We start from the raw sequence: 54895 nt of genomic DNA on the forward strand, positions 1-54895 counted from the left end.
GAGCTTCTTTCCCCCGTTTCCACAGGACCTACTACGGCTGTTTTAGTAGTTCTTTTAAGAGAATAAAAACAGCCCTAAAGCCGGGGAACAAAAAAAAACGTGAAACCATTGCGCTTCTCCCGAGCCTGTGAAATCGTGTGGAGAGATTTGTTTCCGCCGTTGGCTCGGACCTCATGAAATTGGTCTGTTCTCAGGCAGAACTCAACACGGCTCTGCAGTTGGTCAGTCGCGCTGTCGCTTCGCGACCAACCCATCCGGTGTTGGCCAATGTTTTGCTCACCGCTGATGCCGGCACGGATCGGCTCAGCCTCACAGGATTCGATCTGAATCTGGGAATTCAGACGTCACTCCCTGCTTCTGTCGACAGCAGTGGAGCAGTAACTTTGCCCGCCCGCTTGCTTGGCGAAATCGTCTCCAAGTTGTCCAGTGATTCGCCGGTGTCGTTGTCCAGTGATGCGGGCGCTGACCAGGTCGAGCTCACCAGCTCCAGCGGCAGCTATCAAATGCGCGGAATGCCTGCTGATGATTTTCCTGAGCTCCCTCTCGTGGAGAACGGAACAGCCTTGCGCGTGGATCCCGCATCCCTGCTGAAAGCCCTGCGTGCAACGTTGTTTGCCAGTAGTGGTGATGAAGCGAAACAGCTCCTTACAGGAGTCCATCTGCGCTTCAATCAGAAATGTTTGGAGGCCGCATCCACCGATGGGCATCGCTTGGCGATGTTGACGGTTGAGGACGCTTTGCAGACTGAAATCAGTGCTGATGACGCTGAGACTGAGGAATTAGCTGTCACGCTTCCGGCACGCTCCCTGCGTGAGGTGGAGCGATTAATGGCGAGCTGGAAAGGAAATGATCCAGTCAGCCTGTTTTGTGAGCGCGGTCAAGTTGTGGTGCTCGCGGCCGATCAAATGGTGACGAGCCGCACCCTGGAAGGCACCTATCCCAATTACCGCCAGCTGATTCCCGATGGTTTTAGTCGCACGATTGATTTCGATCGGAGGGCTTTTATTTCCGCCTTGGAACGCATCGCTGTCTTGGCTGACCAACACAACAATGTGGTCCGCATCGCGACTGAGCCAGCCACGGGATTGGTTCAGATCAGTGCTGATGCCCAAGACGTGGGGAGTGGCTCTGAGTCTTTACCGGCCGACATCAACGGCGAGGCCATGCAAATTGCCTTCAATGTGCGCTACGTCTTGGATGGCCTCAAAGCCATGGATTGTGATCGCGTCAGGTTGTCTTGCAATGCCCCAACAACGCCGGCGATCCTCACCCCTTCCAATGATGATCCTGGCCTCACCTACCTGGTGATGCCGGTTCAGATCCGTTCCTGAAACCTTTCACGACGCCTTGACTGTTCCGGACCAGCTCCTCTTGAGCGATCTGTTGCACCACCGGGTGCGCTGTGATCAGGGCCTTGATCATGGGCCAGGGGTCATGGCTTGGATGCACCCGCCTGTGCATCGCCTGCTCGGTTGGGTGAGTCGCCCGTCTGCGTTGCGTACGAGCCGAGATGTTTGGCGTCTTGATCAATGTCGTGGATTCGACGATCAACAGGTTTTTGTGAAGGGGGCTCCGGCAGAAGCCGATCAGATCACTTTGGATCGGTTGCCAACTCTTTTGGATGCCGACCTTCTCAATGCCGATGGAGAGAGGGTCGGCATCATCGCCGATTTAGCTTTCCTGCCAGCGAGCGGGCAGATCAGTCATTACCTCGTGGCACGGAGTGATCCTCGGCTGCCTGGAAGCAGTCGCTGGCGCTTATTGCCGGATCGCATCGTTGACCAACAGCCGGGCTTGGTGTCGACGGCGATCCATGAACTCGATGATTTGCCTTTAGCGAGGGCCAGTGTTCGGCAGGATTTTCTTCAGCGCTCAAAGCAGTGGAGGGAACAGCTGCAGCAGTTTGGTGATCGCGCTGGGGAGCGCCTGGAAGGGTGGTTAGAGGAACCGCCTTGGGACGAGCATCCTGCGGCTTCTGACGCTGCATCGTCCTATCCGTCAGCAGCATCTTCTGCGGTGGACCCACTAGATGACTGGGATGATGGCGATTGGCCCGATGAACCCCAGGTAGAGCGTGGCCGCTCCGTTCGAAAGGATCCGATCGATCGAAATGATTGGCCTGATCACGAGGAAGATCCTTGGGTCTGATCGTCGGCAACACTGGGTACAGATAAGTCAGCGGTTGTGACCCAGTCCTCTCATGCGGTTGCGGCATTTGATCTTGGGGCAGCTCTGCGCCAGGAAGGGCTCACCGAAACGGATTACAGCGAAATTCAGCGTCGTCTCGGACGGGATCCCAACCGCGCTGAGTTGGGCATGTTTGGTGTGATGTGGTCGGAGCATTGCTGCTACCGCAATTCCAGACCCTTGTTAAGTGGTTTTCCAACGGAAGGCCCACGCATTCTCGTGGGTCCTGGAGAGAACGCTGGCGTGGTGGACCTGGGTGAAGGTCACCGCTTGGCGTTCAAAATTGAAAGTCATAACCACCCTTCAGCTGTTGAGCCTTTTCAGGGCGCTGCCACTGGGGTGGGTGGAATTTTGCGCGACATTTTCACGATGGGCGCCAGGCCGATTGCGTTGCTGAATGCCCTGCGTTTTGGACCGTTGGAAGAACCAGCAACCCGTGGTTTGGTGGAAGGGGTTGTGGCTGGTATCGCCCATTACGGCAATTGCGTTGGTGTGCCCACCGTGGGTGGAGAGGTGGCATTCGATCCGTCGTATCAGGGCAATCCCCTGGTGAACGCCATGGCCTTGGGCCTGATGGAAACGGATGACATCGTCCGTTCTGGAGCCGCTGGTGTGGGCAATCCGGTGGTGTACGTGGGAAGCACCACGGGCCGGGATGGTATGGGAGGCGCCAGTTTTGCGAGCGCTGAGCTCAGTGCGGATTCACTGGATGACCGGCCTGCCGTGCAGGTTGGAGATCCGTTTCTCGAGAAGGGCTTGATTGAGGCTTGCTTGGAAGCCTTTCAGAGCGGTGATGTCGTTGCCGCTCAGGATATGGGTGCAGCGGGTCTCACCTGTAGTTGTTCGGAGATGGCAGCGAAGGGAGATGTGGGCGTTGAGTTGGACCTCGATCGGGTGCCCGCAAGGGAACACGGCATGACCGCCTACGAATTCCTGCTTTCGGAATCCCAAGAGCGCATGTTGTTTGTTGTGCGTTCTGGTCGGGAGGAGCAGTTGATGCAGCGTTTCCGGCGTTGGGGACTTCAAGCGGCCGTTGTCGGTCGCGTTTTGGAGGAGCCAGTGGTGAGGGTGTTGCAACACGGTGCGGTGGCAGCAGAAGTACCGGCCCGTGCCTTGGCAGAAGACACCCCGATCAACCAGCACGAGCTTCTCTCTGAGCCACCAGAGGATATCCAGACGCATTGGACCTGGCGTGAATCAGATCTTCCTCGTCCAGCCTCCGATCGCGATTGGAATGCGGATCTGTTGCGTTTGCTTGATGACCCCACGATTGCCAGCAAGCGCTGGATCTATCGCCAATACGACCAGCAGGTGTTGGCCAATACGGTGATTCGAGCCGGTGGCGCCGATGCTGCAGTGATTCGTCTTCGTCCGCAACAGGGTGATGCGTCGCTGCAACCAACTCAGCGTGGCGTTGCGGCCACCGTGGATTGTCCCAATCGCTGGGTGGCGCTTGACCCAGAGCGGGGAGCGATCGCAGCGGTGGCAGAGGCAGCCCGCAATCTCAGCTGTGTTGGAGCCCAGCCGATCGCTGTGACCGACAACCTGAACTTCCCGTCTCCAGAAACCCCCAAGGGGTATTGGCAATTGGCGATGGCATGCCGCGGCCTATCCCATGCCTGTCGCGTCTTGGGCACCCCTGTGACCGGTGGCAACGTCTCTTTGTACAACGAAACCAGGGCAGATGATGGAAGCCTTCAGCCCATTCATCCCACGCCTGTCGTGGGCATGGTGGGACTGGTGGAAGATCTTGATCGCTGCGGAGGTTTGGCTTGGCGACAACCTGGTGATCTTGTGGTGTTGCTTGGGGTCTCCACCGACGAGGAGGGGAATGAAGGCCTTGGCTTGGCAGGCAGCAGCTATCAGGGAGTTGTTCATGGGTTGCTGACTGGCCGGCCTCCGAATGTGGATCTGGAGTTGGAGGGTCAAGTTCAAGCCTTGGTCCGTCAGGCGTTTTCGCAGGGTGTGTTGGCTTCAGCTCATGACAGCAGTGATGGTGGTTTGGCCATAGCGCTTGCGGAAAGTGCCCTGGCCTCTGGCCTTGGTGTTGATCTCAACCTGCCGCATGGGTCTGCTCGCCTGGATCGTGTTTTGTTTGCTGAGGGTGGTGCACGCATCGTTGTTTCGGTTCGTTCAGAACAGCGCAGTGCTTGGCAAGCCTTAGTGGCCTCGCAAGAGCATCAACGTGTTCCTGTGACAGAGCTTGGAACTGTTGCCGACCATGGTTGTTTCCGTTTAGCAGTGGGAAAATTGCCAGTGATTGATCTTTCTGTTGAGACGCTGCGAGAGCAATACGAACAAGCAGTTCCCCGTCGCCTCGGAGCGGTTTGATGCAGAATCTTGAGACCCATCCGAAGTCGAGGCGACCGGTGCATCAGCTCGAGCTAGAGCGTCCCGATCGCATGGAAGAAGCCTGCGGTGTGTTTGCTGTTCAGGCCCTAGAGCAGCCGGTGGCCAACCTCGTTTATTTCGGTCTATACGCCCTGCAGCATCGCGGCCAGGAATCTGCTGGCATTGCTGTTTTCAACAACGGAAAGGTCAGGCTCCACAAGGACATGGGCTTGGTCAGCCAGGTGTTTGATCAGGATGTGCTCGAGCGCATGCCTGGTGCTCTAGCCGTTGGCCATAACCGTTATTCCACCACCGGGAGTAGCAAGGTTTGCAATGCCCAGCCCGTGGTCCTGATGACCCGTCTCGGTCCCTTCGCGCTGGCGCATAACGGCAATCTTGTGAATGCAGCAGAGCTGCGAGCTCAGGTGGATGACGGTGAGGTGGAGTTCACCTCCACCACGGATTCGGAGTTGATCGCTTACGCGGTTCAGCAAGCTGTGGATGGGGGCTTGGATTGGACAGAGGGGATTAAGGCGGCCGAATCCCAGTGCCAAGGAGCTTTCAGCTTGGTGATTGGAACGTCAGATGCCCTGTACGGCTTGCGTGATGGCTATGGGATTCGGCCGCTGGTGTATGGCTACCTCGGTGATCAAGACCGTGGGCATTGGGTTCTCAGTAGCGAAACCTGTGGGCTCGACATCATTGGTTCGCCGTTCGTCGCGGATGTGGAACCTGGCGAATTAGTGGTGTTTCGTTGCGGGGACCCCACACCAGAACGTCATCGCTGGATTGAACCCACCACACGGATGTGCGTGTTTGAAATGATCTATTTCGCTCGCCCCGACAGTCGTTTCTTTGGTGAATCGCTCTACAGCTATCGACAGCGCATCGGCCAGATCTTGGCCCGTGAATCGGCAGTTGAGGCGGATCTCGTGATCGGTGTCCCTGATTCCGGAATTCCAGCTGCGATCGGTTATTCCCAAAGCAGTGGCATTCCCTATGCCGATGGACTGATTAAAAATCGCTATGTCGGCCGAACCTTCATCCAGCCGACCCAAGCGATGCGTGAAGCCGGGATTCGCGTGAAGCTCAACCCACTTCCAGATGTTTTAAATGGCAAACGGGTTGTGGTAATTGATGATTCGATTGTTCGTGGAACGACCAGTAAAAAATTGGTTCAGGCCCTCCGTGATGCAGGCGCCATTGAAGTGCACATGCGCATTAGTTCCCCACCGGTGACCCATCCCTGTTTTTACGGCATCGACACCGATACGCAGGATCAGCTGATCGCTGCTCGACTCACGCTTAAAGAGATCGAGGAGCACCTCAAGGTGGATTCCTTGGCCTATCTCAGCAAAGAAGGAATGGTGGAAGCGGCGCACGCGCAGTCGGAACATTTCTGTACCGCTTGCTTCGATGGGAACTATCCGGTTCCGATGGATGCTTCGATCAAAGCGAGCAAATTAATGCTTGAACCAGCAGGGGTGGCAGCAACGAATCTCTGATCAGCTGATTAAGGGCACCAATCGCAGGATTGATTCGTTGTCTTTGAGCGTGAGCTGATTCTCCTCGTTTACTTTCAGTCGTCCGTGGCGACCGTTTGATGTCACCACACCAATCAGGGAATCAGCGAGGCAAGCCGCCGCAATCCGTTCCGTTCCACTGCTGGATTCTGAATTCAGTTCCCAGCCGATTTCACCGAGATCGCCCCGTTTGCAATGCCGGATCGTCGTGAGTTCCAACCAGTGCAGACGACCTGTTTGGCTCGCGAGCAAGATGCTTGTAGGACGTTCAGCGTGCCCTGCGATTGCGGTGACCAGTTGTTCGCCAGGGAGTAGACGCATGGTGATCGGTCCTTGGGCCAGCTTGCCCATCAACGGCAGATTGGTTTCTCCTGCTTGCAGACGAAGAACCCTGCCGATATCGCTGATGAGGACCACATCAGCGCCGTCTTGACAGATCAAGGCCGCTTTTAGGCTCACGCCTTCCTTCAGTTTTAAAACGGTGGCAGCTCGCCCCGACAATTCCTGAATGTCCTTGAGAGGGAGCCGTTTGAAGCGGCCATCACTGGTCAGCAGGCCCAGGGATTTCGTTTCATTGGCGTTGACATCCTCCGGATTGGGCAAAGGCAAGAGGGACACCACCTCATCGCCTTCAAGGGCTGTGGGTAGGAATCTCTCCAGGGTTCCTTGTTGCTGCCCTGCAAATTCCCAGCGCACAAGTGCGACACGACCGCTCATGGTTACGGCCAACAGCCGCGGCGGCGGCTGGATTGGCAGGCTAATCAGGGCTGGAGATGGTTCATCTCCCATCGGAACTGGATCGTTGAGATGCAGGCGTCCCAGCAGCTGAGGACTCACGATTTTCACTTGACCATCGTCTTGAATCAGCAGTCTTGAATCGCTAGGGAGGGCATCTAGGGCCTGGCGCCTCTGTAATTCGGCATTGGGCCTTTGGCTGGCGGCCCGCTCGGCAAGCAGGTGGTCACCACCTTCCACCAGTCGGGTGCGTCTCGGCGTTGCAAAGCGTTTTTTCAGTTGGCGCAGTTCTTCGATCAGGGCATCAAGCAATTGGTCGCGGTTTTCCAGCAGCAGGGTGAGTCGCTGTCTTTCCTTGCGAAGATCATCTGCCTCCTTACGCAGGCTTTCCTGTTCCAAGCCTGTGAGCCTGCGCAATGGCATGGCCAATACGGCATCAGCTTGCCGTTCGCTCAGATCGAAATGCACCATCAAGCTCGCCCGTGCCTTGGCGGCATCTCTGGCTTCTTGGATCATGGCGATCACCTGTTGTAGTGATGCCAGGGCGGTGGTCAGGCCCTCTACCACTTCAAGACGATCTTCTGTTTTGCGCAGCGCATGGTTGGTACGCCGAATGATCGTGAGCTCTCTGTAATCCAGGAAGGTTTGGAGGAGCTGCCGCAGCGTTAGTTGCTGGGGTCTGCCATCGACCAGGGCCAGCAGGATTGCGCCGAAGTTGCTTTGCAGTGACGTGCGCCGTTGCAAGTCGGTCAGCACCGTTTCTGGATCGGCATCACGCCGGAGCTCCACCACCACGCGCATCCCCTCACGGTCACTTTCATCACGGATATCGGCAATGCCACCAATTTTTCCGTCGTTGACGTACTCAGCCAGTTTTTCAATCCAGCCGGCCTTACTCAGCTGGTAGGGGAGCTCGGTCACGATCACAGCGTTTCGCCGATGCTTTCCTTTGCCGGGATGCACCTCCTCAACATGGGCCACGCCACGCATGGGAATGCTGCCTCGGCCTCGTAAATACGTTTCGCGGACGCCGCTTCCCAGAAGCACTTCTCCGCCGGTGGGGAAATCGGGTCCAGGGATCAGTTTTAAGACGTCCTCTTCGCTTAGATCGGGGTTTTGAACCAGTGCAATCAGACCATCCACCACCTCGCCGAGGTTGTGGGGAGGGATGCTCGTGGCCATGCCAACAGCGATGCCCGAGCAGCCATTGAGCAGTAAAAACGGAAGCTGGGCGGGAAGAACCGTGGGTTCCTGTTGGGACCCATCAAAGTTGGAGGCAAAATCGACGGTGTCGTCGCCGATTTCATCGAGTAAGCCCTCGTGGGAGATCCGCGCTAGTCGCGTCTCGGTGTAACGCATGGCCGCCGGCGGATCGTCATCCACCGAGCCAAAGTTGCCGTGACCATCGAGTAAAGGGTGACGGCTGGAAAAGGTTTGAACCAAACGCACTAGGGCGTCATAAACCGCTTGATCACCATGAGGGTGGTACTTACCAAGCACGTCCCCTACAACGCGGGCACATTTCCGATAGGGGCGGTCTGGGGTCAGCCCCAGTTCATGCATCGCAAAAAGAATTCGGCGTTGGACGGGTTTCAGTCCATCACGCACATCAGGGAGCGCTCGGCCCACGATCACGCTCATCGCGTATTCGAGATATGAGCGCTGCATCTCGTGATGCAGGGCGATCGATTGAACGCGCTCCTCGGCCATCCTGCAGGGAAATAAGAGGGCAGTCGGGTGTCAGCCTACAGATCTTCTACTGCTTGACCAGAGTTTTGGTTAATTAGCGCTTTTTGGATCTGCATTCGCTTCAGCACGTTCGACGGCGTTTTGAAGGCTCGGATTCTTGAAAAGCTCAGCTGTCGCTCGGCGTAATTTCAAGCCCCAAAGTTGTTTTTTTTGGTGGCCAGGCAGCACGTAATTTGGAGATTCAGCAAGAGCTTTTTGAGCGAGCTTCAACGATTCCTGATCACCAGGATTCACTTTGTTCAATGCGGAAGCAAGGGCCAGCATCGGCTCTGGGTTGGCATTGATCGCTAAGACGGAACGCCAGCGGCGAATGGCTTCCTTGGTGTTTCCCATTTCAAACAACACCAGGCTTTGGTTGTTTAAGGCTTCCCAAAAACTGGGCTTAATCGCTGTTGCGCGTTCAAAAGCTTTGAGGGCCCGCTTTTGATCGGATTGCATCACCCTGGCGTTGCCAAGATCGAAGTAGGCCGTTGCGTTTTTTGGATCCAGACTGAGTCCGCGATCCAACAGGGGGATGGCGTCGTCCGGTCGGTTGTCACGCAACGCTAAAGATGCTTCTGCGAACCAAAGCCCTGCATTATTTGGGTTGAGTGATTTCGCTCTGGCCAGGGATCCGGCTGCGTCATCGATTTGTTCGCTACGGAGTTGGGCCTCAGCCAACACAGACCAGAGCCGTTCATCGTTGGGTTGTAAGCGCACGGCTAGAGCGGCTAAGCGGGCGGCTTCTTTGGGTTGTCCAAGCCTTAGCAATTGCGCTGCAGTGCGACCGATGCCGATCCCAGCCCCCTCTAACTCTTGGCTGCTGGGCGTGAAGACATAGGGGATGAGGGCTTTGGCTGGTTCAGCGCTGCACAGACCGATCGCGCTCATCAGAGCGGCTAACGCCCAAGCTTTATTGAAAAATTGGCTTGAACGCCGATGGGATCCCATCACCGAATCTCAGATGAAAACAGGGTAGGTGGATCTACTGACTTTGCTGAAGCGGCATTGCGTCGCCACATCCAAGGTTTGATGCGTCTGAGTGCGGATCCGCGCAACTTCTGATCCCAGGTTGCCGGATCCCATTGTTCAACCTGCGCAGCGCTTAGATCTAAGACCCAGGGACGGGGCTGGACCTCTGGATCTTGACTCGATGGAAGCTCCTTTTGATTGAACGGACAGACGTCCTGGCAAATATCACAGCCAGCGACCCATGGACCCATCCCAGTCTTAATCAGTTCTGGAAGCTGCTCCTCTCGGTTTTCAATCGTGTGATACGCGATGCATCGCCGTGAATCAACGACGAACGGTTCCCGTATGGCGTCGGTGGGGCATGCGTCCATGCACGCTCTGCAGCGGCCGCAGCGAGCTTGCGCTGGCTGATCCGCCACTAAATCTTCTGTGCTGAGCAGGTGGCCGATCACCATCCACGACCCTCGCTGCCGATGAATCACGTTGCTGTGTTTGCCAATCCATCCCAGACCTGCCTCTTCCGCCCATGCCTTATCCAGTAGGGGTTCGGCATCCACGCAAACCCGCCAGCGCGATTCGGGCCTTTGTGTTTCAAGCCAGCGGCCAACGCGGCGCAGCCTTTGGTTGACGACGCGGTGATAGTCACGCCCCCACGCATAGCGAGCAATCGCAAGGCTGTTGGGTTGGCGCGAGTCGGAGACGTAGTAATTCAGCCCAACGGCAAGCAGGCTGCGCGCTCCATCGAGAAGTGTTCTTGCGTCAAGTCTTCGTGGAGCAGCCATCCAGCCCATCTCCGCTTGAAAACCAGCGTCAAGCCAGCGCTGTAAAGCTGCTGTTCGCATCTGCAACCTTGAACTTCCCGGCAGACAGGCGATTCCTACAGGATCGAATCCTTCCTGGCGGGCACGTTCCTTGAGATCTGCACTGAGTTCTGGTTGTCCAGCGGAGGACGTCACGGAAACGGGTCGTAAAATTAAATACCTTTAAACATCCTTACGTGTCCGCATCCCCATCGGGTTCTCAATCCTTACGACTGTCGTTTGTTCTGAGGTGGTTGGGCATCACCCTGGTTGCGCTGCTGGCCTTGCAGATGGCTGTGCTGCTGAGTGCAGCCGATTGGGCGGATGGTGTTTTTAAGCAACTGTTGATCGAGCGCTTGGTCAATCAAGCCCCCATGGGGCTGATCGGGCTTTTGCTCATGCTTCTTGGCTCGCGTCTTGACCAACCGGAGACCGCAAGACCTCCAATTCGTTGGCTGGTTTGCGTGATTTCTGCGTTGTTGGCGATTTTGATGATCGTGGTTGTTCCTGTCTCGATCTCAGGCAATCAGAACCTCTCAGGTGAATCCGATCAAACGCTTGAGCAGCAAAAGGGTCAGTTGGAGATGGCTCGCCAGCAATCGGCGAATCCCGAGAACGTAAAAATGCTTGGTAACCAGCTCACCCAGGCAGGGCAGTTGCCTGCTGATGCCAGTGAGGACGACAAGGTCAAAGCTGCTCAGGCTTTCATTGATAAGCAGCTGGCGCAGATGGAACAGCAGATCAAGCAGGGTGAACGTCAGCGCAACCTTGCTGTGAATCAGCGTCGTTTCGGCGGAACCTTGAGTGCGGTGATTCTTGCCGTTGCTTTCGTGCTCTTGGCTCTGGCGGCCGTGATCTAACGATCTGCTGGTTAGGTTGGTGAGATCACGTCAGCCTTAGGCCACAGGCGCTCCTTGGTGCAGTCCAATCCAAGACCTGACCTGCCGCTTAGCGCCAGGCTTCAGCAAGATCTGAAAAACGATTTAATCGCTGGGTTGTTGGTGGTCATTCCGCTGGCAACCACTTTTTGGTTGGCAACGACGGTCAGTCGTTTTGTGCTGGCTTTTCTGACGTCAATTCCCAAGCAGTTCAATCCGTTCATCACCCTTAATCCTCTCCTCCAGGATTTGATCAACCTTGCGCTGGGATTAACGGTTCCGCTGTTTGCGATTTTGCTGATCGGCTTGATGGCGAGGAACATCGTCGGGCGCTGGTTGCTGGAGTTCGGCGAAGAAACCCTCCAACGCATTCCTCTTGCTGGTTCGGTTTACAAAACCCTGAAACAGCTTCTCGCCACCTTTTTGAGAGACAATTCTCAGCGTTTTAGGCGGGTAGTTTTAGTGGAATATCCCCGTGAGGGTCTTTACAGCGTGGGCTTTGTGACCGGTGTGGTGGGTCCTTCCCTCCAAGCTGAGCTCACTGAGCCCCTTCTCAGTGTGTTTATTCCCACAGCACCAAACCCAACAACGGGCTGGTACACCTTGGTGCCTGAAACATCTGTCAAAGATCTGGACATTTCAGTAGAGGATGCATTCCGAACGATCATTTCCGCTGGCATTGTGAATCCTGATGAGCGTGAAGCTCCTGTGAATCGAAGTTTTTCCAGCCTGATCTCTCAGCTGAGGGGTTCTGGGTCACCCTCGTCGTCCACCACTGGAGCCTGAACTCGACTCGGCCCTATGTCCATGCAGTCCCGATCCCTGTCCCGTGAACTAGCGCTGCTGGTGCTCGGTCAATGCCCTGAACGGGTGGATGATCCCCCTGATCTTTCCCTGGATACCTTGCTTCAAAAAGCACTCGATAGCTTGATGCAGCACTGGACAGAAGTCCTGGACTGTTGTGCTGGAGATCTGGAAAAAGCTCAGCAACATTTGCTTGAGAGTGAACTGAAGGATGGTCCTTCCTCAGATCAAGCTTCGGTTCGTGAGTCGTTGCAGTCGTCTCTCACTGGGGCCGAACAAGTTCTGAATGGTCTGTCAGCCAGTCTTGAGTTGCCTCGCCTACTGGCCTTATCCAATCAAGATCAGGTGCGTCGCGAGGCCATGCAGCGCGTGACGTTTGTTTTGAAGAAGCGCAAAGCGATTGATCAGTTGCTCGACGGTGTGATGGAAGGCTGGCGCCTCACCCGACTACCACGCATCGATCGCGATATTTTGCGTTTGGCTGTGATTGATCTGTCCGAACTTCATACTCCTGCTGCAGTGGCTTGCAACGAAGCGGTTGAGTTAGCGCATCGTTTCAGTGACGAGCAGGGACGAAAGATGATTAATGGTGTGCTGCGTCGTCTGCAGAACGCCCCCTCACTGGTGTTGTCCTGAACTCATGGTCTACGACTGGTTTAATCGCGGATCCGTTCCTCCTGAAACCCCAGCTGACCCTCCAGTGGACTCAGAGGTGCAACCCGATCAGTCTTCTGCGCCTCAACCTTCTGCAACGCAACCAGCAGACGTGCAAGCGTCTGAACCCAAAGCGTCTGAGCCGGAAGATGATTCTCTTGAGTGGGCACGTCAGGCCTATGCACGTTTAAAAGCCCAAAAAGCAGAGGCCGCTAAGACAGTTCAGGCTGATTCGACGCCCGAACAAAATGCTGTTTTGCCTCCAGTCATGGAGGCGGCAGCAGCCACTGTTTCTGAAGTTGTTACCCCTTCTGTTGTTGCCCCACCAGACGCAGCTCCTGCCCTTGAAGCTCCCTCGGTTGAGCCAGCCGTTGTTCCCGCTCCTGCACCAACAGCACCTGTTTCGCCTCCTGCGCCTTCCGTCCCGGCCCTGTCTTTTCTTGAACAGGCTGCTGCCCAGCGGGATCAGCGTCAGCAGGAGCTAGAGCAACCTGCTGAGCCAGACCCTGTTCCGGTTGTTCCAGTCGCAGCCCAAGCGGCGCCGACGATTGATCAGGATGAACCCAGCCTTGGAGACTTTGACGATGCATTCACCTGGTCGGCTGAAGTCTTAGCGGCCCAAGGGCGTAGCGCCGAGCAGGTCACTCTTGAGGAGATCGATTGGTTAGGGCGCCTGCGCCAAGGCCTGGAGAAAACGCGCCAAGGCTTTGTTACTGGTCTGCTGGAGAACCTGGGCGACGACCCATTGACTCCAGAGGTGCTGGACGACCTCGAATCGCTTTTATTGCGGGCGGATGCGGGCGTTCAAGCCACGGATCAGGTGCTCGATGCCTTGCGGCAGCGGATGAACGAACAGGTTGTTGATCCGAGTGAAGGCATTCGCTTTCTGAAGGAACAGCTTCGCGATCTTCTCGATGAGCCGATCAAGGCCAGTGCTGTTGACGTCCTCGCTCCTCAAAGGGATCGCCTGAATGTTTGGCTTTTGGTTGGAGTGAACGGCGTCGGTAAAACCACCACCCTTGGCAAGCTCGCCAATCTTGCTGTTCGCAGTGGGTATTCCGCCTTAATCGCTGCGGCGGATACCTTCCGTGCTGCAGCTGTTCAGCAAGTTCAAGTGTGGGGGGATCGCAGTGATGTGCCAGTTGTGGCCAATCCCTCAGCGAATGCGGATCCCGCAGCGGTGGTGTTTGATGCGATCGGCGCCGCTCGTTCCAAGGGCACTGATTTGGTTCTGGTGGACACGGCCGGTCGTCTGCAGACCAAGCACAACTTGATGGAGGAGCTTGAAAAGATCCGTCGTGTGGTGGATCGTCTCGCTCCCGAAGCGCACGTGGAATCGCTGTTGGTGCTGGATGCCAGCCAGGGCCAGAACGGTTTGAAGCAGGCGATGGCTTTTGCCCGTGCTGCTGGGCTCACAGGTGTGGTGATCACCAAGCTCGATGGCACTGCGAGAGGAGGCGTGGCTCTGGCTGTTGCCTCAGAAGCAAAGTTGCCGATTCGTTTTATTGGAGCTGGTGAGGGAATTCGCGATCTTCGTCCTTTCAATAGTTTTGAGTTTGTAGAGGCCCTCTTGGCATCGCGTTGATGCGTTTCGCATTACGGCCTGATCAAGCTGAACTTGCTACGTTGCGCCTTCTGCTGGGTGCTAGGCCGTGAGCAGCACACCTTCATGGCGACATCCGGCAACTCCGCAACGTGGAATCAACCAATCGTTGACGGCTACAGCCTCGCTACGGCAGCTATTGGAGAGCATGTCGCGGGAGCAGCGTTCCAATCAGGAGCTGCTTGTGTCGCTTGGGTTTGCGTTGCGCAGCTTCAGCAATCTCAACCGCTTTTTGGAGTTGGTGCCGGTGGTGGCTGCCCGGCTTGTGGGGGTGCAAGGTTCACTACTCGTTCCGTTTCAGGCCGACGGACGCCTGTGGCGTGACCAGCTGCAGATGCTTCCTGGTCCCCGCACGGAGGGCTTGTTGCGGGCGCTTGCCGCGCATGAGCCTGGGAACATCATCGGGTTTGGATCCGACGAAAGCCTTGTGCGAGCCATGGATCGCCTGGTTCAGCGGCAGCTGGGGAGTGCTGGTCTTTTTGCAACGTCGTTGATCGCTCGTGGTCGGCCGAGGGGACGCCTTTACGTGTTCAATCCGTCGAGCCCTCTCGCTTGGAGTGATGTTTATCGCCGACATGTGCAGTTGGTGGCTGACCTCACCGGGGTTGCGATCGAAAATGATTTGATGCTTCAGGAGGCCCGTCGCCACGAACGGGTTGATCGTCAGCTCAGCATTGGAGCCGACATTCAGGCTCAGCTGTTGCCTGATCACTGCCCTGTGATCGAAGGCGTGGATCTTGCGGCGCGTTGCCGGCCTGCCTTTCAAGTTGGCGGTGATTACTACGACTTCATTCCTACCCGTCCAGAACTGATCGGGCGCCGTCGGGAGCGCGGCCGTTGGGCCTTCGTCATGGGGGATGTGATGGGTAAGGGGGTGCCAGCGGGATTATTGATGACCATGCTCCGCGGCATGCTGCGAGCCGAGGTTTTGAGTGGTCTACCGCCCGATCGCATTCTTTATGACCTCAACCAATTAGCGCTGGAGGACCTGTCTCAGTCCCATCGGTTCGTCACGCTGTTTTATTCCGATTTCGATCCACGCACGAGGCGCCTGCGTTATGCCAATGCCGCCCATAACCCACCGTTGATTTGGCGTGCCCAATCACGGAAATTGATGCGCTTGGATGCCCCCGGGCTGCTGATTGGTCTTCAGCCTGAGGCGGAATATGGCTGTGAATCGCTTGTGCTTGAGCCAGGTGACGTTCTTCTTTATTACACGGATGGAGTCACTGAAGCCCCTGGGATCACCGGTGATCGTTTTGATGAGGCGCGCTTGATGCGCTCACTCGAACAAGCCTGTCGGTCTGGAACTGGTTCCCAAGGGATTCTTGATCAGTTGTTCAGTCGTCTCGATCGTTTTGTGGGACCCACCCGTCAGTTAGATGACGATGCCTCGATGGTGGTGCTCAAGGTCAAAGAGGAGATCATGTTGCCGTCTGTCCCCCGGTCTTTGGCCTGACAAGCTGAGGACAAGCGCAGAGGAGAGTGACATGGCAGGCGGGGTGACGGGAGGAGGCTCCGCAACCTGGAGTGACCGGTTTGAGCAGGGATTGCATCCGGCGATTGAGCGTTTTAATGCGTCGATTGGCTTTGATATCACGCTTCTTCAAGAGGATCTGGATGGGTCGATCGCCCATGCCCGCATGCTCGCTGAGTGCGGTGTGATCCAGGAGGAGGAGGCAGATCAACTTGTCAGTGGTCTTGAACAAGTCCGCCAGGAAGCTGCATCTGGACAATTTCAGCCAGGGCTAGCTGATGAAGATGTGCATTTCGCTGTTGAGCGACGTCTGATTGCTTTGCTTGGTCCAGTTGGCAAAAAATTGCACACCGGCCGGAGTCGTAACGACCAGGTGGGGACTGATTTGCGGCTTTGGCTTAGGCGGCGTTTGGACGAGCTTGAACAGTCTTTGCTCGGTTTTCAGCGCGCCTTGCTTGACCAAGCGAACCTTCACAGCAACACCTTGATTCCCGGTTACACGCATCTGCAGCGTGCCCAGCCTCTCTGCCTCGCTCACCATCTTCTTGCCTATGTCGAGATGGTGGAGCGGGATCGGCAGCGGATGGCGGACTTGCGCAAACGCCTGAATCTCTCTCCTCTGGGTGCTGCAGCTTTGGCCGGCACCCCGGTACCGATTGATCGCAGGAGCACCGCGTTGGCCCTCGGCTTCGATGGCATCTATGCCAACAGCCTGGACGCGGTCAGTGATCGTGATTTCACAGTGGAATTTTCGGCCGCGGCCTCACTGGTGATGGTGCATCTCAGTCGTCTTGCTGAGGAGGTGATTTTTTGGGCATCAGAGGAATGTGGCTTTGTACGACTCACCGATCGCTGTGCGACGGGCAGCAGCCTGATGCCGCAGAAAAAGAATCCCGATGTTCCTGAATTGGTGCGTGGCAAATGCGGAAGGGTGTTCGGCCATTTGCAAGGCCTGCTGACGATGATTAAGGGCCTACCACTGGCCTACAACAAAGATTTCCAGGAGGACAAGGAGGCGTTGTTTGATGTGGTGGCCACCACATCGCAATGCCTTGAGGCGATGACGATTTTGCTGCAGGAAGGCTTGAGTTTCAGGACCGAACGGCTGGAGGCGGCTGTTGCTGCGGACTATTCCAATGCCACTGATGTGGCCGACTATCTCGTCGCTAAGCAGGTCCCTTTCCGGGAGGCCTACCAGTTGGTGGGTGCCGTGGTGAAACATTGCCTTCAGGAAGGCGTGCTTCTTCGCGAACTCACTCTGGAGCGTTGGCAGCAGTTCCATCCTGCGATCGAGGCTGATTTGTTTGAGGCCTTAACACCCCGCAATGTGGTGGCAGCTCGAACCAGCGAAGGGGGAACAGGTTTCGTTCGTGTCCATGAACAGCTGGCCATTTGGAACAAACGATTGGGGCTTGCGGATCAGGTTGTTTAGAGGGTGATCATTCGGCTGAGATCGGACTACGCTGAGGGAGCCAGAGATTCAATGATCTTCAATAGGTCCATGAATTGTTGGCCCTTTGATTCCATTGACCCCTCTTAACTTCGGTCCATCAGATAAGTGAGCATTTTTGTCGGCAATCTTCCGTTCCGCGCTGAGCAGGAAGACATCATTGAATTGTTCTCCACCTATGGAGAGGTCACGAATTGTGCCCTCCCTCTAGAGCGAGATACCGGACGTAAGCGCGGCTTTGCCTTTGTCGAAATGAGCGACGAAGCAGCTGAAGCATCTGCCATTGAGGCGCTTCAAGGTGCTGAGCTGATGGGTCGTCCCCTGCGCATCAACAAAGCTGAGCCCCGTGGCAGTGCCCCTCGTCGCGATTTCGGCGGCGGTGGTGGCGGTGGCAACTACGGCGGTGGTGGCGGTGGCGATCGCCCTTCTGGTGCCAGTGGCTGGGAGGATCGCAGCTATGGCAGTGGTGCTCCTCCAGCTGGCGGGAGTGCCTACGACGATGGACGCACCCGTCGTCGCCGTGGTGGAGCCGACGACAACAGCGGATATGGCGGAGCCGAGGGCTGATCGCCTTATCGGAGCTGTTTAGAGCCCTGCATCAAGCAGTTGCTGGGCTGCTTCCTCAATCATTTCAACCCCAGCACCAGCTTTTTGAGCTTTGATGCTCAGATTGTTGCGCCAATAACGTGCCCCGGGCACGGCTTCCACAACGTGGACGAGATGCCGGCATAGATCCCAAAGTCTTCCTCCTCGCTGAAGATGGCGTTCGGCATGGGGGATTAGTCCAAGCACGACATCTGAAGCCAGTACTTGGCGTGGCGTTGCGCCGTAGATCAGGTTGTCGATGTCGCGCCAGCGCATTGGGTGGGCATAGGCGGCGCGTCCGACCATGGCCCCATCGCAATGTTTTAGGGCGTTGAGGCAATCCTCAGGGGTATCAAGACCACCATTCAATTCAATCGTGAGATCCGGCCTGGATTCTTTTAAGGCAATCACTCGATCGTGCTGAAGAGCAGGAATCGTGCGGTTTTGTTTGGGATCTAATCCTTCAAGCCATGCCTTACGGGCATGCACGGAAAAACGCAAGGCACCGGCTTCTGCCACTTGATCAACAAACTGTCTGAGAAGGTCATCACTGTCGAGATCATCAATACCCACGCGATGTTTCACGGTGACGGGAAGCGATGATGCCGCCACCATGGCCTCCACACAACGCGCCACGGTTTGCGGCTCTGCCATCAAACAAGCCCCAAAATTCCCGGCTTGCACCCTTGGACTCGGGCAGCCCACATTGAGGTTGATCTCGTCGTACCCCCAATCGGCTGCCATCCGCGTGGCATCGGCCAGTAACGCAGGATCGTCGCCCCCCACCTGCAGAGCTAGGGGATGTTCCTCGACGTCAAAGTCCAGTAGCCGTTCACGCCGCTTGCTGTGGTGGAGAGCTTGCGCCACCACCATTTCGCTGTAGAGCAGGCTTTGTTTGCTGATTTGGCGCATCAGCATGCGGAAATGCCGATCCGTGCAATCCAGCATGGGCGCCACACTGAAGCGCCAGGCGGGTTCCCGATCGGGGTTGAGTGGGGAATCCATTCCTCCATGCTGCCTCGTTTCCCGCCTTTGTCGCTTTAGAACTGGGAACGTTTAAGGACACTGCAGATGACGACTTCGATGCAGCCTTGGTTGTTGAGCAGGCGTTCGATGCTTCTGGCTTCGATCGCCGGGATGGTCGGTGTATTCAGAGCGCCGGCTCAGGTGCTGGCTGCTTCCAAGGCTGGCGAAGCGGTTTGGGATCTCAGCGATGGCGAATGGAAAAAGCGTCTCTCGCCTGAGGCCTACCAAGTGTTGCGTCAGGAAGGCACAGAACGACCTTTCACCAGCCCGTTCAACAACGAAAAACGAGAGGGCACCTACCACTGCGCCGGTTGCGACCTGCCGTTGTTTGCTTCCACCGCCAAGTTTGATAGCGGTACCGGTTGGCCCAGTTTTTGGGAGCCGCTTCCGGGCGGTGTGGATACAAAAGTAGATTTCAAACTAATTCTTCCTCGCACTGAATATCACTGCAGCCGCTGCGGTGGGCATCAGGGCCATGTTTTTAATGACGGTCCCCGACCGACGGGTAAGCGCTACTGCAACAACGGAGTCGCCCTGCGTTTCCAACCCACGGCATGACCTAATCGTGATCGGTGGTGGGCCTGCCGGCTTTATGGCCGCGATCACCGCCGCCGAACGAGGAGTTCGTGATGTTCTGATCTTGGAGGCCACCCCTGAAGTGCTCACAAAAGTGCGCATCAGCGGTGGCGGTCGTTGCAATGTCACCCATGCTTGCTGGGATCCCAAGGAGCTTGTGGGTCACTACCCCCGGGGTAGCAGGCCATTGCGGGGTCCCTTTAGCCAGTTTGCGTGCGGAGATTCGATTGCTTGGTTCGATGAGCACGGACTCACGCTTGTGGAAGAGTCCGATGGGCGGATGTTTCCCCAGCAGAATCGCTCCGAGGCGGTGGTGGAGTGTCTGAGGCGAGCTGCCTTAGCTGCAGGGGTGAAGATTCAGTGCGGCTCCGCTGTGCGTCAACTCAGCTGCTCGGAGGGTGAGGGATTTCAAATCTCCGATCAACGGTCTGTCTTTCATCAGGCCAAGCGGGTGTTACTGGCCAGTGGTGGCCATCCCAGTGGCCGGCGTCTTGCCAAGGATTTGGGTCACACGATTGTGCCGCCGGTGCCGTCGTTGTTCAGCTTGAAATTGCAAGCGCCTGCTTTGACGGCATGCAGCGGTATTGCCCTGGATGACGTGGGCTTGGATTTAAGCGTTGCTGATCAGCGTTTTCGTCAGACGGGCCGGGTGCTGATCACCCATCGGGGTGTGAGCGGGCCTGCCGTCTTGAGGCTCACCGCGTTTGCAGCAAGGGCCCTCCATGCCAGTCGTTACCAGGGTGAGTTGCGGGTGGATTGGAGTGGAGGTTTGGGTCGCGAGCGTGTTCAGAACAAGCTGCAGCAGGCGCGCCTTGAGCAGGCGCGTCGCACGGTGGTGGCTGCCAAGCCGTTTGAGCATCTGCCGCGGCGGCTTTGGCTTGCCTTTTTGACGCAGGCGGGAGTGGATGCAGAGCGGCGATGGGCGGATCTTCCAGCGAAGGCGGAACGCAATTTGGTGGAGACCGTCTGCGCTCAGCGCTTATCGATCCAGGGCCGCGGCCCGTTCGGGGAAGAATTTGTCACGGCTGGTGGCGTTGATCTGGGCGAGGTGAACTTAGCGACGATGGAAAGTCGCTGCTGTGCTGGGTTGTACTTAGCGGGTGAATTACTGGATGTGGATGGGGTCACTGGAGGCTTTAATTTCCAGGCCTGTTGGAGCGGCGGCTGGCTTGCAGGTGAGGCGATAGCTACGTCTTGTTTTACTGAATCTGATCAAACACCGTAAACATCGGCAGGTACATCGCCAGCAGGATCGAACCCACAATTCCTCCCACAACCACAATCATTGCGGGCTCCAACATCGAGGTGAGTGCCTTCACGGATGCTGAAACCTCGTCCTCATAAAAGTCGGCCACTTTGCTGAGCATTCGATCCATTTCACCGGTTTCCTCACCAATCGAGAGCATGCTCAGTGCCATGTCAGGTAAGACTTTTTGGCGCGTTAATGCTGTGCTCAGCAACACGCCTTCTTGCACCATGGTGCGTGAGTCGAGGATGGCGTCAGAGATGATGGAGTTGCCAGCAGTTTCACTTGAGATCTCCATCGACATCAGGATTGGAACGCCAGCACGCGTGAGTGAGCTGAAAATTCTGCAAAACTGAGCGGTGGCTGTTTTCATGATGAGATCACCAAACAACGGTAGCTTGAGGATCAACTTGTCGATCACTCTGCGGCCTGTGTGAGTGTTGTAATAACGGCCAATCATCCAGGCGCCAACCATGAGAATGCCGGCGAAAACAAGGGAAGCGGAAGAGCGCAGTAAGGCGCTTAAATCCACCATTAATTGGGTAAATAATGGCAATTCGGCTCCTAGATCTTCAAAGATCCCCGCAAAAGTAGGAATCAAGAAGATCGTCATTCCTAAAAACACCAAAATGGCGATCACCAGCACGGCCACCGGGTAACCCAAGGCACCTTTGATTTGGTTTTGGAGCCTGGCGTTGTCTTCCAACAGTTTGGCGAGGCGTTTGAGGGATTCATCGAGAACACCGCCGGCTTCGCCTGCCTCCACCATGGCGATGGTGAGCTGGTCAAAGACCTTGGGCCATTGGCGCATCGCTGCTGCCATCGCCGTGCCCTGATTCACCTCGAGTCCCACGCTGGTGAGAGCTTTTTTAAACATCGGCAGCTTTTGCTGCGTGGCCATGAGATCGAGGCTGCGCACGATCGGCACCCCTGCATCCACGAGCGCAGCCAGCTTGCTGGCCCAAATCGCTTTCTCTTTCACCCCGGGTGGCTTTTGGAACGCCTCTCCCAGATCCATCGATAGGAATCCAGCTGACGCGCTGCCCCCTGCGTTTTTGGATTCGGCCTTGGCTTTGTTGTTTCCTTTTCCTTTGTCTTGGCGCAGCTCTTCCGCTTTGATGCCTCGCCTGCGCAGCAGACGACGGGCCGCAACAGCATCGTTTGCTTTGACCGTGACCGTGCGCGGTTGGCCTGTGGCTGAGGTGTAAGTAGCGGTGAAAGAAACCATGCGCTGATCGACCGATTTAGTGGTTCATCAGGCGATCCAGTTCAGCGGGTTTGCTGGCTTTGCTGAGTCCTTCATCAAGACTGATTTCGCCTTGATCAATCAGATCTGCAAGAGCTCTTTCGAGGGTTTGCATGCCGCGCTCGCCGCCGGTTTGAATTTGGGAATACAGCTGAGCTGTTTTGCCTTCTCGGATCAAATTGGCGATGGCTGGGGTGTTGATCATGATTTCTTGAGCCATCACACGGCCGAACTGCCCGGGGGCAGGGTTTTGGCGTTTGCAGAGCGTTTGAGAGAACACCGCCGTCAGGCTTCCTGAGAGTTGCACGCGGATTTGAGTTTGCTGGCCCGGTGGAAACACATCCACCATCCGATCAACGGTCTGAGCTGCAGAACTGGTGTGCAAAGTTTCAAACACCAAATGCCCAGTTTCCGCAGCGCTGATTGCCAGTTGAATCGTTTCGAGATCACGCATTTCACCCACCAAAATCACGTCTGGGTCCTCTCGCAAAGCAGCGCGCAGCGCATTGGCAAAACTGCGCGTGTCCTCGTTGAGTTGGCGTTGATGCACCAAGCTCTTATCACTGGTGTAAACGAATTCGATCGGGTCTTCGATGGTGAGGATGTGCTCAGCCCGTGTGTGGTTGATGTGATCGAGAAGTGCTGCGAGCGTGGTGGTTTTGCCTGAACCCGTCGGGCCCGTGACCAGAACAAGACCACGGGGGCGTTTGCTGGTTTCCACGACGACCGGAGGCAGATTCAGCAGCTCAACGCTGGGGATTTTGCTCCCAAGAGCACGCAAGCAGGCGGCATAGCTGCCCTTCTGGCGGTATACATTCACGCGAAAACGGGCGACCCCTTTCAAGCCATAGGCACAATCCAGCTCCCACGTTTGTTCGAGTGTTTTGCGTTGGCTGTTGTTGAGCATTGAAAAGATCAGGCGGTTGCAGCCTTCTTCACTGAGCGGTTCCTCTTGCATCGGCCGCAGTTCACCACTGAATCGTCCATAAGGCGGCTGTCCGCTCGCGATGTGGAGGTCGCTTCCGCCTCCATTCACCAGCTGTTCCATCAGGTCTTCGATCATTCGTTCCATGCTCGGAGCTCTCACTGACGAGGTGTCAGGCAATACGGGCATTCCAGCCAACCTTCATGCAGTCCGCCACCACATCCACGGCAAGTGACTGTGTTGAGAGCCCTAGCACGTTGTTCCGATTCCAGGCCCGCATCTGTTAAGACCATCCGGTCTACCTCTTCCAGGGTGGTGTGACCCTCTCTCACGAGATCAAGGCTGTAGCCAAGCAAGGTTTTCATTCCTGCTTCCAGTGCCAACTGGCGGACAAGATCAGTGGTGGCGCCTTTGGCGACAGATGCGGCCAGGGCTTCATTCATGCGCAGCACTTCATACACACCGATACGGCCCTTGTAACCGGTGCCCTGACAGTTGGGGCATGGCGTTGTTGGTCCTTCATGCTGTTTGGCTTTGAAAAAGGTCACATCGCCTTCATGGCTCGTCATCAGCCCAAAGCGACCTAATTCTTGGGAATCTGGGTGGTAAGGGATGCGGCAATCGCTGCACACGCGCCTGAGCAAGCGTTGAGAAACGATGCCGAGCAAGGATGCGCTCACCATGAACGGTTCCACGCCCATTTCGTCGAGTCGGGCGATGGCGCTCGGTGCATCGTTGCAGTGCAGGGTGGTCAAGACCAGGTGCCCTGTCAGTGCTGCTTCGATAGCAGTTTTCGCTGTTTCCTGATCACGGGTCTCACCCACTAACAGAACATCTGGGTCCTGGCGCATGAAGGCGCGAAGGGCCGTGCTGAAGTCAAATCCTTTCTCTCGATTCACCTGACATTGAGTAATACCAGGCAACGTGTATTCAATTGGATCTTCTACGGTAGAGATATTGATTCCGGGTTCGTTGCGCTCCGCTAACAGTGAATAAAGTGTTGTCGATTTACCAGATCCTGTTGGACCGGTCACAAGAATCATGCCGAATGGTTTTGAGCCAAGGGTTCGTACAAGCTCGAGTGTGTTGGGATTAGAGATGAGCTTATCCAGTCCTAATTGAGTGGATTGACTGTCGAGTAATCGCAGGCAAATCTTTTCGCCATAGCGGCTGGGAAGACTGTTGACGCGAAAGTCAACAGTTCGTCCTTTGTATTGTCTACGGATACGCCCATCCTGTGCTTGCCTGCGTTCAGCGATGTCAAGATCAGCCATAATCTTGAAGCGAGAGGTAATGGCTGGTATTAATTTAGTGGGGAGTGGTTGCGTTAAATTTGTGAGCACACCATCCTTTCTAAGTCTAATTTGTAATCCTGCTTGTTGTGGCTCTACATGAATATCACTGGCATTCATGTCTAATGCTTTAACTAAGATTCGATCTACCAATGTGACAATCGGTGATCCACCAGCAATGGATGGATTGATGTCTAGCGAGGAGGCTGAATTGCTCTGAATTTCAGCTTCGTCTGGATCAGCATTAAAGATTCCTTCAGTATCAAATCCATCGAGAAGCGATTTTGCTGTTTCGATAATTGATGTTTGGCTAATCGTTGAATCTGAGTTGAATTCTTGTGGATCAAGAATTCGTTTTAGATGCGCTGCATTGGCCAGCACAAGCTTGGAGGCGTAGCCATGGCTTCTTAGAACCTGCTTGAGTTGTTCTCGACTGTCTTTGTCGCTGCTGCTTGCGATGGCCACGATGAGGCCGTCGTCGGTGAGATGGATGGGGAGCGCTTGAAGTTGCTTCCAGGTCTCAAGGTCCAAAACCTGCCCGGATTGAAGGATTGCTTCTCCAGCGGCGAGCTCTGCCTCTGAAATCAGCTTTTCCGGCAGTGCAGGCGGTAGCGGCATTCGGGTGGAGTCGGCGCTCATGCTGATTCGGCTTTCCGCGCTTGTGGTGGGTCCATGTGACCCTTCAACATGTCTAGACGTGATTTTGCATCTGGTCAGCATGAGCGGCGACGCTTCCATCCCGGCTAACAATTCGGCATCGGATGTTCCCGAAGCCCAGCAGGACTCCACACCCTCTGTGGAGGAAACACCTGAAGCCGCTTCTCCCGACCCTGCTTCAGAGGGGGTTTCCTCTGCACAGAACAATGAAGCGCGGCTTGAGCAATTAGAGCGCGAGCACAGCACCCTCCGCCAAGAACACGAAACCTTGAGTGGTCAGTACGTGCGCATCGCGGCCGACTTTGACAATTTCCGCAAACGTCAGAGCCGGGATCAGGACGACCTGAAGCTGCAGATCACCTGCAGCACCCTGACTGAAATCCTCCCTGTTGTTGATAACTTCGATCGCGCTCGTCAACAGCTTGATCCTCAGGGAGAAGAAGCCCAAGCGCTTCACCGCAGTTACCAGGGTCTTTACAAGCAACTTGTCGATGTGTTGAAGCAACTCGGTGTGGCCCCGATGCGGGTTGTTGGACAAGAGTTCGACCCCAACCTCCATGAAGCTGTGTTGCGCGAACCCAGTGATGAGCATCCAGAAGATGTGGTGGTTGAAGAGTTGCAGCGTGGCTATCACCTCAGCGGCAAGGTCTTGCGTCACGCCTTAGTCAAGGTGTCGATGGGACCTGGACCGCAACAGTCAGATGCCGCGGCTGATGCGATTGAGGGTGGTGAAAGTGCAGCAAGCGAAGGTGATGATGGCTCCCCGACGCCTGAGGCGAGCGAATGATTCAAAACTTTTGCCTAGTGTGCGCAGCGGAATGACGAGCTGATGGCCGATTACTACGACCTCCTTGGCGTCAGCAGGGATGCAGATGCCGACACCCTGAAGCGCGCTTACAGGCGGATGGCTCGCCAATATCACCCTGATATCAATAAAGACGCTGGCGCTGAAGACCGCTTTAAGGAGATTGGCCGCGCCTACGAAGTGCTGAGCGATCCCCAAACCCGCGGGCGGTACGACCAGTTCGGTGAGGCCGGGCTCGGCGGCGGCGGCGGCATGCCCGATATGGGCGATATGGGTGGTTTTGCAGATATTTTCGAAACCTTTTTCAGCGGATTCGGTGGTGCCGCTGGAGGCGCTGGTCGTCAGCGCAGGCGAGGACCTCAACAGGGAGATGACCTCCGCTACGACCTCACGATTGATTTTGACCAGGCTGTGTTCGGCCAAGAGCGGGAGATCCGCATCCCCCACCTCGAGACCTGCACCACCTGTAGTGGCAGCGGTGCCAAAACAGGCAGTGGTCCCACCACCTGTACCACCTGTGGCGGAGTTGGGCAGGTGCGTCGCGCCACGCGCACTCCGTTTGGGAATTTTGAGCAAGTGGCTGAATGCCCCAGTTGCAATGGCACCGGTCAAGTGATTGCTGACCCTTGCAGCTCCTGTGGTGGTCAAGGGGTCACGCAAGTCCGTAAGAAATTGCGAATCAACATTCCCGCCGGTGTCGACACGGGGACCCGCTTGCGGGTTTCCGGAGAAGGCAATGCTGGGCTGCGTGGCGGTCCATCAGGAGATTTGTATGTTTTCCTCACGGTTAAATCGCACCCGAGCCTGAGGCGTGATGGGCTCACCGTTCTTTCGGAGGTGAAGGTGAGTTATCTGCAGGCAATCCTCGGAGACACTATTGAGGTGGAAACCGTGGATGGCCCTGAATCCCTTGAGATTCCGGCAGGTACTCAGCCCAATTCCGTTTTAACGCTTGAAAACAAGGGCATCCCAAAGCTGGGCAATCCAGTAGCCCGTGGTCATCAGCGCATCTCAGTCACGGTGACCTTGCCCACCCGTCTCAACGATGAGGAACGTGGTCTCCTCGAAGATTTGGCTGGACACCATTCAGCCCGTGGTGAGCAGCACCATCACCACAAGAGTGGTCTTTTTGCCCGATTGTTTGGGCAACGCTGACGGATGCGTGATGCCCAACCCGAACATTATTTGGATCTAAGGGGCACCCCCTGTCCAACCAATTTCATTCGCTGTCGTTTGGCCTTGGAGGCCATGCGTCCAGGGCAGCAGTTTCAGGTTGATCTCGATCGGGGTGAGCCAGAGGAGATGGTGATCCCAGGTCTGACTCGGGATGGTCATCGTGTGGAGGTGATGGACCAAGCCAAGGATTGGGTGCGCCTTCAGGTGGTCTGTGGTGGCGGTTGATCAGTCGGCTCAGTCCGGCATGGTTGTTGCGCTCCAGGCCAATTACTTGGAGGTGGAGCTTGATCAGGTTTCTGAGAGGATTCCCTCACGACTGCTTTGCACGCGGCGCACGCGTTTGAGTCATCGCGGTGAGGCTGTGTACGTCGGTGATCGCGTCAGGGTGGAAGCCATTGATGCGAGCCATGCCCGAGCGGTGGTCTCTCATGTCGAACCTCGCGTCAGTTTTCTGACACGCCCGCCCGTCGCCAACGCCACCACGGTGGTCGTGGCATTGGCCGTGGCTCAACCAGCTTTTGATCCCGATCAGGCCAGCCGTTTTCTGTTGACGGCAGAGCGAACGTCCCTGCATGTGCAGCTGGTCCTAACGAAAACCGATCTCCTAGAGCCGGAGGCATTGGAGCAGCTGCGCGCTCGTCTTCATGCCTGGGGGTATCCCCCGTTGTTGGTGTCGACGGGCAGTGGCCTTGGGCTCTCCAAGCTGAAACAAAGCCTTGCCGGATCGTCTCTTTCCGTGCTGTGTGGACCTTCAGGAGTTGGGAAGAGCTCATTGCTTAATGCCTTGATCCCTGAGCTTGATTTGCGGATCGGTGCCGTATCAGGACGGCTGCAGCGAGGACGTCACACCACGCGGCATGTGGAGTTGCATCGCTTGGAGGGTGAGGCACGGGTTGCTGATACGCCCGGTTTCAACCGCCCAGAGCTGCCAGATGACCCCAGGAATCTTGAGGTGTTGTTTCCTGAATTACGCGCTCAGCTCGAGCCCCATCCCTGTCGTTTTCGGGATTGCTTGCACCGTGATGAACCTGGATGCGGGGTCACGCGCGAGTGGGAGAGATACCCGATCTACAGGCGAGCTGTGGAGGATCTTCTGGGCCTTAACCGCCCATCCCGGGGAGGTTGAGATTGAGTCCACCGGTGAGTTCTTCCATGCGTTCTTTCATGGTGCCGGTGGAGCGTTCATAGGCTGATTGCAAGGCGGCGAGTGTGGCGGCTTCTGTGGCCTCCTGTCCTTCACTCAGCAGGGATGGATCCAGCTTTACTTTCAGCGGTTGTTGATTGCCAGACAACCAGATGCTGGCTCGACCGTCCTCACTGTTGCCCTCGATCTCCATGGCATCGAGTTCTTCTTGCAGTTTTTGCGCGTCTTGCTGGATTTGTTGAGCCTTTCGGAATGCCTCAGTGAGCTGTCCGAAATTGGGAAGTCCAAACCCTGCCATGACACCAATGAAGTGATGCCAAGGCTAATCGGTCGTTTGAAAGCCCAAGCGCTTCACTTCAGGATGCAACGTGATTCCGTGCACCCGCTTCACTTCGTTTTGAACGAAGTCGATCAAGGCGCGGATGTCATCGGCTTTGGCTTCGCCCACGTTGACGATGAAATTGGCATGCACCGGTGAGACTTCCGCTCCTCCGATCCGTTTCCCCTTGAGCCCTAAGCCTTCGATGAGCTGACCAGCTTTTTCGGGCTCTGGGTTGCGGAACACGCTTCCGCAGCTTGGCCATTGGTAGGGCTGGGTGGTGGTGCGATGACTGAGGTTGCCACTGGTCTTCCGCATCAACTCCTTGGCGTCATGGCCAGGTTCCAATTGAAAATGCGCTGCCATCACCAAGTGGTCACTGCCTTGTAGAAGGCTGTGTCGGTAGTCGTAGGCGAGATCAGCGTTGCTGAGCACCGTTGTGGCCGTCACCGTGTTCGTCTGCGATCGATCGATGACCTCCACAGATGTCAGGCAGTCGGCTGTGGAGCCGCCTTGAGCTCCGGCGTTCATGGCCGCAGCCCCACCCACGGTTCCAGGGATGCCAACGGCCCACTCCAGCCCATGCAATCCAAGTTTGGCTGCGCGCCTGGCAAGCGTTGGAAGGGGTTCACCCGCCAAGGCCTTCACCTGCCCTGATTCGGCATCCAGCTGGCTGCCCTGGAGGCGACGCAAACAAAGAGTGAGGCCTTGGAGTCCCGCATCAGCAATCAGCAGGTTCGAACCAGCTCCAATCACGCGGGTCGTCAAACCCTCCGCTTGGGCCCATTGGAGCAGCGAGAGACATTGCTCAGCATCGTTGGGTTCGGCCAACCATTGCGCCGGGCCTCCCACCCGCCACGTGGTGTAGTTCGCGAGGGACACCTGCTGTTGGAGGACCCCAGCCTCAACAAGAGCATTCAGGCTGCGATCGCTGGTGAACATGACGCCGCTCCTCCGATTCCTTCTTTTGACAGACGTTCCCAAAGACTGTTCACATCACCAGCACCCATTGCCAAGATCAAGTCATCAGGCTGGCTGTGTTGTTTCACCAGACCGGTGAGCTCGTCCATGGTGCTGGCCACAAAGACGGGTTGGTTGGGATCAATCAGCCGAATGGAGCGCGCCAGAAGCTCACTGTTGATGCCCTCGATCGGTGGTTCACCGGCTCCATAGATCGGAGCAAGGATGAGGGCGTCAGCGGACACAAGTGCCTGGGCAAAGGCGTTGAGAAATTCTTGTGTGCGGGTGTAGCGGTGGGGCTGAAAAATAGCGAGAAGGCGTTGAGGTGTGCGGGGTAAAGGGCTGCGGCCGCTTTGCACCATCAGCTGGGCCATGGTCAAGGTTGCTTGAACTTCGCTGGGGTGATGGGCATAGTCATCAACCACTTGTCGGTCTTGCCATTCCCCCCGGAAATCAAAGCGTCGACCAGGTGAACGCAGTTCCTTGACGGCTGAGAGAAGGGGATCCAAACGAACACCTTCCATGCGGCATGCCGCTATGGCGGCCACGACGTTGCTCAGGTTGTGCAGGCCAGGCAGGGGGAGGGTGATACGCCCTACCTGTTGCCCTTGCTCGTAATAATCGGCGATGGTGCGATCTCCATCGAGTTGCACAGGCAAAGCGGCGTAATCCGCTGTCTCGACGTGTTGAACAGACCAACAGGCATCGGCTTGGAAGTGTTCGCTGAGAATCGGATCGTCTTGATTGATGAGCAGGCGTTTGCAGCCGCTGCCGAAGGTTTTCATCGTCTCGATCAAATCGTCGAGATTGCGGTAATGGTCCGTATGGTCCAGTTCAAGATTGGTGATGATCCCCAGGCTGGCCTTGAACTTCACCAGCGATCCATCCGATTCGTCTGCCTCAGCGACAAGCAGACGACCGTTGCCGGTGTGCCCGTTGCTGCCGTAGCAGGGGACAACACCACCAATCACAGCGGTTGGATCTTCACCAACCGTGGCCAGGAGTGTGGTCACCAAAGTGCTTGTGGTGGTTTTTCCATGGCTACCCGCAACAGCGATGGCGGGTTGTTGTTCGATCAGCCAGGCCAAAAGGTCAGAGCGATGCCAGATCGTTAAATCCAAGCGCCGCGCTTCGATCAGCTCTGGATTGGTGTCAGGAATGGCCGTGCTGACCACCACCAAGGGCTCCTCAATATTGAGCGCTCCGAGCTGGGAAAAATTGTTGGAGACCTGGCTTTCGAATAGGACGATTGCTTTGGTCTCAAGCGCCTGCATCGCCGGTGTGAGTTTGCGATCGGACCCGCTAACGGAATGGCCTCGTTCCGCGAGAATCAGAGCCAGGGCCGACATGCCGATTCCGCCCATCCCAATGAAGTGAATGTGCTTCTGGGGCTGGATCGAATCGGCCAAGGGGAGTCAACGTGAGGGCTAACGATAATCCAGCTTTTCCTTGTGGCCAACTGCTTGAAGCTCATTTCATCTGATTTTTAGGCAGATCAATTACAGGAAAATCCCAATAAATTCTGTATGATCTTGCCCCAAAACCCCTTACGCGGTAAGACCGCATATTTCTGCCATGACCCTGCGCGTTGCCATCAATGGATTCGGCCGAATTGGTCGCAATGTGCTGCGGGGTTGGATCAGCCGAGGTGCGAATACTGATCTTGAAATCGTGGGAATGAATTCCACGTCTGACCCCAAGACCAGCGCGCACTTGCTCACCTACGACTCGATTTTGGGCCGTTTGGATCCGTCAGTGGACATCCAAACCACGGATGACACGATGATCATCAATGGCAAGGAAATCAAATTCTTCGCCGATCGCAACCCTCTCAACTGCCCTTGGAAGGATTGGGGTGTGGACCTGGTGATCGAATCCACAGGTGTGTTCAACACCGATGAGAAGGCCAGCATGCACATCCAGGCTGGTGCCAAGAAAGTGATTCTCACTGCTCCTGGTAAGGGCGCTGGCGTCGGCACCTTTGTGGTTGGTGTGAACGCAGACCAGTACCGCCACGAAGATTGGGACATCCTCAGCAACGCAAGCTGCACCACGAACTGTCTGGCGCCAATTGTCAAAGTTCTGGATCAGAACTTCGGCATGGAATGGGGTTTGATGACCACCATTCACAGCTACACCGGTGACCAGAGAATCCTGGACAACAGCCACCGTGACCTGCGTCGTGCGCGTGCAGCCGCACTGAACATGGTGCCGACAACCACCGGTGCAGCTAAGGCTGTGGCCTTGGTCTATCCCGAAGTGAAGGGCAAGCTCACCGGCTTCGCCATGCGCGTTCCCACTCCCAACGTGTCGGCTGTTGACCTCACCTTCGGAACCTCCAAGGGGCCGAGTGTGGAAGACGTTAAAGCGGTGATGAAGCAGGCCTCTGAGAACGGCATGAAGGGAATCATCAAGTACAGCGACCTGCCTCTTGTCTCCACCGATTTCGCCGGTACAAACGAATCGACGATCTTCGACGCTGATCTCACCTATGCCATGGGCGACAAGGCTGTGAAGATCTTGGCTTGGTACGACAACGAGTGGGGCTACAGCCAGCGTGTTGTCGACTTGGCTGAGGTTGTTGCCAAGGGTTGGAAGTAACCCTCAGGTTCGAGAAGATCTGATCTTCAGCCCTCCCTTAGGGGAGGGCTTTTTTGTGCGCTCTTTTAGCGGTAATGGGAGAACCCTGATGGCTGCAGCAACGCACCATCGTCGTTCCAGATGATCCTGCCTGTGTCGGCAGTGATGCTGCCGAAGCAGCAACTCTCAGGCTGATGCTGTCTCCAGGATTCAGCCCACTCAGGAGGCAGGCTCAGCACCAGTTCGAAATCTTCGCCACCACTGAGACACCAGCGATCCCATGCGCTTTCGCAGGGCCAGGCATCAGCGCGTGGGAGGGCATCCCTGCGTAGAACAGCGCCGCAACCACTGCTTTGACAAAGACCATTCACGGCAGCAAGCAGGCCATCGCTGCTGTCGGTCCCACCGGCTCGCCAGGGAAGCTGCTCGGGTTTGCAGGCCACCAAGGTCTGCAAGGCATCAAGCCTTGGCCATGGCCGCTGGTGACATCGAATCGCCTGCTCTTTCAGCCTGGCTGGAACTGGGAGTGCGCTGGGTAGCGGTGTGTCTTGCAGAAGTGCCAGTCCAAGGCGGCTCAGTCCATGGGGGCCACTGCTCATCAGCAGATCACCAGGTTGGGCCTGTGCCCGATGCAGTCGTAACGGTCCGAGTCGTCCAAACGCACTGATCGAGAGCAGTCGTTGGTTACCGGTGCTGCAGTCACCTCCCAGCAGAGTTCCACCAAAATGCTCGAGGGCTTCTGAGATGCCTTGGTACACCTGTTCAATCCACCACCAAGACGTGGTACCTGGGGCCACAAGGCCCACCGTGATCCCCTCCACCTGCTCAGAGCCGCTGGCAGCTAGATCAGACAGGTTGGCCACCACAGCTCGCCAACCCACGTCGGCAGGGGCTGTGGTTGCATCGCTGAAATGAACACCCTCCACCATCACGTCGGTGTTCACGAGCAGAGCCCTGGAATCTGGTGGCAGCAAGGCTGTGTCGTCATTGAGCTGGCCAGGAGGAGCAAAGCGGGCCAGACGGCTGAGCAGCTCTGCTTCTCCGAGTTCGGCCAGGGTGATGCTCACGGCAGCATCAGGCGTGATCTTGCAGTCGATCGGCGCCTTCGATCACCTGGATGCGTTTGATTCCGTCGTCAACGCCCAGTTCTTCGAGCACATCGAAGCCATCCACGACATAGCCGAAGGCGGCATTCCGCCCGTCCACGAGGTTGAGGCCAGCAGGCGTGAGCTCCGCTTCATAGAGGAACAGGAAGAATTGCGACGAGCCATCATCAAGGGCTTGGTCGGAATGCGCCCAACCCAGGGTCCCAAGGGTGGAAAAAGGAAGGACTGCTGCTGCTTTGAACAGTCCAACGTCCTCGAAGGTTTCGTTGTAGAGGGTTTCGGTTTCGCCTGGAACGCGAATTTCTAAGGGAACGTGCCGCTCTTCTTTGGTGTTTGGGTCCACGTAACCGATGTCAGGACCTTCCGGGTCTCCGGTTTGAAGGATGTAAAAATCTTCTGCGCGATTGAAGGGGAGACCGTCATAGAAGCCCTTCAAGCTGAGATCAATAAAGGCGCCAGCTGTTAGAGGAGCGTTGTAGCCGTCCACAACCGCAGTGAGGTTTCCTTGCGTGGTTTCGATGACCACGGTTGCCCGTCCAGCAAGCCGTGGCAAGGCATCGAATTCGGAGGGGATGTCAGGAAGGCGATCGTCGATCAGCAGGGCTTCCAGATCACCCACCCGACTCAGAGTGTCGCGACGGATCTGGATGAATCCATCTCTGTCATTGGCATCCGCCTCCTCATGAAGCTGGTCAAGGTCAGCGCGTACCTCGTTGAGGAGCAGTTCAGCCGTACGGCGTTGATCTTCAGGAACGGCTTCAACAATGCTGTTGCCGCGGGTGGCCACCAGTTTCTGCGTGCGGCTCACCGTGCGTCCCAAAGCACTCCAACGCTTGGCACGTAAATCGTTACTGGTGGATTCCAGACGATGCTGCAGCTCGCGAAGATCTTCTTGATTCATCGGCAGTGAATCGCGCAGGATCGCCGCTGGATCCTGTACGGCGTTGCCTTGAGGCAGGTCTGCCCATACCGGTTTGGCAAGCCAGAGGCCAAAGGCGGCTAGCCAGGCAAGAAGCAGAGCGGTCAGACGGCGGTGAGCCAAGGAGAACCCCAGGTGCTGTCAGGACTTTGGCACAGCCGTATGATCCATTGAACCGTTCCGCCGGAATGATCTCCAGCAACGACTTTCGCACCGGCACCACGATCGAGCTAGACGGTGCTGTCTGGCGCGTGGTCGAGTTTCTGCATGTCAAGCCTGGCAAGGGATCTGCGTTTGTCCGCACCAAGCTCAAGTCCGTTCAAAGCGGCAGCGTGGTGGAGAAAACGTTCCGAGCCGGAGAAAGTCTTACTCAGGCTGTGCTCGAGAAGTCGAAACTTCAACACACCTATATGGAGGGTGAAGATTTCGTCTTTATGGACATGTCGTCCTATGAAGAGACGCGCCTTACCGCCAAACAGATCGGAGATAGTCGCAAATATCTCAAGGAGGGCATGGAGGTGAATGTTGTTACCTGGAATGAGAAGCCCATCGAAGTTGAACTGCCGAATTCGGTTGTGTTGGAGATCGCTCAGACCGATCCCGGTGTGAAGGGAGACACAGCAACCGGTGGTACGAAACCTGCCATCTTGGAAACCGGTGCTCAGGTGATGGTTCCCCTGTTTTTATCGATCGGCGAAAAAATTAAGGTTGATACTCGCAACGACACCTATTTGGGACGGGAGAACGGTTAATCATGCAGCTCGACCACGATCAGCTTCACTCCCTTCTTGCCGCTCTCGTCGAGAGTGATATTCAGGAATTCCGCCTAGAGGGAGACGACTTTCGTTTGGAAGTGCGTCGCAACCTTCCTGTCACGACGGTGGCTGCGCCATTAATGCCCGTGGCCTCTGCACCGGCTGCTCCCCAGCAAGATCATTCTGCTGTTGAGCTCCCTGCAGGAACCCCTCCGCCTGCGGCTGGATCCCGTTCCGATTTGTTGGAAGTGACGGCTCCCATGGTCGGGACCTTCTATCGGGCTCCTGCACCAGGAGAACCTTCGTTCGTAGAGATTGGCACCCTCATTGGTGTAGGCCAAACGATCTGCATTCTTGAAGCCATGAAGCTGATGAATGAGCTCGAATCTGAGCTGGCAGGTGAGGTGGTTGAAATCCTGGTGGATAACGGCACCCCTGTTGAATTTGGTCAGGTGTTGATGCGGGTTAAGCCCGGCTGAGCTCCCAGGCGGCCCGAATCGCTGCCACCATGCTTGTCGATCTAGCCACCCCTTGTCCTGCGATATCGAAGCCGGTTCCATGATCTGGTGAAGTGCGCAAGAACGACAGCCCGAGTGTGGTGTTCACGGCCTCGTCAAAGGCCATCAGCTTCACGGGGATCAAGCCTTGGTCGTGATACAGCGCCAGGATCCCATCGGGTGATTCCGGTTGACGTCCCAGCTGCCAGGCCTTGGCAGCGCTGAGCCAACAGGTGTCAGGAGGCAGTGGTCCGCTCAGATGGACGTGGGGATGGTTGTCTTGCCACTGCTGGAGTGCAGGGATGAGCCAGTTCGTTTCTTCGCTGCCAAGGCGGCCCTGTTCTCCCGCGTGAGGATTGAGGCCTGCAACGAGCAAGCGTGGCTTGGGATTGAACCTCAGGCAGAATGCGCCGAGCACGTCCAGCTTGCGGAGTACGAGGTCGGGGCTGAGTGCAGTGGGGACCTGTTGCAGCGGAATATGCGTGGTGGCGAGCAGGGTGTTCAGCCTCCAGCCGTGGTTGGGTGCAACAGCTGTGAACAGCATGGAGGCTTGATCCGCACCGTCGAGTTCTGCCAAGCGTTCTGTTTGGCCTGGATAGTTGTGTCCTGCGGCATGCCAGGCATGTTTCGCAATCGGTGCTGTGACTAAAGCCAGGGTGCGCTCCTCTTTCATGCGCGAGACGGCATGGCTCAGCCAGCGAAAACTGGATGCACCACTTTCCGGGCTAGGAGCTCCAGGGGTGATGGCGTCATGGACCGGTAGATCGTCAATGTCTAGATCGCTGGGATCGATCAGCAGGGGGCATTGTTGGGCTTTCAGCCTGGAGTACGTGTGCTCCAACGTTTTTCGGCAGCCAACAACGAGTGGGTTCAGTCCATCGGGCAGTCGAGGGTCGGCGAGGGCTTTCAGCGTGACTTCCATGCCGATCCCAGCAGGATCACCAAGAGCAATCACCAGGCGGTCGGTAGCGTCAGAGGAGGGATGAGAGAAAGACATGCTGCGCTGGTTGCTCCTGGGGTTATTGCTTTACGGGTTGGGGACGGCGTTGCGGAAGGGCTGGATTGAAGTGCAGTGGCAGCGGTTGCTCGATGATGCAGGACTCACTGAAACCGGTTCAGGCAAGCCGCTTCCGTTGCATGAATTGCCGATGCTTAAGGCTCCTCCTCCGGTTCAGGATTCATCCCGTTGAAGCCTTCTGCAGCGAAGCAATCCTTGAGGCCGCTTGAAAAATCGGGATGCAGAAAGCTGTACCCCAGCTCGGCTCGCAGGAGTGCGTTGCTCACTTTGCGGTTGTCTGCCCAAAAAGAGAGAGCCATCGGGCTCATGCTGGCTTGGGCTTCATGGAAAGGGATCGCTGCTGGGAGCGTGCATCCCAACAGTTCGGCGCCAAAACGTTGAAGCTCGAGGCGGGAAGCGGGCTTGTTATCGCTGATATTTACCACCAATGGCCGCTGTCCTGCTGCGGCTCGATGCATGAGATGCCAGCAGGCTCCAGCTAGGTCATCTACATGGATGCGGCAGAACATCTGCCCCGGTTGATCCACAGGGGTGAGTTCGCCTGAGCGGATGGCAGCCAGGGGGGAACGTCCTGGCCCATAGATCCCCGGCAGGCGCAGGATCTGCACCGGCAGGCCGCTGTTGCGCCACAGCTGCTCACACGCCAATCGCTTCTGGCTGCGGAGTTGAGTGGGTTGGGGCTGGTGGGTTTCATCCACCCAATTGCCATTGCTATTTCCGTAAACGCCTGTGGTGGAGAAGTAGCCCACCCATTGCAGTGGCAGCTTCTGCAGCTGCTCTCCAAGACACGACAGCACTGGATCCGTTCCTTCTTTGCTGGGCGGGATTGTGCTGATCAGATGGGTGACGGAGGCGAGTGCTTCATGGCCTGGAACGATCCCGTTGGCACTGTCAAAGGGCAGATCATCGCTGCCGGATTCCGGTCGGCGGCGCGTGCAGATCACCCTTGTCCCAAGTGCTTTGGACAACTTGGCGAGATGGCCTCCGCTGAAGCCAGCGCCAAGAATGCACAACGTCGCATCTGGGGGGAGGGGAGCGCAGCGGTTGACAAGATCGTTCAGCATCAGTACAAACGTATCAATTGCGGTTTCGTTGTGGCTGATTCTTCCTTTTCACTGGTGCCCTCTCGGGATTCCATGCTGCCCCAGAGTCGGGTGCCGCGTCGTGATCGCGCAAAGGCTCAAGACACAGCACGGGTTCGCACGGGTTCAGCGCTTTTGGCTGCGGCTTTGGTAACAGGTGCCTTGTTCATGGCTCCAGACAGACCGGAGCAAAGCGCCTCAATTTGTCAGCACTATCACTCTGAGGCCGCCTGTCGGGTGTGGTGATCAGGCTGTACGAAGTCCCCAGTCCTGCTCGTCATCCCTCTTGGCCCGCGAGCCGTTTGGTCGGTCGGGACGGGATGATTGGTTGTGTTCAGGCTGGGCCCACTGCAGCAATCTCAAGGCGAGGCGCAGATCACCATCGATCCAGGCGCGAATAGCCATAGCGCGGCGCGGGTCATAAAAGCGTTGACGCCGGTACCAATCAAAAACATCGGCGTCCGATTTCTGTCCGTTGCACGACAGGCAAGCGGGAACACAATTTTCAGTCACGCTCATCCCCCCCCGGCTCAGGGGGAACACATGGTCGATGGATTCAGAAGGTTTGCCGCAATAAATGCAGCGGTTGCTGGTGTGGAGATGAATCGATTGACGCCAGCGTCGATTGCGCAGCTTGGGACAAAGATCTTCAAGGAAAACCGCATCCCTGCTGTGCATCCCAATACCTCAGCTAGCGCGATTCTGACCTGAGAGCAGGGTTCGTCAACGTGTCGAAAGCTGCATTTTCACGGTCGTGCCGTTTTTGTTGAGCAATGCGTGGATCAGTCATCCGCATTTGCTGTGTTGGCCAGCGCCCTTCAGGGGTGTTGAGAGGACTAGCGTCTGGGTCCTTGAACCGGAATTACGGCTTCATCACCAACAGCTTGCACGCTGGGATTGACTCCGTCTGGATTGGTGCAGGCCCGTTACCCCTTTGATGCGGTGACCCATGCGGAGATGCGCAGAATTCGTCCACGGGGCGTCTGGCGTGGTTCTCGGCTGGGTTGGGAATTTCCGCTTGCCTCGGCTGAAGCTCTGTTGCAGCGTTTTGAACGGCGTTTCCGGGTGGATGAGGAGCTGATGCGTTGGTTGCATTGGCATCGCCATCCGCTACCGCCACTGCCGCCCCACCGAGATCTGATCGCGCAGGCTGATCTGGATCAACGCTTACGCGATGGTCGCTTACCGATGCCTCACCAGCGTTCTGGTGCTCGCTGGTTGCTAGCGCGGCGCGGCGCGGTGCTGGCCGATGAGATGGGTCTTGGCAAAACCCTCACTGTGTTGCTGGCGGCGAGAGCCTTGCTGCGTGCCTTGCCGTTGCGCTTATTGGTTGTGGCCCCTGTGGGGTTGCATTCGCATTGGCGCCGCGAGGCCGCGGCCCTTGAGCTCATGCCGGAGCTTTGCAGCTGGGCGCGACTTCCCTCTGAGCTCCCGGAGGCCGGTACTTTGCTGCTGGTGGACGAGGCCCATTACGCCCAAACCTTGCGGGCACAACGCACGCAGGGTTTTCTGCGCCTTGCCCGGCATCCCCGCCTTAGAGCCATTTGGATGCTCACTGGCACACCAATGAAGAACGGCCGGCCTGATCAGCTGTATCCCTTGCTGGCTGCGATGGACCATCCCATTGCTCGGGACCAGCACTCCTATGAGGAATTGTTTTGTCAGGGGCATTTCCGCGAGCAAGGCGGAAGACAGCGATGGCAAACCGCAGGAGCCAGCCGATTGGACGAGCTGCGACGGTTGACCCGACCGCTTGTTTTGCATCGCCGCAAGCAGCAGGTTTTGGACCTTCCCCCCAAACAAAGGATGTTTGAAGGGATCGATCTCGATGCTGAGGAGCTGAAGGGCTTTGATTACCGCCTTCGCCTGGTCATCGATGACTACCGCCAGCGGGTGGCGCAGGGATTGGTGCGTTCTGATGCTGAATCTTTGGCGGTTCTTACAGCGTTGCGGCAAATTGCAGCCGAATTCAAGTTGCCGGCTGCGCAACAGTTAATTCAGCGTTTGCGGGAGCAGCACAAGCCGATCGTTTTGTTCAGCAGTTTTGTGGATCCGTTGCTGCTGCTCCACGAACGCCTGGGAGGCGTTTTGCTGACAGGCCGGCAGAAACCCGAGCAGCGGCAGTTTGCAGTTGACCGCTTTCAAGCTGGGGAGACCGATTTACTGTTGTCCACCTTTGCTGCTGGTGGGCTTGGCTTTACGCTCCATCGCGCTCAGCATGTCGTTCTCCTGGAGCGGCCCTGGACGCCTGGGGACATCGACCAGGCAGAAGATCGTTGCCATCGCATTGGAATGGAAGGAGGCTTGATCAGCCATTGGCTTCAGCTCGGTCTGGCTGATCAGCTCGTTGACGGTTTGGTGGCTAGCAAGGCGGAACGGATCGAATTGCTGCTTGGACCGCGTCGGGTCGCCCTCGATCGTCAGCCATTGCCCAAATTGGTGTCTCGTTGCTTACAGGATTTATGACGCACCTTGAGTTCATGCACCACCATCGGATCCTCAGTTCTGCTGCCTTTGCGCAGTAGCGCTAGGGCTTGGGTCACGTCGGCGCAGGCTTGGTCGGTCTTGCCCATCAACGTGAGCAAAAGTGAGCGATCAGCAAGCGCGGCTGGTTTATCGCCATGGGCGTCCACGACCTGATTGCAGCGTTGAAGTGCTTTGTCGAGCTTGTTCAGATCAAGATCTGACATGCAATCGGCAATCGATATTTCAGGTGAGATGGTCGCGGGCTTTGGTTCGGATCGACTGCGGCATCCCAAACCTGTGAGAAGCAAACCGCCAATCATCAAGATGGGAATGAATCGGATGGAAGAGGACGTCAATAGCTGTAGCGATCGTCATCGCTCGAATTAGACGAATTGAATGAATTGCTATTGCTTGAATTGGTTGAGTTGAGAACGCTGTCGAGGGATTTTGCAGAGCCTTTGCTGCCTCCGAAAAGATCGCCGAGGTACTGACCGCAGTCGGGGTAGCTGCCCGGATCTTCCACAACGGCCTCAGTAATCATGACCGCAGCATGTTCCGGAGAGGTTTTGAACATTCCGCTTTTTTGGCGTTTGATCAGGGCGTAAGCCGCTTCCCAGCTGACCTGGTGATCGTTATCGCTGTTCCTCATGAAACAATAAATTTTTGCGCCCTTCACAGCTTCAGGGGTCCCGGCGATCGCCTGAGCTGGAGCCAGGCCAGCCCCCGCTAAGCCGGCCAGAGAGAGGAGGAGCGCAAGGCGCTGGCGCAGTCGGGCCATGGCAGGACGAGTGAAGCGATTAGAAACCAAAATATCGATTGAAATCGCTCTGTCTAGGCCTGAGTCAGGAATCACCCAGCCCAAGTGGCGTGAGCAGTTTCACCACAACAGGGATGACCAGCAAGACAGTGATCAAGCGGACGGCATGCAGTGCAGCAACGGCTGCTCCAACGCCGTAGTCAGCCCCGACCAGGCTCATGCCGCTGATTCCACCAGGCGCTGCCCCCAGCAGGGTGACAAGAGGATCAACGCCGAGCAGCCTGCTGCTCCAGAGCCCCACCACAATTCCGGTGAGGACGAGGGTGAGCGTGATCAAGACCGCAGGCTTCCACAACTGCTGTAGTTGATCCAGTGAGGCTTTGGTTAGGCCTGTACCGATCACGGTGCCAATGGCGATTTCCAGGCAGGTCTTTGTGCCTGCTGGCCATTGAGCCACCTCGAGCCGTCCACTCATGCTCACCATCGCGGCTCCGATCAGTGCGCCTGCCAGTGGTGCAGCAGGGATTCCAGTGCGCGTGGCAAGCAATCCCATGCTCGTGCCGGCGAGGAGATAGAGGAGCACCGTTGTGAGTGGGGGCATGAACACCACGCTGCAGATTGATCCTTAGTCTGGATCGAGCGGTTCTGATGTGCTGTTATCGGGGCATATCTGTTTCTTGGGGCGATGACCCAGTCCGTTTCCTTCCGCATTACGCGAACCGCTGAGGATGTAGCAGAGACCCTGAATGCTTTATCTCAACGGCTGATCAAGCTTGAGAATCGCCTTGAGAGTTTGGAGCTTCAGCTGGAACGCCAGTCGTCGGAGGTCAACACCATGCCCGCAGAGGAGATGGAACGTCTTGATGGGGTGGATCGCTTGCTCACCGATTGCAAAGACCTCTTGCTGCGTTCTGAGCCGCAATGGGTTGATCCACCCAGTTCCGTTATGTCATCGGAGCAAGACTTGGCTGCCTAACCCATGACATGAGTGGCACAATTCGAATAAAGCCACCTATGGCTCATCCATTTACCAATTCCGCAGCGACGTGCGAAGTCATCTCGCGTAACCGCCAAAACTTCTTTGAAGGTGGTCACCAGCTTGAAAAGCTGGAATTTGCTTTAGCTGTTGCAATCACCCGAGGAGATGCCAGCCGATGCGAAATGCTTCGCGGTCAGATTGCTGAACTTGGAGGCAACATCGAAGAGCCAGGGACTTGAGTTGAGATTGGCACTTCATTCATTCGTTAGACTATTGATATTCAAGTCCATTTAGTGTTGAATTCGGTTCTCGATAGAAGTTCAACGATGGTGCAATCTGCTCCCAATCAAAAACAGGAGCATCTTGCCAAAGCTGATGTGTTGTTTCAGCAAGCGCAATCTGCAGCCGAATCAGGCGATGTCTCGTCTTCAGGCTCTTTCATTTTGAAAGCACTTGAACAAGAGCGACGCGCTGGCACCGTCGGTCCTCAAGTGATGCAATTGATTAAACCCAGATCTTGATCAAGCGGGTGACCGGATTCGAACCGGCGACGTCCAGCTTGGGAAGCTGACATTCTACCGCTGAATTACACCCGCATAGGCGCGATTCTATCTCACGCCCGATGCTCTAGTTGATGATTAATCGCCCTAATTCTTGCTTAAGACGGCTGATGCAGCGCTAAGTCCAGCACCCATCTGGCCCTCGTGGAAGCCGAGTGAATGCAACACGGATTCAATGGCAGCTACGGCTGTCAATACATCTCGATCGCAGACAAAGCCGAGATGGCCAATGCGGAACACCTTGCCTTTGAGATGGTCTTGACCGCCAGCTAACAGAATGTCGAAGCGATCTTTGATGGTTTTACGCAGCAGTTCTGCATCCATTCCTGCAGGAGCTACTGCCGTGATCGCCGGACTTCCATGGCCTTGGGCTGCAAACAGCGTCAATCCGATCGCTTTCATCGCCGCTTGTGCTGCATCGCGGTGACGCGCATGGCGGGCAAAAATCGCTTCAAGACCTTCCGCCTGCATCATCTCCAGTGCGGCGTCGAGAGCGAAGTACAAATTCACGGCAGGCGTGAACGGATTGCTGTTCTTGGCTGCAGTTTTCCGGTAGGGGCCCAGATCCAAATAAAACTTCGGTAGATCCGAGCGTTCGTAGGCCGTCCAAGCGCGCTCACTCATCGCAACAAAGCTGAGTCCTGGCGGCATCATGTAGCCCTTTTGGGACCCAGATGCGACCACATCCAGCTTCCAGTCATCCATGGGAACGTTGGTGGCGCCCAGGCTGGTGACGCAGTCGGCGATGGTCAGTGCTGTGCCGTGGGCTTGGACGTGGCGGCTGATCGTTTCCAGATCGTTGATCACCCCTGTGGACGTTTCTGAATGGGTCAGGATCACCGCGCGGATCGTTTTGTCCTTGTCGGCTTCCAAAGCGGTCCGGAACTTGTCTGGGTCGAGGGGTTGTCCCCAGTCCGCCTTGATGACGTCAACCTCAAGGCCGTAGGCACGCGCCACCTTGACCCAGCGCTCGCCAAACTTGCCGTTGTCGCCACAGATCACCCGATCACCACGGCTGAGTGTGTTGATGATTCCAGCTTCCATAGCAGCTGTGCCGCTACCGGTGATCACCAGCACGTCGTTGTTGGTTTGATGCAGCCAGCGCAGTTGAGCTGTTGTACGTTCCACCACCGCTTGAAACTCACCGCTGCGGTGCCCGATGGGATGGCGTCCCATCGCTTTCAGAACCGTTTCTGGCACCGGGGTGGGTCCGGGGATCATCAGGGTGAGCTTGTCCTGCACGTCCGGAAGAGCGCCAATCGTCCATTCTAAAAAACGATCCGCTTCCAATTCGGTATCACGCAATCCCTTACAGATTCCCCCCAGGGGCTGACTCTCCCCGTCTGGGTTGCCGCCGCAGCGCGTGCGGCCACACAAGTGCTGTGTGGTCAGACCACTGAAAATCCACAATCGCTGCAGATTCCAGGTCGAGATCAGCCGCTGAATGTGCCGATTCAGTCTTCAGCGCCCTTGCAAGGGGGTGAGCAAGCTTTGGCGATCAGTCGCTGTGATCCTGGCCCAGGTCTCGATCTCACGCGAGATTTAGAAATTTGGGTTCAGGCGCGTTGGAGTTTGCCCGTTACAAGTTGGTTGGAGATCGTGCCTGGGGAGGGAATCGGCAGACAGGGGCGTGAAGGAGATCTTTGTGCGTCTGACTTCGCCCGCCGTTTGTTGGAGGCCAATCTGCGCGACCTGGTTCCTCCTGGTCGATGTTTGCAATTGGAAGTTGTGTTTCCGCTTGGCCGCGAGCTGGCCCAGCGCACCAGTAACGCAGCCTTTGGTGTGGTGGATGGCCTGGCCTTGATTGGCACGCAAGCTGAAGTGCAGTCGAGTGCATCACCCGATCAGCTGCGCGCCAGTCTTGATGCCTTGCAGGCGATTGCCAGCGCAGCCGATTTCTGCGGATCTCTCACCTTGGTGATTGGGGAGAACGGGTTGGATCTCGCCCATCAGCTGGGTCTTGCAGATCAACAGCCTTTGCTGAAGGCAGGGAACTGGATTGGGCCTTTGCTTGTGGCCAGTGCGGAAGCGGGTGTGAGCAATCTGCTCTTGCTCGGATATCACGGAAAGCTGGTCAAATTGGCTGGGGGGATCTTCCATACCCACCATCATTTGGCTGATGGTCGTTTGGAGGTTCTTGCGGCGATTGCCCTGCAGCAGGGACTCGGTGTTGATCTGATCAAAGAGCTGCTGGGTTGTGCGTCGATGGAATCAGCGCTCCAAGAGCTTCAGAAGCGTGATTCCACTGAGGCAGATCGGGTCTGGCAAGCGATCGCACAGGCGGTTGAATGGCGAAGCGAGGCTTACCTAAAGCGTTATGGCACCTGGCCTATGCGGGTCGGTGCGGCGTTATTTGATCGCCAACGCCAGCTGCGCTGGACTGGATTGACAGGACACTCCCTTCTCGCTCGCTGCGGACTTGGCATTCATTCGGAAGGGGAAGAGGCCGGCTTGGATCCTTCTCTACGCTGAAGGCACTGAAGGTTTGGAAGGCCGTTCTTTTGACGGTCCTAGTGCGGTATGTCATCAGTCCAGAGCGAAGGTCAGCGCAAACCGGCCATCGTCATCCTTGATTTCGGTTCCCAGTACTCGGAACTGATTGCACGCCGAGTGCGTGAGACGGAGGTGTTCTCGCTGGTGTTGGGCTACAGCACCAGCGCTGAAGAATTACGGGCGTTGGCTCCCCGTGGAATCATCCTCAGCGGAGGCCCAAGTTCGGTCTATGCCGATGAGGCTCCCCTTTGCGATCCAGCGATTTGGGATCTGGGCATCCCTGTGCTGGGGGTCTGCTACGGCATGCAGTTGATGGTTCAGCAGCTTGGCGGTCGGGTGGTGGCGGCCACGGGTAAGGCCGAATACGGCAAGGCTCCGCTCGTGGTCGATGACCCCACTGCACTGCTCACGAATGTGGAGAGTGGTTCCACGATGTGGATGAGTCACGGTGATTCCGTGGAAGCCTTGCCCGATGGCTTCGTGCGCTTAGCTCATACAGCGAATACGCCTGAGGCGGCGATTGCAAATCAGAGCCGACATTTATACGGCACTCAATTTCATCCTGAGGTGGTTCATTCCACCGGTGGAATGGTGATGATTCGCAATTTTGTTTATCACATCTGTGGTTGCGACCCCGATTGGACTACGGAAGCTTTTATCGATGAAGCTGTCGCCAATGTGCGTGAGCAGGTCGGTCAAAAGCGTGTGCTGCTTGCTCTGTCCGGTGGCGTTGATTCTTCAACTCTTGCTTTTTTATTGAAGAAAGCAATTGGAGATCAGCTCACTTGCATGTTTATTGATCAAGGTTTCATGCGCAAAGGCGAGCCTGAATTCCTGATGGAATTTTTTGATCGCAAATTCAATATTCATGTGGAGTACATCCATGCCCGAGAACGGTTTATCAAGAAGCTCGATGGCATTACCGATCCAGAGGAGAAACGCAAAATCATCGGCACGGAATTTATTCGCGTGTTCGAAGAGGAAAGCCGCCGGCTTGGGCCGTTTGATTACTTAGCCCAGGGAACGCTCTATCCGGATGTGATTGAAAGCGCTGGCACCAACGTGGATCCCAAAACCGGGGAGCGTGTGGCTGTGAAGATCAAGAGCCATCACAACGTGGGAGGACTTCCTAAGGATTTGCGCTTCAAGTTGGTGGAGCCCCTACGCAAACTGTTTAAGGATGAAGTTCGCAAGGTGGGCCGAACGCTCGGGTTGCCCGAGGAGATCGTGAGTCGCCATCCATTCCCAGGGCCTGGACTGGCGATTCGCATCTTGGGCGAAGTGACGGAGGAAAAGCTTGATTGTTTGCGTGACGCCGATCTGATCGTGCGCGAGGAGGTGAATGCGGCGGGTCTCTATCACGACATTTGGCAGGCGTTTGCGGTGCTTCTTCCCGTGCGCTCCGTGGGGGTGATGGGCGATAAGCGCACCTACGCCTGGCCGATCGTGCTGCGCTGTGTCTCGAGTGAGGACGGCATGACCGCTGATTGGTCGAGGCTTCCCTATGACCTGATGGAAACGATTTCCAATCGGATCGTGAATGAGGTGAAAGGAGTGAATCGCGTGGTGATGGACATCACCAGCAAGCCGCCAGGAACGATTGAGTGGGAATGAGCCTGTTTAAGGGGCTGGTGAACAGGCCTCAGCGTCGATAACCTTGGCGCCCGGCATCAATCCCTTGACCGCTGCTCAAGAGCAGGACCTCCAGCTTCAGCGCCGTCTTCAGCAAGACAGCATTTTGTTGGCAGGGAAAACGATCTACATCAACCCTTTTTTGTATTGGCGTCGTTTCGACAGCAATACGGATCGTTGGTTGCGCGAACCGGGCCAGCTCTCGGAAGAGCAGATTGCCTCGAATCGCAGTCGCTTTTATCCAGAGCTCGACTGGACCTTGCTCAAAGATTCTGATCGAGAGATTAAGGATGGAGCTGTGGAGATGTTCCTCAAAAGCATGGAGCTGATTGGGACGTTTCATCCTGAGCTCAGCTCCGGGCATCTGCTCGAGGTGGAGCGCAAGATGGCGATCACCAAGAAGCGATCGTTTGAGCGTTGGGTGGAGAAGTCGTACCGGCGACGCGCCAAGCAGGAAACCTGGGAACGACGTCGCTTCGACCGTGATCGTTTTTGGCGCTCCTGGGGGGAATGGCTTTCTTTAGAAGCGACCCATCACGCCTTGGCTCCAGCGGTGGCGTTGTTGGTGCTCACAGGTGTGGGTGGATGGTGGCTTGGGTCATCGAATTCAAGTTGTCCGACACTTTTGCCTCCTCCGCAGCAGACTGGAATGCGCTGAGTCGGGTCTGCTCATGGCTGACAATCAACCGTTTGACACCCTGCGACTGGCATTGATGCAGGACGTGTTGCCTGTGGGGCTCGCTTTGGTGGAGCGGGCCCGTGCTGGAGGCCCCGCCAAGGTTGTGGAATCGTTTACCTCAGGGGCATCAGATCCGTTGCGTGAGTTGCGCGATGAAGGTGAACCGGCCGCAAAGGGTGTGCGTGAACGACTCGATCAAGTGAGTCCTGGGCTCGGCAATCCAGTTATGCCCGTGCAGGTGGCTGTGGAGGAGCCCACCGCCGAGGTGGTTGACGTCATCGAAGAAGGCCGTTCACCAGAACAGGAAGAACAGCAGTTGGGCGAGGTTCTGGCGAGGATTACCCAGCGGCTTCAGGCCTTGGAAGCTCAGCTTGACCAAGAGAGCTGAAGGGCATGACCCGCTCCGCCTCTCCCCAAAGGGACGCTCAACGTCAAAGCGGTTTGCGCCAGCAGCCCCTGGTCTTGTTCGGATTAGTGCTGTTGTTTTGCAGCGCCATGGTTGCTCGCTTGGTATGGCTCCAGGTGTTGGAGGGCCCTCGCTACAGGCAGTTGGCGGATGAAAACCGCATTCGACTCGTACCGAGATCGCCAACGCGTGGCCGTCTTCTTGATCGCAAAGGGCGGGTCTTGGCCTCCAGCAAACTCACCTATTCGTTGTATGTGGAGCCGCGCTTGGTGGATGACGCGTCCTGGCCGGAGTTGCGCGATCGCCTTGCCAGTCTTCTGGATCTCGACCCGTCAACCCTGGATCGTCGCCGCCAGTCCGGGCCGGATCGCAATGGTTACCGCATCAATTTGGCTAGCGAACTCAGCTCCGAGCAGGTGCTTCGTTTCCGGGAGCAGTCCCTCGGACTGAAGGGCGCCCAAGTGGACGTGGATATTCTTCGCGCCTATCCCCACGGAACATTGGCAGCCCATACCCTCGGCTACACCCAGCCGATCACGGAGGAGGAATACAAATCACTGGCTGATCGGGGTTACAAAATTCGCGATCGGATTGGTCGCATCGGCGTCGAGGCGGCCTACGAGTCGCATTTGCGGGGCAAGTGGGGCGGGCAAATGCTCGAAGTGAATGCCATGGGTGAGGTGCAGAGGCACCTGGGTGATCGGCCATCGGTGGCCGGCAAAGACCTCACGCTCACGCTGGATCTTGATCTTCAGAAGACGGCTGAGCAGGCTTTGGCTGATAAGCCTGGCGGCGCGATTGTTGCCATGGACCCTCGCAACGGAGCGATCTTGGCGCTTGCGAGCAATCCGACGTTTGATCCCAATTTTTTCTCGCAACTTGTCACCACTCAGAAGGAGTACGACGCGCTGTTTTCAAATCCCAAAAAGCCGCTGCTGAGCCGTGCCATGAATGCCTATGACCCTGGAAGCACGTGGAAGCCCGTGACAGCGATGGCGGGAATGGCGTCGGGCAAATTTCCGGCGGAGGTAAAGTTGAACACCACCGCCTGCATCACCTACGGCGGCCATTGTTTCCCTGATCACAATGGTGCTGGCTTTGGACGGATTGGCTACGCCGATGCCCTGCGCTTCTCCAGCAATACGTTTTTCTATCAAGTGGGTGTGGGTGCAGGCTCGCTTGCTCTCAAGAAAGCCTCCACGCAACTTGGTTTTGGGCGGAAGACAGGGATTGAAATCGGTTGGGAAGAAAATGTGGGTCTCGTTGGTGATGAAGAGTGGGCAAAGGAGGGCCGCGGCTGGGCGGAGCCTGGTTCCACTCCTTGGATTCCTGAGGACATGGCCTCGGCTTCGATTGGTCAGTCGGTGGTGCAGATCACCCCGCTGCAATTGGCACGGGCCTATTGCGTGTTTGCCAATGGTGGTTGGCTGGTCACCCCCCACCTTGCCGATCAAGGCTTGGATTGGACTGCTCCATCGCGGCGTTCCAAGGTGCCGATCAAGCCAGCAACCCTGGCAAAGATCCGCGAAGGCTTGCGCAAGGTGGTGGAGGACGGCACCGGCTACGGCCTGAATGGGGAGGGCATTCCTCCTGCGGCCGGCAAGACCGGTACAGCGGAAGACAGCACGGGTGGCCCAGATCATGCCTGGTTTGCTAGTTATGCCCCCTACCCGAACGGGGAGATCGTGGTGGTGGCCTTTGCGCAGAACACCCCTGGGGGAGGCTCCGTGCATGCGCTGCCGATGGCTAAGAAAGTGATTGAAGTGTGGAACCGCAATCGCAAACAGACTTGACTTAGGCCGCTGAGCTGAGGTCTGAGGAGAGCACCTGGCGGTAATAGCTCCTTAGCTGTTCTGTTGCCCCAGCCCAGCCCCAGCGTTCGGCTTCTGAGCGGGCGGCATTGCGGAGGGCTTGACGCTCGAGGTCATTGCCAAGCAGCTTGCCGGTGGCTTCGATCAAGCTGCCGGCCCCCGCATCTGCCCCGTCTGGTTCATAGAGACAACCGTTCACGCCGTCGCTAATGATGTCCGGGATACCGCCGCGATTGGCACCTACCACTGGGCAGCCAGCGGCCATCGCCTCGAGCAACACAAGGCCAAGGGTTTCGGTGCTTGATGGGAATAGAAAGGCATCACCGCTGGCGTAGGCCCCAGCGAGTTCTTCTCCGGCCAGATAGCCCACAAAGGTGGTGGCTGTTCCCTCGAAATGCTTTTCCAGTTGCTGCCGGTGGGGGCCATCGCCTACCAGCGCCAGTCGCGCATCGGGCAACGCCTCGAGCACCGGACGGATCCGTTCGATCTGTTTTTCTGCGGAGAGCCGACCGACATACAGCAGAAGTGCTCCGCGGTCGTCGTATGCACCGAGCAGGCGTTGACGGAGTTCTGGGCTACGCAACTCGGGCCGGAACATCTCTGTATCCACGCCCCGCTGCCACAGGGCGGTGTGCTGGATGCCCTTATCGCTGAGCTCTTGCACCATCGCGGTGGAGGTGCAGAGATTCAGCAAAGCTTGGTTATGAGCTGCTTTGAGAAGTTCCCACAACAAGGGTTCGAGCATGCCCATGCCGTAGTGCTCGAGATACTTCGGCAGGTGTGTGTGATAGCTGGCGATCAGGGGGATGGATTTGCTCTTGGCGAGCCAGATGCCTCCCAAGCCCAGAACCGCTGGATTCACCACGTGGATCAGGTCTGGCTGGAAGGCATCGATGGCTTCGGAAACAGCCGGACGTGGCAAAGCGAGCTTCAGCTCTGGGTAGAGCGGCAAGGGCATGGCAGGAACACCCACCACCTTGGCTCCCATGTAGTTGCTGGGTGCGCCTTCTGGACAAAACACCACCACCTCATCTCCAGCATCCACAAGGTGCTTCACCGTTTTGGTGAGCCGGGTGACGATGCCGTCGACTTTGGGGAGGAAGGTTTCGGTAAAAAAGGCGATTTTCAAGGGTCAGTCCTGATCAGGAGGCGTTGCCAATGGCTTGGGCTTGCGTCTTGGTCCAGGCCGACGTGCAGAGGATGCGATTGCGGTCGCAGCGATCGGCGTATTTCGTCGCAATCTCGACAACCTCTTTGAGAAGGCCATCATCAAGGGTGGTGGGTTTAAGCCCCAGCTCGATGAAGCAGCGGTTGTCCACAATCAGATCGTTTTCAACGGCTTCGTTACGGGGGTTCGGAAGATTGTTCACCTGAGCACCTGTGAGCGCTGCCACCTTCTTGGCGAGTTCGCCCACTTGATGGCTTTCGGTCATTTGGTTGAAGATCTTGACCCGTTCGCCCTTCTCAGGCCGGTTTTCGAGCGCGAGCTGCACGCAACGCACCGAGTCACGTATGTGAATGAAGGCGCGCGTTTGCCCGCCGGTGCCATGGACGGTGAGTGGATATCCGATCGCTGCTTGCATCAGGAAGCGGTTCAGAACTGTTCCGTAGTCACCGTCGTAATCAAAGCGATTGGTGAGACGCGGATCACGATCCGTGGCCTCGGTGTTGGTGCCCCAAACAATCCCTTGGTGAAGATCGGTAATTCTGACTTTGTCGTTCTTGTTGTAGTAGAGAAACAGCAACTGATCAAGCGTCTTGGTCATGTGATAAACGCTGCCAGGACTGGCCGGATGAAGAATTTCCTCTTCAAAACGGCTGCCGTCAGGTTGGGGCACTTCCACCTTGAGGTAGCCCTCAGGAATGGTGGCGCCACGGTGGGAGCCATAGCCATACACACCCATCGTGCCGAGGTGCACCACGTGGATGTCTTGGCCCGATTCCACGATCGCGGCCAGCAGGTTGTGGGTGCCGTTCACGTTGTTGTCAACGGTGTAGCGCTTGGTGGCGCTGCTCTTCATCGAGTAGGGCGCAGCGCGCTGTTCGGCGAAGTGCACGATCGAATCGGGCTTCTCTTCGATGATGAGATCGAGAAGACGTTGGTATTCGTGGGCGATATCCATGTGGATGAATCGCATGGGCTTGCCGCCAATGCTTTCCCACACCTTGAGGCGTTCACCGATGCTCACGATTGGTGTTAATGACTCCACCTCAAGGTCGACATCGATCTTGCGACGGCTGAGGTTGTCCACGATCACAACATCGTGATTTTGGTCAGCCAAATTCACCGCACAAGGCCAGCCGCAGAAGCCGTCACCACCTAAAACGAGAACTTTCACCCCAAACTCCTGCTGAAGCGAGCAAGCCGCTGATTTCTGGCAAGTTACTACAGGCTTTTTAGCTAACGGCTACGGACAGAGCCATTAGGGCGATCACAAGCACTGCTCCGGAGATGATCAGGAGCCGAGAGCCGTTGCTGAGAGAGGCTCCTTCGCTGATGACTTCCATTCGAGGTTCCTTCGCGAAGGCGTTGAGGCGACCGCCATCTTCCTGAATGACCTGCATAAATCCAGTTGCAACTGATCGGGACGTTATGGAGTTGATCGTTGTTGCGCCCCTGCTTCTTCATGCTCCTTTACTCCCAGATATGGCTGTTACCTCGCGGCGGGTGACATGGGCTGGTCCGCGCGTTGTTCGTTGTTAGGCGTTGATGCGTCCACTGGTGGGAGAGCTTGGAGAGGCTTGTGCACGGGTTGGCAACCGGCCAGCAAGCAAAGATTGGCGTCCTGCCTTCACAGCGGAGGCCATCGCTTCTGCCATCAACGGAGGTTGTCCCGCAAGGGCGATGGCGCTGTTGATGAGAACGGCATCGGCTCCCATCTCCATCGCTTGGGCTGCATCACTTGGCACGCCGATTCCTGCATCCACCACCACCGGCACCCTGGCGTTCTCGATGATCAGGCCAATGTTGGCGGCATTGCGCAAGCCCTGTCCCGATCCGATGGGGGATCCCAGCGGCATCACGGTGGCGCAGCCCACGTCTTCTAGGCGCTTGGCCAGCAGTGGGTCGGCATTGATGTAAGGGAGCACTGTGAACCCCTCCTTCACCAGCATTTCTGCGGCTTCCAATGTGCCAAAGGGGTCGGGCAGTAAGTGACGACTGTCTGGGATCACCTCCAGTTTCACAAAGTTGTTGTTGTCTTGACCGGCCAGCTTGGCGAGCTCCCTGCCGAGCCGGGCCACCCGCACGGCCTCTTCTGCGTTGGTGCACCCCGCCGTATTAGGAAGCATCCAGATTCGAGACCAGTCAATCGCTTCCATCAGGCCTGCATGGCCCTCAGCGACGGCCTGAACCCGCCGCACGGCAACTGTGACCATCTCGCAGCCTGAGCGCTGCAGGCTGTGCTGCATGGCCTCCAGGCTTGGGTATTTGCCTGTTCCCGTGATCAGCCTGCTGTGGAAGCTGCGCCCTCCGATTTGGAGTGCATCGTCGTGGGAGTGGGTCGGATCCATAGGGGTCAGCTGCGGTTGGGTTGGAGAACCGGATCGTGATGCGGTCAAGCAGGCCGCAACCGCTCTACCGTGCGTCCATCATCTATTCCATGCATGCCCGTTCCTCCCGTCATCGACATACCGGTTGAGATTCAGGCACCGTTTGAGTCCTCCCAATCGTTTGATAGTTCACAACTAGCCATTCCGCTCGAACTTGAGGGATCGGTTGAGAGTTTTGACCCTGTCGCGCGCGCGGCTGATCTGGCTGCCACCCTGCCTCGCCAGTGGTGCGGAAATTACACCTCATTTACGTCTAATTCCACCGTGGATGTGGAATTGACCCTGACCCGTTTGAAGCCAATGGGTCAGATGGTGGATTTACGCGGTGAGATGCGCATTGGCTCGATTTCTACGCCTGTTCAGGGCAATCTCAATGCCAAGTCGGATCAGCTCGATCTTCTGCCTTTGTCTCCTGAGCTCACCGATGACATGGAAATTGGTGGGAGATTTTTAGGACTACAGGATTTTTCACTGGCTGGATGGGAAGCTCCAAGGCTCACCAACCCTGGCGGTCGTCTTGACCTTTCGCGCAGCTGTGCGGTTTCAGAATCCGCGCCCATCCGGGCCCTTTGGTGACGCTTGATTCGAGCTTTTTTCTCTTGCAGCGGAGCGTTCCAAGCGGTTTAGTCGTTTGCGCGCTGTTTTGTTTTTAGGGTCAAGAGCAAGTGCTTGGCGGTAGAGGGCACAGGCTTCTTCATTTTCTAGTAAGCGTTCTTGGGCAAAAGCGAGGTTATTCATCGCCACTGGGTAATCCTCTTTTGCCCGTAATGCCGCTTTGTAGTGGCGTACGGCAGTCGTGAAATCTTTCTCTGCTGCCAATGCATAGCCCAAGGCATTTTCAATGAGCGCGCGCGCTTCATCGGGCTCATTGTTGAGCCTTTTAACGGCCTGTCGCAAGGTCACAATCGCCTGAGGATATAGGCGCTTGCGTAATTGAACTGACGCCAGCTCATACAAGGCACCTGCGTCTTTGGAGGACGCGACCTTCTCTTGCTCCATCTTGAGCAGGCTTTGTTCGTCGCGACGGACGCGTAAAAATTGGCGACCGCCGACAACAGCGACGATCGCCAAGAGGCCAATCAGGCCCAATAGATAGGTCTGAGGCAGCAAAGCATTCATGTCAGACCCAAGAAACGTCCCGATGGGGACTGATCATTAACCTTGAGTGGCATTCACGACGTTGGCGAAACTCGCAGGATCCACAACAGCCATTTGAGCCAACATTTTGCGGTTGATCCGCACATCTGCTTTTTTAAGGCCACCAATCAAACGGCTGTAGCTCACGCCATTCATCCGTGCTGCAGCATTGATCCGCGCAATCCAAAGACGGCGGAAATCACGCTTGCGACGACGACGGTCGCGGTAGGCATTGCAAAGCGCCTTCATGACGCGTTGGTTTGCCGTACGGAAAAGTGTTCCGTTGCTACCGCGGAAGCCACGGGCTAAGCGGAGAATTTTATTGCGGCGTTTACGGGCAACATTGCCTCTCTTGACGCGAGCCATGAATCAGATGTGGAGAAATTGAGGGAAAAATGTCTTGCGTGGCTCATCACCTGGCAAGACTCAGGCCTGCGCTCAGGCGTAGGGCATCATCAGCGTGACGCGTTCCTCGTCGGTGCGATCCACCACTGCCTTGGTCTTCAAATGACGCTTCTGTTTCGGCGATTTGTGATCGAGAAGGTGATTATGAAAGGCGCGGCGACGCATGAACTTGCCAGTGCCTGTTGCTTTGAACCGCTTGGCGGCTGCTTTGCGGGTCTTGAGCTTGGGCATGGGTCTGGCTGCACGCGGCATAAGCGACAACCATAGAACGTTGCCTTCCTTAAAGCCAATCAATTCAAGCCGCGTCATGCTGAATTCAGTTGCAGCGGACGTGGCGATGACTCCTCCCTTTGGCTGGCTGAAGCGCCGGGTCGTTGTTCCGCTGGCTTTGGTCAGTGCGGTCGCTTGTAGCTGTCGCGCTCAAGAAGCGAGCCTCGAACTCGTCCCTACTGCAGTTTTGACCCATCGAGCGGTGCCATTGCCGCCCAAGGCCAATACGGCGCCTTTATGGGTGGCACTGGATGATCACCTTGGTCGCGGCACCACCACGCAAGCTTCCGGGCCCTTGCTGAGCTTGAGCAGTGCTGGCCAGCAGTCCTTGCGCTTGAGGGATGGAGCCGGAACCGTGGTTGCCGAGGCGAGGTCGCTGCGTCTCAGTTGGCGACTTGCTCCTTTGGCGGAACCTGTAGAGATTGCACGCCAGATTGCCGGCCCCTTCGCCAGTTTTGAATCAGCGGAACGGATTGCGAATCGCTGGCGTGAGCAAGGTGTGGTCGCCCGTGTTGCCCATCCCGGCGACTGGGAGGTGTGGGCACCCATGGACGCTGAGCGGCTTGCTGGGGTCCCGGTGCGGAGATCGGCGCGCACGCTGACAACGGAGATGAAAGCCGTCTTGGAGGGCCCCTCGGGTGGACGCACCTTGCAGGGACCGTTGATGCTGGAGGCTCCAAGCGGTCTGCTCT

The 54895-nt window shown here is 56.7% G+C and carries 59 protein-coding genes and 1 tRNA gene (1 of these 60 cut by a window edge); 33 read left to right on the top strand and 27 right to left on the bottom strand.

The window, feature by feature from the left end; genetic code table 11:
* Positions 1-173: 173 nt before the first annotated feature.
* Genes dnaN through purF form a run of 4 tightly spaced genes read left to right on the top strand, consistent with a single transcriptional unit; the run spans position 174 to position 6023 of the window.
* The gene (dnaN, locus tag SynMVIR181_RS00005; RefSeq protein ID WP_186589540.1) at positions 174-1331 is read left to right on the top strand and encodes a DNA polymerase III subunit beta; all 1158 of its coding nucleotides are present in this window, start codon (positions 174-176) and stop codon (positions 1329-1331) included.
* Positions 1332-1347: 16 nt separating this feature from the next.
* Positions 1348-2148: an RNA methyltransferase gene (locus SynMVIR181_RS00010; protein WP_186589541.1), complete on the top strand. Its 801-nt coding sequence runs from the start codon at positions 1348-1350 to the stop codon at positions 2146-2148.
* Positions 2149-2184: 36 nt separating this feature from the next.
* Positions 2185-4518 (top strand): phosphoribosylformylglycinamidine synthase subunit PurL, encoded by a 2334-nt coding sequence (purL, locus tag SynMVIR181_RS00015; protein ID WP_186589542.1) that lies wholly within the window; start codon positions 2185-2187, stop codon positions 4516-4518.
* Complete coding sequence (gene purF / locus SynMVIR181_RS00020) at positions 4518-6023, top strand: amidophosphoribosyltransferase (RefSeq protein ID WP_186589543.1); 1506 nt, start codon at positions 4518-4520, stop codon at positions 6021-6023. The genes purL and purF overlap by 1 nt, the downstream gene beginning before the upstream one ends.
* On the opposite strand, the gene SynMVIR181_RS00025 is transcribed toward purF, so the two are convergent.
* The 3 genes from SynMVIR181_RS00025 to queG all read right to left on the bottom strand — a co-directional run bounded on the left by SynMVIR181_RS00025 (position 6024) and on the right by queG (position 10432).
* Positions 6024-8486, bottom strand: a complete 2463-nt coding sequence (locus SynMVIR181_RS00025) for a DNA topoisomerase (ATP-hydrolyzing) subunit A (protein WP_186524219.1) — start codon at positions 8484-8486, stop codon at positions 6024-6026. It abuts the gene before it with no gap.
* A gap of 69 nt (positions 8487-8555) precedes the next feature.
* The gene (locus tag SynMVIR181_RS00030; RefSeq protein ID WP_186589544.1) at positions 8556-9455 is read right to left on the bottom strand and encodes a tetratricopeptide repeat protein; all 900 of its coding nucleotides are present in this window, start codon (positions 9453-9455) and stop codon (positions 8556-8558) included.
* Positions 9455-10432: a tRNA epoxyqueuosine(34) reductase QueG gene (gene queG, locus SynMVIR181_RS00035; protein ID WP_186589545.1), complete on the bottom strand. Its 978-nt coding sequence runs from the start codon at positions 10430-10432 to the stop codon at positions 9455-9457. The genes SynMVIR181_RS00030 and queG overlap by 1 nt, the downstream gene beginning before the upstream one ends.
* A 41-nt stretch (positions 10433-10473) precedes the next feature.
* Between queG and SynMVIR181_RS00040 the strand changes: the two genes are divergently transcribed.
* The 7 genes from SynMVIR181_RS00040 (at position 10474) to SynMVIR181_RS00070 (ending at position 17709) form a co-directional block, all read left to right on the top strand.
* Positions 10474-11136, top strand: a complete 663-nt coding sequence (locus SynMVIR181_RS00040) for an HpsJ family protein (protein ID WP_186524222.1) — start codon at positions 10474-10476, stop codon at positions 11134-11136.
* 54 nt (positions 11137-11190) lie between these two features.
* Positions 11191-11940 (top strand): DUF502 domain-containing protein, encoded by a 750-nt coding sequence (locus SynMVIR181_RS00045; RefSeq protein WP_186589546.1) that lies wholly within the window; start codon positions 11191-11193, stop codon positions 11938-11940.
* A gap of 21 nt (positions 11941-11961) precedes the next feature.
* Positions 11962-12594 carry a transcription antitermination factor NusB gene (gene nusB, locus SynMVIR181_RS00050; RefSeq protein ID WP_186590400.1) on the top strand — a complete coding sequence of 211 codons (633 nt, stop codon included), beginning with the start codon at positions 11962-11964 and terminating at the stop codon, positions 12592-12594.
* Positions 12595-12598: 4 nt separating this feature from the next.
* On the top strand, positions 12599-14197 hold the full coding sequence (gene ftsY / locus SynMVIR181_RS00055; RefSeq protein WP_186589547.1) for a signal recognition particle-docking protein FtsY: 1599 nt from the start codon (positions 12599-12601) through the stop codon (positions 14195-14197).
* Positions 14198-14264: 67 nt separating this feature from the next.
* Positions 14265-15674: a PP2C family protein-serine/threonine phosphatase gene (locus SynMVIR181_RS00060; protein WP_186589548.1), complete on the top strand. Its 1410-nt coding sequence runs from the start codon at positions 14265-14267 to the stop codon at positions 15672-15674.
* Positions 15675-15705: 31 nt separating this feature from the next.
* Positions 15706-17124: an argininosuccinate lyase gene (gene argH, locus SynMVIR181_RS00065; protein ID WP_186589549.1), complete on the top strand. Its 1419-nt coding sequence runs from the start codon at positions 15706-15708 to the stop codon at positions 17122-17124.
* Positions 17125-17250: 126 nt separating this feature from the next.
* The gene (locus SynMVIR181_RS00070; RefSeq protein ID WP_186589550.1) at positions 17251-17709 is read left to right on the top strand and encodes an RNA-binding protein; all 459 of its coding nucleotides are present in this window, start codon (positions 17251-17253) and stop codon (positions 17707-17709) included.
* Between the two features lie 18 nt (positions 17710-17727).
* On the opposite strand, the gene dusA is transcribed toward SynMVIR181_RS00070, so the two are convergent.
* Positions 17728-18732, bottom strand: coding sequence for a tRNA dihydrouridine(20/20a) synthase DusA (gene dusA, locus SynMVIR181_RS00075; RefSeq protein WP_186589551.1), 1005 nt, complete (start codon positions 18730-18732; stop codon positions 17728-17730).
* A 66-nt stretch (positions 18733-18798) separates the two neighbouring features.
* On the opposite strand from dusA, the gene msrB reads away from it, so the two are divergent.
* Both msrB and SynMVIR181_RS00085 read left to right on the top strand, forming a co-directional pair.
* A complete protein-coding gene (gene msrB, locus SynMVIR181_RS00080) occupies positions 18799-19311 on the top strand; it encodes a peptide-methionine (R)-S-oxide reductase MsrB (RefSeq protein WP_186589552.1) in 513 nt (170 codons plus the stop codon).
* Positions 19238-20554 carry an NAD(P)/FAD-dependent oxidoreductase gene (locus tag SynMVIR181_RS00085; protein ID WP_186589553.1) on the top strand — a complete coding sequence of 439 codons (1317 nt, stop codon included), beginning with the start codon at positions 19238-19240 and terminating at the stop codon, positions 20552-20554. The genes msrB and SynMVIR181_RS00085 overlap by 74 nt, the downstream gene beginning before the upstream one ends.
* Here the strand turns inward: SynMVIR181_RS00085 and SynMVIR181_RS00090 are convergent.
* Genes SynMVIR181_RS00090 through SynMVIR181_RS00100 form a run of 3 tightly spaced genes read right to left on the bottom strand, consistent with a single transcriptional unit; the run spans position 20529 to position 24677 of the window.
* Positions 20529-21803: a type II secretion system F family protein gene (locus tag SynMVIR181_RS00090; protein ID WP_186589554.1), complete on the bottom strand. Its 1275-nt coding sequence runs from the start codon at positions 21801-21803 to the stop codon at positions 20529-20531. The genes SynMVIR181_RS00085 and SynMVIR181_RS00090 overlap by 26 nt on opposite strands.
* Before the next feature lie 16 nt (positions 21804-21819).
* On the bottom strand, positions 21820-22893 hold the full coding sequence (locus SynMVIR181_RS00095; protein WP_186590401.1) for a type IV pilus twitching motility protein PilT: 1074 nt from the start codon (positions 22891-22893) through the stop codon (positions 21820-21822).
* Positions 22894-22904: 11 nt separating this feature from the next.
* Positions 22905-24677, bottom strand: coding sequence for a GspE/PulE family protein (locus tag SynMVIR181_RS00100; RefSeq protein WP_255444333.1), 1773 nt, complete (start codon positions 24675-24677; stop codon positions 22905-22907).
* Between SynMVIR181_RS00100 and grpE the strand changes: the two genes are divergently transcribed.
* Genes grpE through rsgA form a run of 4 tightly spaced genes read left to right on the top strand, consistent with a single transcriptional unit; the run spans position 24676 to position 27802 of the window.
* On the top strand, positions 24676-25482 hold the full coding sequence (gene grpE, locus SynMVIR181_RS00105; RefSeq protein ID WP_186589556.1) for a nucleotide exchange factor GrpE: 807 nt from the start codon (positions 24676-24678) through the stop codon (positions 25480-25482). The two genes, SynMVIR181_RS00100 and grpE, sit on opposite strands and share 2 nt — an antisense overlap.
* 42 nt (positions 25483-25524) lie before the next feature.
* A complete protein-coding gene (dnaJ, locus tag SynMVIR181_RS00110; RefSeq protein WP_186589557.1) occupies positions 25525-26655 on the top strand; it encodes a molecular chaperone DnaJ in 1131 nt (376 codons plus the stop codon).
* 3 nt (positions 26656-26658) lie between these two features.
* Positions 26659-26901: a sulfurtransferase TusA family protein gene (locus SynMVIR181_RS00115; protein WP_186524236.1), complete on the top strand. Its 243-nt coding sequence runs from the start codon at positions 26659-26661 to the stop codon at positions 26899-26901.
* Complete coding sequence (gene rsgA / locus SynMVIR181_RS00120) at positions 26888-27802, top strand: ribosome small subunit-dependent GTPase A (RefSeq protein ID WP_370593857.1); 915 nt, start codon at positions 26888-26890, stop codon at positions 27800-27802. Before SynMVIR181_RS00115 ends, rsgA begins: the two co-directional genes overlap by 14 nt.
* On the opposite strand, the gene SynMVIR181_RS00125 is transcribed toward rsgA, so the two are convergent.
* Genes SynMVIR181_RS00125 through murC form a run of 3 tightly spaced genes read right to left on the bottom strand, consistent with a single transcriptional unit; the run spans position 27777 to position 30463 of the window.
* On the bottom strand, positions 27777-28118 hold the full coding sequence (locus SynMVIR181_RS00125; RefSeq protein ID WP_186589559.1) for a YbaB/EbfC family nucleoid-associated protein: 342 nt from the start codon (positions 28116-28118) through the stop codon (positions 27777-27779). The two genes, rsgA and SynMVIR181_RS00125, sit on opposite strands and share 26 nt — an antisense overlap.
* Before the next feature lie 24 nt (positions 28119-28142).
* The gene (gene murB / locus SynMVIR181_RS00130; RefSeq protein ID WP_186589560.1) at positions 28143-29081 is read right to left on the bottom strand and encodes a UDP-N-acetylmuramate dehydrogenase; all 939 of its coding nucleotides are present in this window, start codon (positions 29079-29081) and stop codon (positions 28143-28145) included.
* Positions 29057-30463, bottom strand: coding sequence for a UDP-N-acetylmuramate--L-alanine ligase (gene murC, locus SynMVIR181_RS00135; protein WP_370593899.1), 1407 nt, complete (start codon positions 30461-30463; stop codon positions 29057-29059). Before murC ends, murB begins: the two co-directional genes overlap by 25 nt.
* 211 nt (positions 30464-30674) lie before the next feature.
* Between murC and gap the strand changes: the two genes are divergently transcribed.
* Entirely contained in the window at positions 30675-31700 is a 1026-nt protein-coding gene (gap, locus tag SynMVIR181_RS00140; RefSeq protein ID WP_186524240.1) for a type I glyceraldehyde-3-phosphate dehydrogenase, read from the top strand.
* Between the two features lie 65 nt (positions 31701-31765).
* Here gap and thiL read toward each other — a convergent pair whose 3' ends face one another.
* On the bottom strand, positions 31766-32746 hold the full coding sequence (gene thiL, locus SynMVIR181_RS00145) for a thiamine-phosphate kinase (protein WP_186589562.1): 981 nt from the start codon (positions 32744-32746) through the stop codon (positions 31766-31768).
* Between the two features lie 7 nt (positions 32747-32753).
* The gene (locus SynMVIR181_RS00150; RefSeq protein ID WP_186589563.1) at positions 32754-33827 is read right to left on the bottom strand and encodes a peptidylprolyl isomerase; all 1074 of its coding nucleotides are present in this window, start codon (positions 33825-33827) and stop codon (positions 32754-32756) included.
* A gap of 65 nt (positions 33828-33892) precedes the next feature.
* Between SynMVIR181_RS00150 and efp the strand changes: the two genes are divergently transcribed.
* Both efp and accB read left to right on the top strand, forming a co-directional pair.
* On the top strand, positions 33893-34456 hold the full coding sequence (gene efp, locus SynMVIR181_RS00155; protein WP_186517332.1) for an elongation factor P: 564 nt from the start codon (positions 33893-33895) through the stop codon (positions 34454-34456).
* Positions 34457-34458: 2 nt separating this feature from the next.
* On the top strand, positions 34459-34938 hold the full coding sequence (accB, locus tag SynMVIR181_RS00160; protein ID WP_186589564.1) for an acetyl-CoA carboxylase biotin carboxyl carrier protein: 480 nt from the start codon (positions 34459-34461) through the stop codon (positions 34936-34938).
* Here the strand turns inward: accB and pdxA are convergent.
* A complete protein-coding gene (pdxA, locus tag SynMVIR181_RS00165; RefSeq protein ID WP_186589565.1) occupies positions 34925-35953 on the bottom strand; it encodes a 4-hydroxythreonine-4-phosphate dehydrogenase PdxA in 1029 nt (342 codons plus the stop codon). The two genes, accB and pdxA, sit on opposite strands and share 14 nt — an antisense overlap.
* Between pdxA and SynMVIR181_RS00170 the strand changes: the two genes are divergently transcribed.
* Positions 35952-36146, top strand: coding sequence for a 4-hydroxythreonine-4-phosphate dehydrogenase (locus tag SynMVIR181_RS00170; protein WP_186589566.1), 195 nt, complete (start codon positions 35952-35954; stop codon positions 36144-36146). The two genes, pdxA and SynMVIR181_RS00170, sit on opposite strands and share 2 nt — an antisense overlap.
* On the opposite strand, the gene SynMVIR181_RS00175 is transcribed toward SynMVIR181_RS00170, so the two are convergent.
* On the bottom strand, positions 36109-37038 hold the full coding sequence (locus SynMVIR181_RS00175; protein WP_186589567.1) for an SDR family oxidoreductase: 930 nt from the start codon (positions 37036-37038) through the stop codon (positions 36109-36111). The genes SynMVIR181_RS00170 and SynMVIR181_RS00175 overlap by 38 nt on opposite strands.
* A gap of 30 nt (positions 37039-37068) precedes the next feature.
* On the opposite strand from SynMVIR181_RS00175, the gene SynMVIR181_RS00180 reads away from it, so the two are divergent.
* On the top strand, positions 37069-37302 hold the full coding sequence (locus SynMVIR181_RS00180; RefSeq protein ID WP_255444334.1) for a serine protease inhibitor: 234 nt from the start codon (positions 37069-37071) through the stop codon (positions 37300-37302).
* On the opposite strand, the gene SynMVIR181_RS00185 is transcribed toward SynMVIR181_RS00180, so the two are convergent.
* On the bottom strand, positions 37303-37734 hold the full coding sequence (locus SynMVIR181_RS00185; RefSeq protein WP_186589568.1) for an HNH endonuclease: 432 nt from the start codon (positions 37732-37734) through the stop codon (positions 37303-37305).
* Positions 37735-38013: 279 nt separating this feature from the next.
* On the opposite strand from SynMVIR181_RS00185, the gene SynMVIR181_RS00190 reads away from it, so the two are divergent.
* Positions 38014-39522, top strand: a complete 1509-nt coding sequence (locus SynMVIR181_RS00190) for a DEAD/DEAH box helicase (RefSeq protein ID WP_186590403.1) — start codon at positions 38014-38016, stop codon at positions 39520-39522.
* Here the strand turns inward: SynMVIR181_RS00190 and SynMVIR181_RS00195 are convergent.
* The 3 genes from SynMVIR181_RS00195 to SynMVIR181_RS00205 form a co-directional block, all read right to left on the bottom strand.
* Positions 39477-39878, bottom strand: coding sequence for a hypothetical protein (locus SynMVIR181_RS00195; protein WP_255444335.1), 402 nt, complete (start codon positions 39876-39878; stop codon positions 39477-39479). The genes SynMVIR181_RS00190 and SynMVIR181_RS00195 overlap by 46 nt on opposite strands.
* Positions 39875-40300 carry a DUF6554 family protein gene (locus tag SynMVIR181_RS00200; protein ID WP_186590405.1) on the bottom strand — a complete coding sequence of 142 codons (426 nt, stop codon included), beginning with the start codon at positions 40298-40300 and terminating at the stop codon, positions 39875-39877. Before SynMVIR181_RS00200 ends, SynMVIR181_RS00195 begins: the two co-directional genes overlap by 4 nt.
* Positions 40301-40364: 64 nt before the next feature.
* Positions 40365-40880 carry an AbrB family transcriptional regulator gene (locus tag SynMVIR181_RS00205; RefSeq protein WP_006854995.1) on the bottom strand — a complete coding sequence of 172 codons (516 nt, stop codon included), beginning with the start codon at positions 40878-40880 and terminating at the stop codon, positions 40365-40367.
* 84 nt (positions 40881-40964) lie between these two features.
* Here SynMVIR181_RS00205 and SynMVIR181_RS00210 point away from each other — a divergent pair, with 84 nt between their 5' ends.
* The 3 genes from SynMVIR181_RS00210 (at position 40965) to SynMVIR181_RS00220 (ending at position 41779) form a co-directional block, all read left to right on the top strand.
* Positions 40965-41255 (top strand): chemotaxis protein, encoded by a 291-nt coding sequence (locus SynMVIR181_RS00210; protein ID WP_186589569.1) that lies wholly within the window; start codon positions 40965-40967, stop codon positions 41253-41255.
* A gap of 38 nt (positions 41256-41293) precedes the next feature.
* Positions 41294-41497, top strand: a complete 204-nt coding sequence (locus SynMVIR181_RS00215; protein ID WP_186589570.1) for a hypothetical protein — start codon at positions 41294-41296, stop codon at positions 41495-41497.
* Positions 41498-41584: 87 nt separating this feature from the next.
* Positions 41585-41779, top strand: a complete 195-nt coding sequence (locus SynMVIR181_RS00220) for a hypothetical protein (protein ID WP_186589571.1) — start codon at positions 41585-41587, stop codon at positions 41777-41779.
* Positions 41780-41782: 3 nt separating this feature from the next.
* Here the strand turns inward: SynMVIR181_RS00220 and SynMVIR181_RS00225 are convergent.
* Positions 41783-41854, bottom strand: a tRNA-Gly gene (locus tag SynMVIR181_RS00225).
* Between the two features lie 51 nt (positions 41855-41905).
* Positions 41906-43060 carry an alanine--glyoxylate aminotransferase family protein gene (locus tag SynMVIR181_RS00230; RefSeq protein ID WP_186590407.1) on the bottom strand — a complete coding sequence of 385 codons (1155 nt, stop codon included), beginning with the start codon at positions 43058-43060 and terminating at the stop codon, positions 41906-41908.
* Between the two features lie 54 nt (positions 43061-43114).
* Between SynMVIR181_RS00230 and cbiD the strand changes: the two genes are divergently transcribed.
* The 5 genes from cbiD (at position 43115) to mrdA (ending at position 48821) form a co-directional block, all read left to right on the top strand.
* Positions 43115-44290: a cobalt-precorrin-5B (C(1))-methyltransferase CbiD gene (gene cbiD, locus SynMVIR181_RS00235; RefSeq protein ID WP_186590406.1), complete on the top strand. Its 1176-nt coding sequence runs from the start codon at positions 43115-43117 to the stop codon at positions 44288-44290.
* A 48-nt stretch (positions 44291-44338) separates the two neighbouring features.
* Positions 44339-45925 carry a glutamine-hydrolyzing GMP synthase gene (gene guaA, locus SynMVIR181_RS00240; protein ID WP_186589572.1) on the top strand — a complete coding sequence of 529 codons (1587 nt, stop codon included), beginning with the start codon at positions 44339-44341 and terminating at the stop codon, positions 45923-45925.
* Between the two features lie 64 nt (positions 45926-45989).
* On the top strand, positions 45990-46601 hold the full coding sequence (locus SynMVIR181_RS00245) for a hypothetical protein (RefSeq protein WP_186590408.1): 612 nt from the start codon (positions 45990-45992) through the stop codon (positions 46599-46601).
* 13 nt (positions 46602-46614) lie between these two features.
* Complete coding sequence (locus SynMVIR181_RS00250; RefSeq protein ID WP_186589573.1) at positions 46615-47010, top strand: hypothetical protein; 396 nt, start codon at positions 46615-46617, stop codon at positions 47008-47010.
* 5 nt (positions 47011-47015) lie between these two features.
* Positions 47016-48821: a penicillin-binding protein 2 gene (gene mrdA, locus SynMVIR181_RS00255; protein WP_186589574.1), complete on the top strand. Its 1806-nt coding sequence runs from the start codon at positions 47016-47018 to the stop codon at positions 48819-48821.
* Between the two features lies 1 nt (position 48822).
* Here mrdA and SynMVIR181_RS00260 read toward each other — a convergent pair whose 3' ends face one another.
* The 4 genes from SynMVIR181_RS00260 to SynMVIR181_RS00275 all read right to left on the bottom strand — a co-directional run bounded on the left by SynMVIR181_RS00260 (position 48823) and on the right by SynMVIR181_RS00275 (position 52352).
* Positions 48823-49968, bottom strand: coding sequence for a glycosyltransferase family 1 protein (locus SynMVIR181_RS00260; RefSeq protein ID WP_186589575.1), 1146 nt, complete (start codon positions 49966-49968; stop codon positions 48823-48825).
* Positions 49969-49981: 13 nt separating this feature from the next.
* Positions 49982-51178 (bottom strand): NAD-dependent epimerase/dehydratase family protein, encoded by a 1197-nt coding sequence (locus tag SynMVIR181_RS00265; RefSeq protein WP_186524257.1) that lies wholly within the window; start codon positions 51176-51178, stop codon positions 49982-49984.
* A 58-nt stretch (positions 51179-51236) separates the two neighbouring features.
* Positions 51237-51404, bottom strand: a complete 168-nt coding sequence (psb34, locus tag SynMVIR181_RS00270; RefSeq protein WP_186524258.1) for a photosystem II assembly protein Psb34 — start codon at positions 51402-51404, stop codon at positions 51237-51239.
* Positions 51405-51539: 135 nt separating this feature from the next.
* Positions 51540-52352, bottom strand: coding sequence for a thiazole synthase (locus SynMVIR181_RS00275; protein ID WP_186525340.1), 813 nt, complete (start codon positions 52350-52352; stop codon positions 51540-51542).
* A gap of 93 nt (positions 52353-52445) precedes the next feature.
* Between SynMVIR181_RS00275 and SynMVIR181_RS00280 the strand changes: the two genes are divergently transcribed.
* Complete coding sequence (locus tag SynMVIR181_RS00280; RefSeq protein ID WP_186589576.1) at positions 52446-52967, top strand: hypothetical protein; 522 nt, start codon at positions 52446-52448, stop codon at positions 52965-52967.
* Here SynMVIR181_RS00280 and SynMVIR181_RS00285 read toward each other — a convergent pair.
* The 3 genes from SynMVIR181_RS00285 to rpmI all read right to left on the bottom strand — a co-directional run bounded on the left by SynMVIR181_RS00285 (position 52935) and on the right by rpmI (position 54164).
* Complete coding sequence (locus tag SynMVIR181_RS00285) at positions 52935-53510, bottom strand: tetratricopeptide repeat protein (protein ID WP_186524260.1); 576 nt, start codon at positions 53508-53510, stop codon at positions 52935-52937. The two genes, SynMVIR181_RS00280 and SynMVIR181_RS00285, sit on opposite strands and share 33 nt — an antisense overlap.
* Positions 53511-53546: 36 nt before the next feature.
* Positions 53547-53894 (bottom strand): 50S ribosomal protein L20, encoded by a 348-nt coding sequence (gene rplT, locus SynMVIR181_RS00290; protein WP_006855011.1) that lies wholly within the window; start codon positions 53892-53894, stop codon positions 53547-53549.
* A 72-nt stretch (positions 53895-53966) separates the two neighbouring features.
* On the bottom strand, positions 53967-54164 hold the full coding sequence (rpmI, locus tag SynMVIR181_RS00295) for a 50S ribosomal protein L35 (RefSeq protein WP_006855012.1): 198 nt from the start codon (positions 54162-54164) through the stop codon (positions 53967-53969).
* A 76-nt stretch (positions 54165-54240) separates the two neighbouring features.
* On the opposite strand from rpmI, the gene SynMVIR181_RS00300 reads away from it, so the two are divergent.
* On the top strand, positions 54241-54895 hold the 5' portion of the coding sequence (locus tag SynMVIR181_RS00300) for a SpoIID/LytB domain-containing protein (protein ID WP_186589577.1). Its footprint extends 959 nt past the window's final position; only the first 655 of its 1614 coding nucleotides appear in the window; the start codon lies at positions 54241-54243; the stop codon falls past the right edge of the window.

Source organism: Synechococcus sp. MVIR-18-1 (assembly GCF_014279835.1).
GTDB lineage: Bacteria > Cyanobacteriota > Cyanobacteriia > PCC-6307 > Cyanobiaceae > Synechococcus_C.

What these genes read in the sequence shown, in the direction of transcription:
- purF (WP_186589543.1), top strand. Translation starts at nt 4,518, where the DNA reads ATGCAGAATCTTGAGACCCATCCGAAGTCGAGGCGACCGGTGCATCAG.
- gap (WP_186524240.1), top strand. Translation starts at nt 30,675, where the DNA reads ATGACCCTGCGCGTTGCCATCAATGGATTCGGCCGAATTGGTCGCAAT.
- SynMVIR181_RS00280 (WP_186589576.1), top strand. Translation starts at nt 52,446, where the DNA reads ATGCCCGTTCCTCCCGTCATCGACATACCGGTTGAGATTCAGGCACCG.
- psb34 (WP_186524258.1), bottom strand. Translation starts at nt 51,404, where the DNA reads ATGCAGGTCATTCAGGAAGATGGCGGTCGCCTCAACGCCTTCGCGAAG.
- SynMVIR181_RS00115 (WP_186524236.1), top strand. Translation starts at nt 26,659, where the DNA reads ATGCGTGATGCCCAACCCGAACATTATTTGGATCTAAGGGGCACCCCC.
- SynMVIR181_RS00205 (WP_006854995.1), bottom strand. Translation starts at nt 40,880, where the DNA reads ATGCCCCCACTCACAACGGTGCTCCTCTATCTCCTCGCCGGCACGAGC.
- rplT (WP_006855011.1), bottom strand. Translation starts at nt 53,894, where the DNA reads ATGGCTCGCGTCAAGAGAGGCAATGTTGCCCGTAAACGCCGCAATAAA.
- rpmI (WP_006855012.1), bottom strand. Translation starts at nt 54,164, where the DNA reads ATGCCCAAGCTCAAGACCCGCAAAGCAGCCGCCAAGCGGTTCAAAGCA.
- SynMVIR181_RS00200 (WP_186590405.1), bottom strand. Translation starts at nt 40,300, where the DNA reads ATGGCCCGACTGCGCCAGCGCCTTGCGCTCCTCCTCTCTCTGGCCGGC.
- SynMVIR181_RS00210 (WP_186589569.1), top strand. Translation starts at nt 40,965, where the DNA reads ATGACCCAGTCCGTTTCCTTCCGCATTACGCGAACCGCTGAGGATGTA.
- SynMVIR181_RS00085 (WP_186589553.1), top strand. Translation starts at nt 19,238, where the DNA reads ATGACGGTCCCCGACCGACGGGTAAGCGCTACTGCAACAACGGAGTCG.
- msrB (WP_186589552.1), top strand. Translation starts at nt 18,799, where the DNA reads ATGACGACTTCGATGCAGCCTTGGTTGTTGAGCAGGCGTTCGATGCTT.
- SynMVIR181_RS00100 (WP_255444333.1), bottom strand. Translation starts at nt 24,677, where the DNA reads ATGAGCGCCGACTCCACCCGAATGCCGCTACCGCCTGCACTGCCGGAA.
- SynMVIR181_RS00190 (WP_186590403.1), top strand. Translation starts at nt 38,014, where the DNA reads ATGCGCAGAATTCGTCCACGGGGCGTCTGGCGTGGTTCTCGGCTGGGT.
- accB (WP_186589564.1), top strand. Translation starts at nt 34,459, where the DNA reads ATGCAGCTCGACCACGATCAGCTTCACTCCCTTCTTGCCGCTCTCGTC.
- nusB (WP_186590400.1), top strand. Translation starts at nt 11,962, where the DNA reads ATGCAGTCCCGATCCCTGTCCCGTGAACTAGCGCTGCTGGTGCTCGGT.
- argH (WP_186589549.1), top strand. Translation starts at nt 15,706, where the DNA reads ATGGCAGGCGGGGTGACGGGAGGAGGCTCCGCAACCTGGAGTGACCGG.
- guaA (WP_186589572.1), top strand. Translation starts at nt 44,339, where the DNA reads ATGTCATCAGTCCAGAGCGAAGGTCAGCGCAAACCGGCCATCGTCATC.
- ftsY (WP_186589547.1), top strand. Translation starts at nt 12,599, where the DNA reads ATGGTCTACGACTGGTTTAATCGCGGATCCGTTCCTCCTGAAACCCCA.
- SynMVIR181_RS00175 (WP_186589567.1), bottom strand. Translation starts at nt 37,038, where the DNA reads ATGCTGAACGATCTTGTCAACCGCTGCGCTCCCCTCCCCCCAGATGCG.
- SynMVIR181_RS00125 (WP_186589559.1), bottom strand. Translation starts at nt 28,118, where the DNA reads ATGGCAGGGTTTGGACTTCCCAATTTCGGACAGCTCACTGAGGCATTC.
- SynMVIR181_RS00250 (WP_186589573.1), top strand. Translation starts at nt 46,615, where the DNA reads ATGGCTGACAATCAACCGTTTGACACCCTGCGACTGGCATTGATGCAG.
- SynMVIR181_RS00090 (WP_186589554.1), bottom strand. Translation starts at nt 21,803, where the DNA reads ATGGTTTCTTTCACCGCTACTTACACCTCAGCCACAGGCCAACCGCGC.
- SynMVIR181_RS00095 (WP_186590401.1), bottom strand. Translation starts at nt 22,893, where the DNA reads ATGGAACGAATGATCGAAGACCTGATGGAACAGCTGGTGAATGGAGGC.
- dnaJ (WP_186589557.1), top strand. Translation starts at nt 25,525, where the DNA reads ATGGCCGATTACTACGACCTCCTTGGCGTCAGCAGGGATGCAGATGCC.
- dnaN (WP_186589540.1), top strand. Translation starts at nt 174, where the DNA reads ATGAAATTGGTCTGTTCTCAGGCAGAACTCAACACGGCTCTGCAGTTG.
- SynMVIR181_RS00030 (WP_186589544.1), bottom strand. Translation starts at nt 9,455, where the DNA reads ATGGGATCCCATCGGCGTTCAAGCCAATTTTTCAATAAAGCTTGGGCG.
- SynMVIR181_RS00025 (WP_186524219.1), bottom strand. Translation starts at nt 8,486, where the DNA reads ATGGCCGAGGAGCGCGTTCAATCGATCGCCCTGCATCACGAGATGCAG.
- murC (WP_370593899.1), bottom strand. Translation starts at nt 30,463, where the DNA reads ATGGGCGGAATCGGCATGTCGGCCCTGGCTCTGATTCTCGCGGAACGA.
- dusA (WP_186589551.1), bottom strand. Translation starts at nt 18,732, where the DNA reads ATGGATTCCCCACTCAACCCCGATCGGGAACCCGCCTGGCGCTTCAGT.
- pdxA (WP_186589565.1), bottom strand. Translation starts at nt 35,953, where the DNA reads ATGTCTTTCTCTCATCCCTCCTCTGACGCTACCGACCGCCTGGTGATT.
- murB (WP_186589560.1), bottom strand. Translation starts at nt 29,081, where the DNA reads ATGTTCACCAGCGATCGCAGCCTGAATGCTCTTGTTGAGGCTGGGGTC.
- SynMVIR181_RS00275 (WP_186525340.1), bottom strand. Translation starts at nt 52,352, where the DNA reads ATGGATCCGACCCACTCCCACGACGATGCACTCCAAATCGGAGGGCGC.
- SynMVIR181_RS00220 (WP_186589571.1), top strand. Translation starts at nt 41,585, where the DNA reads ATGGTGCAATCTGCTCCCAATCAAAAACAGGAGCATCTTGCCAAAGCT.
- mrdA (WP_186589574.1), top strand. Translation starts at nt 47,016, where the DNA reads ATGACCCGCTCCGCCTCTCCCCAAAGGGACGCTCAACGTCAAAGCGGT.
- SynMVIR181_RS00185 (WP_186589568.1), bottom strand. Translation starts at nt 37,734, where the DNA reads ATGCACAGCAGGGATGCGGTTTTCCTTGAAGATCTTTGTCCCAAGCTG.
- grpE (WP_186589556.1), top strand. Translation starts at nt 24,676, where the DNA reads ATGCTGATTCGGCTTTCCGCGCTTGTGGTGGGTCCATGTGACCCTTCA.
- efp (WP_186517332.1), top strand. Translation starts at nt 33,893, where the DNA reads ATGATCTCCAGCAACGACTTTCGCACCGGCACCACGATCGAGCTAGAC.
- SynMVIR181_RS00285 (WP_186524260.1), bottom strand. Translation starts at nt 53,510, where the DNA reads ATGAATGCTTTGCTGCCTCAGACCTATCTATTGGGCCTGATTGGCCTC.
- SynMVIR181_RS00170 (WP_186589566.1), top strand. Translation starts at nt 35,952, where the DNA reads ATGCTGCGCTGGTTGCTCCTGGGGTTATTGCTTTACGGGTTGGGGACG.
- SynMVIR181_RS00215 (WP_186589570.1), top strand. Translation starts at nt 41,294, where the DNA reads ATGGCTCATCCATTTACCAATTCCGCAGCGACGTGCGAAGTCATCTCG.